The following is a 57,671-nucleotide window of genomic DNA, read 5'->3' as shown; positions in this document are numbered from 1 at the left end:
TGATCAGTTCGCAGTATGGTCCGCAGGCGCGTATGGACGTGGTCACCGACCTGGTTCGCGGTAGCTACCCGGAAGCCGTGCACAAGGCCGGCGTCAATCCGGCCGGTGCACCCTCGTTCGAAGTTACGGCCGAATCGCCCGACAACGAACTCGAATACACCGCCAGTTTCGAGGTCTATCCCGAAATCACCTTGGGTGCCTTGGACAGCCTTACGATCGAGCGTCCGCTGGTCGAGATCAGCGAAGCCGATATCGACAAGCTGGTCGACAATCTGCGCGGCAGCCGTCGCACGCTGAACGAGGTGGAACGCGCCTCCGTCGTCGGAGATGCCTGCGTCATCGATTTCATCGGCCGGATCGACGGCGAGGAATTCGAAGGTGGCAAGGGCAGTGACGTCGAACTGGAACTCGGCAGCGGCCGCTTCCTGCCGGACCTCGAGAACGGCATCGTGGGGCACTCGGTGGGCGAGACCTTCACGGTCGACGTCGCCTTTCCCGAGGATTACCGGGCCGAACAGCTGGCCGGCAAGGCGGCGCAGTTCGAGGTGACGCTGAAGAAGGTGCAGGAGCCGGTGCTGCCCGAGATCGACGCGGCGTTTCTCAAGGAGCACGGCATCGAGGCCGAGGCTGGTGTCGAGGGTCTGCGCGAAAAATGCCGCAAGGCCCTGGCCAAGGAGCGCGACAAGGCGGTCAAGAACCGCGTGAAGGTTCAGGCGCTCGACGGTCTGCTGGAAATGAATGACATTCCGGTGCCGCAGGCGCTGATCGACCAGGAAATTCCGCGCCTGCGCCAGGAAGCGGCTTCCCGTTTCAGCTCGGCCGGCCTCAAGCCGGAACAGCTCGATCAGATGCTGCCCAATGAAATCTTTCAGGAGCAGGCCAGGAAGCGTGTAGCGCTCGGCCTGTTGATCAGCGAAGTGATCCGCAAACTGGAGATCAAGCCGGACCCGCAAGGCGTCGAACGCGCCATCGAGGAACTCGCGGCTGACTACGAGCACCCGGAACAGGTTCGGCAGTTCTATCAGGGCCGACCGGATCTGCTGCAAGGCGTTCGTGCCCTGGCGCTGGAAGATCAGGTGGTCGCCGCGCTGGTCGACGGTGCCCAGGTCAGCGACAAGCCGATGGCGCTGGACGAACTGCTCGCCGCTCAGAACCAGAATCAGCTGGCATAAGGCCTTGGTCGGCCGCTGGCGCCTTCGGCCTGAGGATTTCCGAAGCCCGCCCCTTGATTTTCGCGATGCAACGCCGATAAATGCATATTAACCCGCAAGTCGCGCACCCGACTCCAGGAGATTCATGACAGACATTCAGACCCGAGCGCAGCATCTTGTACCGATGGTCGTCGAACAGACGCCTCGCGGAGAACGTGCGTTCGACATCTACTCGCGTCTGCTCAAGGAGCGCCTGATCTTCATCGTCGGTCCGATCGACGATCATGTGGCGAACCTGGTGGTGGCGCAGCTGCTGTTTCTTGAATCGGAGAATCCGGACAAGGACATCTATCTGTACATCAACTCGCCGGGCGGTGTGGTCACCTCCGGCCTGTCGATCTACGACACCATGCGTTTCATCAAGCCGGACGTGGCAACGATGTGCATCGGGCAGGCCGCCAGCATGGGCGCCTTCCTGCTGGCCGCCGGCGCCAAGGGCAAGCGTTTTGCGCTGCCGAATTCGCGTGTGATGATTCACCAGCCGTCCGGCGGCGCCCAGGGTTCGGCGGCCGACGTGGAAATCCAGGCGCGCGAGATTCTGTTTTTGAGGCAGCGTCTCAACGAAGCCATGTCCGAGGCCACCGGCCAGCCGATCGAGCGCATCGAAGACGACATGGAACGTGATTTCTTCATGTCCGCAGAGGGCGCCAGGGAGTACGGCGTGATCGACGAAATTCTGGATCGGCGGGCAGACACAGCCGTTTGACGGCCCGCTGGCGGGCATTGTTTTGCAAGTTCGTGACGGCGTGCTATACATGATCCGAGCCCGCGTGCGGGTCGGAAGAGGACTGCGATGAGTAACGATTCCAGAGGTAGTCACAACGGCCGCGTCCTGTACTGTTCGTTCTGTGGCAAGAGCGAGCATGAGGTCCGCAAACTGATCGCTGGCCCCTCGGTCTACATCTGTGACGAATGTGTCGATCTGTGCAACGACATCATTCGCGAGGAAGTACATGCCAAGCCGGCCCAGCAGGGCCTGCCCAAGCCGCATGAGATCCGTGCGGAGCTGGACGAGTACGTCATTGGTCAGTATCAGGCCAAGAAGGTGCTGTCGGTTGCGGTGTACAACCACTACAAGCGCCTGGGCGCGCGCGACCACAAGGATGGTGTCGAGCTTTCGAAGTCGAACATCCTGCTGATCGGGCCGACCGGCTCCGGCAAGACACTGCTCGCCGAGACTCTGGCACGCCTGCTCGATGTGCCGTTCGCGATCGCCGATGCGACGACGCTGACCGAAGCCGGCTACGTCGGCGAGGACGTCGAGAACATCATCCAGCGTCTGTTGCAGAAGTGTGACTACGACGTCGAGAAGGCGCAGCGCGGGATTGTCTACATCGACGAAATCGACAAGATTTCACGTAAGTCGGAGAACCCCTCGATCACGCGCGATGTCTCCGGTGAAGGCGTGCAGCAGGCACTGCTCAAGCTGATCGAAGGCACCATCGCCAGCGTGCCGCCGCAGGGCGGGCGCAAGCATCCGCAGCAGGAGTTCCTGCAGGTCAATACCGCAGGCATCCTGTTCATCTGCGGCGGGGCTTTTGCCGGGCTGGACAAGGTCATCCAGAATCGCAGCGTCAAGACCGGAATCGGCTTCAATGCCGCGGTCAAGAGCGACAAGGATGGGCGCGAGATCGGTCAGGTGCTGTCTGGCGTCGAGCCCGAGGATCTCATCCGCTACGGTCTGATTCCCGAATTTGTCGGGCGTCTGCCGGTAGCAGCGGTCCTGGAAGAACTCGACGAGGAAGCGCTGATGTCGATTCTGCGCGAACCCAAAAACGCGCTGGTCAAGCAGTACGCCAAGCTGTTTCAGATGGAGGGCGTCAGTCTCGAATTCCGCGAGGAGGCGCTGCGCGCGATTTCGGTCAAGGCCAAGGAGCGCAAGACGGGTGCGCGTGGTCTGCGCACGATCATGGAAAACATCCTGCTGGACGTGATGTACGAACTGCCTTCGATGGAACACGTATCCAAGGTGGTCGTGGACGAAGCCGTGGTCAAGGGCGAGTCCAAGCCCTATATCGTCTACGAAAACGCCGAGTCGACGAGGCGCGACGTCAAGACCAGCGCCTGAGGCGGAGCTGCGCAGATGCACGCAGATAGGCCGCACTTGATGCGGCCTATTTCGTTCCTGGCGGAGCCGCCATTCCACAATCGTATCGGTATCAACAAACGCACGGATCGCCGCGGTGCAGGGTTCGACTTGAATCGGACATCCGGGGCCCCCAAGAACAGGGTTCCGGCATACTCCTTGCCATCTGGTACCGCAGTGGCGGTCCCCCCATTTCGCATCGGCGGCCAAATGTCGTCCGGAGGAAGACAACGTGGAAAATAACGACCAGCTGGCTCCCGTTCTCCCGCTACGTGATGTTGTCGTCTATCCGCACATGGCGATTCCCTTGTTCGTGGGGCGCGAAAAATCAATCAAGGCGCTGACAGCCGCGATGCAGGACGACAAGCGCATCCTGTTGGTCGCGCAGCGCACGGCCGATACCGATGATCCCGGTGAAAAGGACATCTACGATATCGGCACGCTGGCGACGATCCTTCAACTGTTGAAGCTGCCGGATGGCACCGTCAAGGTGCTGGTCGAGGGCGTGCGCCGAGCGCGTATTCAGGCCATGCAGTCCGGAGGCGAATTCATGACCGCGCAACTCGATCTGGTCGAGGACGACGAGGCCAGTTCCGAGACCCGTGAGGTCGACGCGCTGATGCGTTCGACGATGGCGCAGTTCGAACAGTACGTGAAGCTCAACAAGAAGGTGCCTGCCGAGCTGCTGCCATCGCTGGCGAGCATGGACCAGCCGGGCCGGCTCGCGGACACCATCGCCGCGCATCTGAACCTCAAGCTTGAAGACAAGCAGAAGGTGCTTGAGATCGACGCCCCCAGTGCGCGGCTCGAACACGTCATGGGGCAGCTCGAAGGCGAAATCGACATTCTTCAGATCGAGAAGAAGATCCGCGGCCGGGTCAAGCAGCAGATGGAGAAGTCGCAGCGCGAGTACTACCTGAACGAGCAGATGAAGGCGATTCAGAAGGAACTCGGCGACCTCGAAGATGCGCCGAACGAAATCGAGGAGCTTGGCAAGAAGATCGAAAAGGCCGGCATGCCCAAGCTCGTCAAGAGCAAGGCGACCGCGGAGTTCAACAAGCTCAAGATGATGTCGCCGATGTCCGCCGAGGCCACGGTGGTGCGCAACTACCTGGACTGGCTGACCCAGGTGCCATGGAAGTCACGCACCAAGGCTCGCATCGACCTCGGCCACGCCCAGGAGATCCTCGACCGGGACCACTACGGTCTGGAGAAGGTCAAGGAGCGCATCGTCGAATATCTCGCGGTGACCAGCCGCGTTCGTAAGCTCAAGGGACCGATCCTGTGCCTGGTCGGCCCGCCTGGCGTCGGCAAGACTTCGCTGGGGCGTTCGATTGCCGAAGCGGTCAACCGCAAGTTCGTGCGCATGAGTCTCGGCGGCGTCCGCGACGAGGCTGAAATTCGCGGACATCGTCGGACCTACATCGGATCGCTGCCCGGCAAGATCGTACAGTCGATGTCGAAGGTGGGTGTGCGCAACCCGCTGTTCCTGCTTGATGAAATCGACAAGATGGCCATGGACTTCCGCGGCGACCCTTCGTCGGCCTTGTTGGAAGTGCTGGACCCCGAGCAGAACAACACTTTCAACGATCACTATCTGGAGGTCGACTACGATCTTTCGGATGTCATGTTCATCGCCACGGCCAATACGCTCAATATCCCCGGTCCCTTGCTTGATCGCATGGAAGTCATTCGAATCCCCGGCTATACCGAGGACGAGAAGATCAACATCGCGACGAAGTATCTGGTGCCCAAGCAGATCAAGAACAATGGGCTGAAGGGCGGCGAACTCGAAATCACCGAAGACGCCATACGTTCGATGGTGCAGCACTACACGCGCGAGGCTGGTGTCCGCAATCTGGAACGCGAGATCAGCAAGGTCGCACGCAAGGTCGTCAAGGAAATCCTGATGGATCCGACGATCGAACAGTTGACGGTGAACGAGCAGAATCTCGATCGATATCTCGGTGTTCAGAAATTTCGCTTCGGTCGTGCCGACGAGAAGAATCAGATCGGCCAGGTCACCGGGCTGGCCTGGACGGAGGTCGGTGGCGAATTGCTCACGATCGAAGCCGCGCTGGCCTCAGGCAAGGGCAAGCTCACACAGACCGGCAGTCTTGGCAACGTGATGCAGGAGTCGATTCAGGCGGCGCTGACCGTGGTTCGTTCGCGGGCGGCGGAACTCGGAATTGACGCGGAATTTCACCAGAAGAAGGACATCCACGTTCATGTGCCGGAAGGAGCGACACCCAAGGACGGTCCGTCCGCAGGCATTGGTATGTGCACGGCGATCGTCTCGGCCCTGACCGGTATTCCGGTCAAGGCCGAGGTGGCGATGACTGGTGAAATCACGCTGCGAGGTGAAGTGCTGCCGATCGGCGGGCTCAAGGAAAAGCTGCTGGCAGCGCATCGTGGCGGCATTCGTACGGTGGTGATTCCGCACGAAAACGTGAAGGATCTCGCGGAGATTCCGGACAACATCAAGAACAAGCTCAATATTGAGGCGGTTCGCTGGATCGATGAAGTCTGGCCATACGCACTCGAACGGCAGCCGGAACCGGCCGCGCCGGTCGAGCCGCCTCCCGCGGCCAGCAAGCCTGTTGATGAATCGGCCCGCGCACACTGAGTATTTTTCACAGTCCCGCATCGGCGAAAAGGCGGCGGCTTCGGTCGCCGTCTTGTTTTTGTGGGCGCCATGAGCGAAATAGGCGGAAAAAGGAAGATGATTCCCGCGCAAGGGGCTCGACAAACCGCAAGCCAGGTGGTAGAGCTAAAAAAACTCATGCAAACCTAGCATTGACGCGGGTTTGAGCGCGTGCGCTATACTCGCCGGGCCGTTCCGTACACGTCGATTCAAATGGTGCGAGATCACTCAATACGGGCGTGTTCGGACCCAACTTCCTGAAGTATTCACAAGTAGCCGTAAGGGGAACTTTACCTATGAACAAAGCAGAACTGATTGAGGCTGTTGCGACCAAGGCGGACCTGTCCAAGGCCGATGCCGGCCGTGCCCTGGACGCACTGTTCGAGTCCATCAGCAAGGCCCTGAAGAAGAACGACAAGGTGTCGCTGGTCGGCTTCGGAACGTTCTCCGTGCGCAAGCGTGCCGCGCGCCAGGGCCGCAATCCGAAGACCGGCGCAGAGATCAAGATTCCTGCAAGCAAGAATCCGACGTTCAAGGCTGGCAAAGGCCTCAAAGACGCTGTAAAGTAGCGCGCCTTCCAGGGGGTGCTGATTCGGGTGCTTAGCTCAGCTGGTAGAGCGTCGCCCTTACAAGGCGAATGTCGGCGGTTCGATCCCGTCAGCACCCACCAGAGATTTGTGCCGAAAACGACAAGAATAGTTTTCGACGGTACGAGCAGTTAGCTGTATTCGCGGAGCGGTAGTTCAGTTGGTTAGAATACCGGCCTGTCACGCCGGGGGTCGCGGGTTCGAGTCCCGTCCGCTCCGCCAGTTTTTCCAGGGCGCCGTCTACGGCGCCCTTTTCGTTTGAGTGGTCTTCATTTAGGTCGAGAGCCAATGCTGCAGTCGATGAAGGAACGGATGACCGGCCCCACGATCTGGGTCATCATGCTCATCCTGATCGTCCCGTTCGCGTTTTTCGGGGTTGAACAATTTGCCGGTGGTGGTGCCGACCCGACCGTGGTCGAGGTCGATGGCGAGAACATTACGCAATCCCAGTTCCAGCGTGCCTACCAGCAGCAGTATCAGCAGCTCGCGCAGATGCTCGGCGACAACTTCCGCGCCGACATGATCAACAACGAGGCATTCCGGCAACAGGTCCTGGATCAGATGATCCAGGAGCGTGTGCTGCGGCGTTATGCCGACGAGCGCGGCTACAGCACCTCCGACACCGACCTGATGGAGTACCTGCGCCAGATTCCCGCATTTCAGGATAATGGCAGCTTTTCGCCGCAGACCTACCGGGCGATGATCAGTCGCCTCGGCCAGTCCACCGACCAGTACGAAGCGTCTCTGAGTAATCGACTGGCGATCGAACAGATGCGCAGCGGCGTCTTGGGCAGCGCCTTCATCAGCGACGCCGAATTCGGCATCGACTATCGGCTGCGCAACCAGAAGCGGGCCTTGCGCTATGCGCGTTTCCCGCAGTCCGCCTACTTGGCACAAGCCGAGGTCGGGGACGATGAGATTCACGCCTACTACGACGACAACGCTTCGCGCTATCAGGCGCCGGAACGCGTGAAGCTGGCTTATGTGGAACTCGACCGGGACGCGTTGCCGCCCGCTGAGAAGCCCGCTGCAGACGTGCTCAAACTGATCTACGACGCCGAGAAAAGCACTCGTTTCTCAGAGCCCGAACAGCGCCTGACCCGGCACATCCTGATCAATTTCGGCGCCGACCGGGATGCCGCGCTGAGCAAGGCAACAGCACTGCGCTCCCGTGTGGCCGGCGGCGAAGACTTCGCCGAAGTCGCCGAGTCCGATTCCGATGACCCCAGTTCCAGTGACGAAGGCGGTAGCCTGGGCTGGGTGCGGCGCGGTCAATACGACGAAAGCCTGGAGGCCGCGATATTCGAGCTGCCGGAAGGCACGCTCAGTGAGCCGGTGGAGAGCGCATTCGGCTACCACCTGGTGCGGGTTGATGAGATTCGACCGGCGCAGACAAAACCGTTCGAAGACGAGCAGGTGCAGGCGCAGCTCGTGGACCTGTACCGCGCACGCGAGGGCGAAAAGCGCTTTACCGACCTTGCCGAGCTGATCGAAGACCAGAGTTTCCAGCACAGCGACAGCCTGCAGGCGGCGGCGGACGCGGCCGGCCTTGAGGTCAAGTCCACCGATTGGCTGTCCCGCGACGCACGGACCGGGGTGATGGCCTACGAGGCTGTGCGTGATGCGGCCTTCTCCGCAGAGGTGCTGCAGGACGGCGAAAACAGTCGCTTGCTGTCGGTTTCGCCCACCCGTGTGATCGTGGTCCGAAAGCTGGAGTACGAGCCGGCCCGCACGCGACCGTTCGAAGAGGTCGCGGACCGGATTCGCAGCGAGCTGAAGATGCAGGCGGCCAGAAAGCAGGCGATGGCAGCCGCCCGGGCCGCGATGAGCGCCGCGCGTGCCGACCAGACCCTGGATGCCGTGGCGGGCGAGGCCCAGGCGAGCATCGAAAGCCCCGGGCAGGTCACGCGCACGCAGAGCGGCGTCCCTCCCCAGGTGCTGGACGTGCTCTTCCGGATGCCGCGCCCTGCCGCCGAACGGCCCAGCTTCGAGACGGTGCAGCTCGAAAATGGCGATGCCATCCTGATCGCGCTCGATGGTGTCGCGGAGCCCGATCCCGCAGCGGTGAAGCAGGAGGTCCGGTCAGCCAGCCGCAGAGAGCTGAGCGAGGCGGCCGCAGGTGCAGAATTCATGGCTGTGATGGAAGCGGTTCGCCAGTCTGCCGATGTGAAGGTCGCCAGCGCACCGGCACCACTCGAGGCCCAGGAGTAAGTTCTTAGAGTGTTCGCCGACTTGGATCGGCAGCGGTTGTTCGAGCACAGAACGATCCGGCGCTCCGCTCGATTGGGGCTTGGATGCCGGATGTCCAGATCGCTCGCCCGGGCACCTTACATTTTCTGACGCTTGAGCCATCGCCTTCGGGCACCGGCTCGTTCTCGCTATGCACGATGGCGCCGTGAGGACGTAGCGGTTCTGTCGTGACGCAAAAGGGGCGGCCGTCAGGCCGCCCCTTTTGTCGAGGACAATCCAACGCGGATCAGGCCTCGTCGATGCTCATGCCGACGATGTTGAAGCCGGCGTCGACATACAGGATCTCGCCGGTGATGCCGCTGGCGAGGTCCGAGCTGAGAAAGGCGGCGGTGTTGCCGACTTCCTCGACGGTCACGTTGCGCCGCAACGGCGCCGTGCGCTCGCTACGCTGGAGCATGGTACGGAATCCGCTGATTCCCGCAGCTGCCAGGGTCTTGATCGGCCCTGCCGAAATGCCGTTGACGCGTATGCCTTCCGGTCCGAGTTCGTCGGCCATGTAGCGCACGCAGGCCTCCAGGCTGGCCTTGGCCGGACCCATCACGTTGTAGCGCGGCATCGCGCGTTCGGCGCCGAGATAGGTCATCGTCATCATCGAAGCCTGCCGGCCCTGCATCAGCGGGCGCGCCGCCTTGCCCAGTGCAGCGAAGCTATAGGCCGATATTTCGTGGGCCATGTTGTAGCCCTCACGGGTTACGCTTTCGATGAATCCGCCGGCCAGCAATTCCCGTGGAGCGAAGCCGATGGAGTGGACGACGATGTCGATGCAGCCCCATTTCTCCTGAATGGCCTTGAACGCCGAATCGATCTCGCCGTCGCTGGTGACGTCCAGCGGCAGTACCAGGTCCGAGCCGGTGGCATGCGCGTGGTCTTCAACACGACTTTTGATCTTGTCGCCCTGGTAGGTATAGGCGAGCTCAGCACCCTCACGCGCGAATGCATGAGCAATGCCGCTGGCGATCGAACGTTCGCTGGCGACGCCGGTTATCAAGGCTTTCTTGCCGCTAAGGAATCCCATGCGCTCTCCCGATGCTGTGGCCCTGTGAAGGGCCGGTCAATTTCCCGTCCCGATCACCCCGCCGGAGGGCGGGGTAATCACAAATACTATAGCGGTTGGAACGTGATCGGATAGTCGATGGTGATCTCGTCGACGTTCTTCGCGCCGAAATCGAACAGCATGATGCGGGCCACGATCTTGCGCTCGAGTTCCGGGTCATTGAGTTCGCTCGAAACCACCGTGCAGTTGCTGACACGCCCGTTCGGAGCGATCGTCAGCTTGACGTTGACGACACCGCGCAGACCCGCGTTGCCACGCAACGCGCGGTTGTAGAGCGTATACAGCGAACCCTTGTTGCGGTCGAACACCAGTTGGATTTCCTCGAGCGTGCGCCCGGGGGTGCGGGCATCCCCGCTCTGGCCGATACGCGTCGGATCTGGGCCCAAGCCGGCGGGACGCTCCACGGTGGTGGTGCGGCGCTCGCCGATGCCGGTTCCGCCCTGCTGCCGCCGAACCTGGCCGCTGCCGATGCCGCCGGACCCGGAGCTGGCGGACTGGGCGATGGTGTTGCCTGAGCCGCCACCGCCAATGCCGCCGGTGACGACCTCGGTCTGCAGACTGCGGTTGGCGTCCATTCCCGGCAAGGTGCTGTCTCGCAGATCCTTGAGTTGATCGGAGAAGGCGAGTACACCGCTTCTCTGCGCGGTCTCGCGTGCCTGTTGCTGCTGCTCCGCGGCCGTGGGTTGTTGCACCTCCGGCGGCGCTTCCTGTTCCACCGGCGTTTCTGGCGTCGGCGCGGGCTCTTCAGGCGCAGGTTCCTCGGCTTGCTCTTCCTCGGTCGGTGCGGGCTCCTCGACCTGTTCGGCGATCGGTGCCGGTTCTTCCTGGATCAGCTCGGCATAGCGGGCTTCTCCCGCCTGTCCACCGCCACGTTCGAGGCCAGCCAGTTTGAGAAACGGTACGACCAGGCCGATGACCAGAAACGGGATAGCCAGGATCATCACCCAGCGGCGGAACGAGCGATCCGATTGCTCGGAATAGCCCCAGAACAGGTCGTTCAACGCGTAGACGCTCACGGTGCGGTCTTCCCTTTGTCGGAGGGCCGATGGATCACCGCCAGGGAGATGCTGGCGAACTGCGCGTCGGTACAGGTCGACATCACTTTCTTGAGCAGGGCATAGGGCGCGTCCTTGTCGGCCATGACGTTGATTTCTCCGCGCGTCATGCGCCGTTGCGGATCGCCCTCAATGGGAACCAGTCGAATTTCCTCGAAAATCGCGGACTTCAGCGGCGCCAGAATGGACGTGGTGGCCTTGGTGGCCGCTTCGGTACTCATGACATCGCGTACGTTGTTACCGAACTGGATGACGATGCGGTCACGCGCGATCATCAGCACGGGCACTTCTTCGGCACGCTCCTCGGCGATCGATTCCGGCAGGGTCATCGCCTTGGGGTTGGGGAGAGTCTCTACCGCCGCGGAGTTGACCAGCAGGAAGAACACCAGAATCGTGAAGATGTCCATCAGTGACACGATGTTCAGCGTCGCCTGCGCCCGCGATTTCTTGGTACGCCGTGTCAGCCGCCGGCTTTTGGCACTGCTGCCGAAGCCTGCGCTCATGAAGCACCTCCCTCGGGCACGGCTTCGGCCGGGGCGTCACCGATCGAAATCAAGGGAAACATCTCGCCACTCTCATCGGGTTTGACGCGAACGGCGTCCATGACCTGGATCAAGGCGTCGTAGGCTACATCGGGTTCCAGCAACAGCGTGATCTTCTGCTCGCTGGGCAGGCGCTGCTTGATGCTCAGCAGCAATTCCGCGAGCGCGTCCAGATCGTAGTCACCACCGGTCTTCGGGAATGCCTTGATCGGGCCGCTGGCGTCGAGCACGGTCAGGTTGCCGCCGCGGATGACCACGGTCAGCGAGCGCGGCGGGGGCTCTTCATCCGATGCTGCGGAACTCGGATCGGGCAGGTTCAGTTCCAGAACCGCGAGCTGCGAGAAAACGGCCGTGATCAACAGAAACGGCACCAGCGCCACCATGAGGTTCATGAAGGCGGTGATCTGCAGCTCGGCGGGCTCGGTCCGCCGCGAGCGGTGCAGGCGCTTGATCATCCCGTTGTCGTCAGGCTGTTGATGAACTTGACGGTGGCCATCTCCAGACTGTCAAGCAACTCGTTGGTCCTGGTGGTGAGCCAGGTATGCAGGAACAGCAGCGGAATGGCGACCATCAGGCCGAACGCCGTGGTGTTCATGGCCACCGAGATCGACGCTGACAGCGCGTCCGCCTTTTCGGCAGGGTTGACGTTGGAGACCGCAGTAAACCCCTGGATCAAGCCGATGATCGTGCCGAGCAGACCCAGCAACGTCGCGATGTTGGCGAACGTGGCGAGGTAGTGCGTGCGCTTTTCGAGCAGTGGCGTGACTTCCATCAGCGATTCTTCCATCGCACTTTCGACGTCCTGCCGCGAGCCACGGTTCTGCGCACGGGAGAGGCCGAACGACAGCACATGGCCGATCGCCGTATCCGATTCGGCGGTGACTTTTTCGGCTGCGGCGAAGTCGCGCTGGCTCATCAGCGGCTGCAGCTTCGCCCACAATCGGCGATTCTCGGCATGTGAACGCTGCAGGAATAGCCAGCGTTCAATCGCAATCGCCAAGCCGAGCACCATGATTATGGCGATGGGGTACATGAAAGCGCCGCCCGTCTTGAAGAAGGTCAGCACCGTTCCAAAAAAATCCATACCGCGCTCCTCGTGAGAGTTTGTGTTGCCTGGGGGTTTCTGGGGTACGTCAGTCGTGTCTACGGCGTTGCGGCCTTGTCGGCCTTGACCTTGCGGTGTTCGGCTAGCGCGGCGCTGTATTCGATATAGCGAGAGAACACGTCCTTATCGACGGGCAGCATGGCTTCGTCGAGCAGTTTCGCCGGCCGGTCGATCTCGGCCTCGGGCGTGGAGTCGCGCCAGGGCGTGATAAAAAGTCCGATCGGTGTCTCGCGTTCACCGAGAATGGTTGTTCCATAACCTTCCTGGCCTGCCGAAGCAGGCTTCGTGCTGGACTGTCCTGATGTCTGAACCGCTGGCTGTTCATCCTGAGCCCGGGCGATGCCACCCGAGGCCGCGATCAGGAGACCAGCAATCAGGAATGATACGGTCTTGCTCACTGTTCTGTCTCCAGGCTCGGCATTGCCGGTACTGCTTGCGCGTTGCCGCCAGTGGTCGTCGCAGCTTCGATCTCGGCGACCCAGACATCAACCTGCAGGGCGTCGCCGCCCATGGCCGACTGGTAGGCGCGGTATTGCGTGATGGCGGCCTGCGGCCGTCCCAGATTGCGTTCGTACAACATGCCCAGGTTGAGGTGGGCGGCGGCATATCCGGGGTCAACGGTCAAAGCCTGCAGCCAGCTCTGTTCGGCACGTTCGAAGTTGCCGGACTCGACGTACTGAATCGCCAGCAGATTCAATGCCACCTTGTTCTCGGGGTTCAGCTGTATCGCCTGTGACAGCGCACCGATCGCGGCCTCGCGCTGCTCGCGCCCGGCGTAAAGAATGCCAAGGTTGGTATACGGCCCGGAAAAGCCGGGGAAGTCCTGCGTCAGGCTGCGGAACGCTTCGATGGCCTCGTCGGTCTTGCCGATGCGCATGAGTTTGACCGCGGCTTCGGATCGCCCTTCCGGATCTTCCTTTTCGGGTTCCGGCTCCGGCTCGGCTTCTTCGGGGGCTGGTTCTTCGGCCGCCGGCTGCGATGATGGCGTCGGACGCACCGTTCCGGTGCCTCCGCAGGCCGCCAGCAGCGCCGCCAGCGCGGCGACCAGCAGCAGTTTGGGTTCAGCGCAGCGCATCGTAATACTCCTCGGCCTTCATGCGCTTGGCGTATTGTCCGGGCGCGATGTCCACCAGGGCGTCGTAGCTTTTCTTGACGGACGTGTCATAGACACCATTTCGAATCCGTTTGAGGTTGGTTTCATACCACTCGATCGATTTTTCCTCGAAGGGGTAGGCCTGTTCTTCGAGCAGCAGGTCGTACTGTTCCAGGGCCAGATCGTCGAGATTGCGCGGCCGTTCGGATTCCATCAGCGCGCGCGCAAAGGCGCGATACAGGTCGCCCAGTTCCAGCGTCGCCGCCGTGGTGACTTCGGCGAAGCCGTAGTCCGCAGCGGCCGACAGGATGTCGATCGAGGACTGCATGGCTTCGCGTTTCGGTGGCAGGCTCTGTTCGATCGGCAGGTTCAGGCGCAGCGCACGGGCGCGCCGTGCTTCCATGCGGCCCAGTTCCAGGCTGGCGCGCGCGGCGGCGAGTCGGGTGGCATCGCTGCGCGCGGCACCGGCCTGCGCATCGGCGGCGACGACCTGCCCCAGCCAGTAGCGATACTGACCGGTGTTGCCCTGCGCCTTGTAGATCTCAGTGAGACGTTGTCTTGCCGCGAAAGCGGAGTCGATGGGTTGCGGATACGCCCGGACGTAGCTTTCGTAGGCGCCGGCTGCGTCGCCTGGACGATTGGCCTCGTCATAGAGCTGCGCCGACTTCCACGCCGCCTCGCGACGTATGTCCTGCGATTCGGTGTCGCGGTTCGCGATGCGCTGATAGGCGATGGCGGCCTGCACCGGCTGCGTATCGCGCTCGTAGCTCACGGCCAGTTTCTTGTCGACGTCGGCCGCGAATTCATGCTGGGGGAAACGCGAGCGGAAGCTTTCGAGCACCGTGGCGGCGCCGGCCCAGTCTTCCAGTTCGATCAGTGACGCGGCTGCGTCGTAGTCCGCATTGGCGCGGATGCTGGCGTTTGGCGTGATCTTGCCGACGCGCAGGAACTGTTCGGTCGCTGCGCGCTGGTCGCCGGCGGCGCGAGCGGCTTCGGCCTGTTTGTAGATCGAGGCGGCGAGCTGTTCGGTGACACGCTCATGTTCCTCGGCTTCCTGGACCGGCACCATCCGCAACAGCGCCGCGTAGGCGGCCTCGGAAGCTGGATAGTCCTCCTGGGTGAATTCCGCGTCGGCGCTGACCGCGAGCGCGGTGCGGCGCAGCGGGACGGGTGCGGCAGGCTGCGCGGTGAGCACTTGCTGTGCCACCGTCACGGACTCATCGAAAGCCTTGATTTCGAACAGGTCTTCGGTCGCACGAGTCAGTACCGGCAGGGCTTGCGGATGCTGCGGATGTGCGGCGGCGAAACGCTTGCCGGAATCGATCGCCAAGCGCAGCGCTTGCGGGCGCTCCTCGGCCGGCACCTTGGCCGCGTATTGCTGGTAGGCCAGTACGGCGGCGTAGGCCGCTTCCGCCGACCGCGGATGCGGTGGGTAGTCGTAGGCGGTCCGCGTGTACTGCTGCGCCGCTTCAAGTGTCTTGCCGCCCGCGTACAGCGTCTCACCGAGCAGGAAGTTGCTTTCCGGCGCCGCCGGATCGTTCGGGAACACGTCGAGCAGGCGTCGGTACCAGGACGCGGCGGTCAGGAAATCGCCGCTGCGCGTCTCAGGATCGGCCGATGCCTGGGAATGGTAATACTTCGCCAGATCGTCGAAGTGCTGCCGCAATGCGGTCATGACCTCGTCCGGAACAGGCCGCCCCTTCCAGTACGGGGCGCGCGGATCGTAGGTGTTGGCGTAACGTTCCTTCTCGCGGATGATCAGCTCGGCGAATCCGCCCTGGCGATAGGCATCGATCACGCTGGCCTGGAATTCGGGCGCCAGCAGATCATTGCTGTGCCGCTGCACAAATGCCGCATACGCTTCGCCGGCGTCGTTGTAGCGTTCCTGTTCGAGCAGCTGGTCACCCAGGCTGCGGTACAGCAGCGGGTAGTAGGCCGGTTCTTCGTGGCTATCCAGATAACCATTCATGGCCGGTCCGCCGCCCATGGCCGCGAACGACAGGCTGGTGACACGCAGCACGTCCTTCACCAGCGCGCGCTTGCCGCCCGCGGTGGCATCCACAGCGGCCTGTGGATCGCTGCTTGGATCCGGCGGCAGGTCACGGTCGAGAATCGTGAACAGTACGGCGACGGCGGCCTCGTAGTCGGACTGCTTGTACAGCGACCAGGCCAGTTTGTACTCGGCGGCTTCGTAGAACGGCGTTGCATCACCCAAGGCCATGACGGCGCGATACTCGGTCGCTGCTTCGCTGAGGCGATTGCTGGCAAACAGCAGTTCACCCCGACGGAAATGGCTGTCCGACGCGTATGACGAGTCTGGATACTCGGCCTGCAGGCGCGCCAGCGTATCGATCGACAGCTCGGTTTCGCCAAGACTCTGGTAGGCGCGCGCCAGTTGATAGAGCACGCGGTCGTTGGCCTTGCCGTCGCGATTGCTCTTCAACAGATCCTGATAGATTCCGATCGAGTTCTTCAGTGCTGCGTCATCGGTGCCCGGTTCCACGTCCTCGACCTCGATCTGCAGGTCGGCCACGCGCCGCAGGGCCTCCGCCCGCGTTTCATTGTCGGGCTGCAACTTCATGATCTCGCGATAGTTTTCCAGCGCGAGCTGCGGGTTTGCCTCAATTTTCGTCGATTGTTCGACGGTCAGTTCTTCCGGAGCTGGCTGCTTGCGATCCAGAGCTTCGCGAATACTCGGGCTGGAGTTCTCGATGGTGGAGGCGCAACCGGCCGACAGCACCGCGACCGTCGCGATCCAATGCCTCGGTTTCATTCCTCGCCCTCCGCCGCGGAATCTTCCGCCTGAATCTTGTGATCGTAGATGCGCGCCATCGAGAAGCGTGCTTCGAGCAGGTATTTCTCCAGCTGTTGCTTCTGAGCTTCCAGTTCCTTGACACCGAGGTCGCGCAACCATGCGGCCTGGGCGGTGCCGATATCGGACAGCAGCGGGCGCAGGCGGTCGATGTCCGGCACCGTGACGGCGAGCTTCTCACTGGGGCCATCGAAGGCAGGCGGGGCGTCGGCGAGCGACAGCTCAACCGGCGCTTTGGCCGGAGCCGAATCAGCGCCTTCAACTTCGCTGACGGTTCCAAGGTGATCGCTGCTGCGCAGTCGGATTCCGGGCAAGTCCTGCGGCAGCCAGTCACGGCTGCGCCGTGCCGCGATCAGCAGGTCTGCGGGAACCGGCGGTACGGCCCGTGCGCCACTTTCGATGCGTTGCAGGCGATCCTCCCAGGTATCGAGGCGGCGCGCGAGAAAGCGCAGATCGCGGTAGTTCTTAAGCGCTTCCTGGAATCGATGCTCGGATAGCAGCGAGGTCAACCAATAGGTCTCTGGAAGGTCGGGCAGGTCACGCAGGCGCCAATCCCAGCCGGATTCGGCGTCCACGTCGCGTCGCACGATGGTTTCGATCATTGCCAGTTTGTTGAGCGACTCTATGCCTTCATCGATACGCGAGCGGCCTTCTTCGAGCGTTTTTATCGCGATCAGGTAGCGGTCCAGCGCCTGTTCGTGTGCACCGAGGCGCTCCAGCGCATAGGGAATCGCCAGCATGCCTTCCTGCACGGCCGGGTCCATGCGGTCACGCTTGACCAGTTCAACCCACGGCACCAAGGCGCGCAGCAGCGCTTCTTCGGCTTCCTTGGCGACTTTTCCGCGCGCGAACGGGCGCAGCGCGGAGCGCTTGAAGAGATCGTCTTCCAAGTATCCGGGACGTATCAACACGCCCAGCGATGAAAAGGCATTTAAGCTGCGCTCGACATCGTCCTCGTCACCGATCGCGGCGCGATTCTGCAGATCTCCACGCGGCGCGAGTTGCGACCAGCCGAGGCCGAGCAGAGCGCGATTCGAGAACGGGCCCTCGACCTGGACACGGTTGAATGCCGGAATCGCGCTGCCGCCGAGCTCGTTGCGCAGGAAGCTGTAACCGAGCGCCAGATTGGCGCGATCGCGTAACGCCAGGTCCTTTACGGTTTTCGGACGCATGCGGCCGACGCGGTCGAGCAGGTTGCGGCCCTGGGCGACCCGGCCGTCGTTGACCATGGCGACGCCCAGGTTGTACTCCATGAACGGCGTGTGTTCGTCGATATTGTCGAGTTCGGTCAGCACTTCGACCGCTTCGTTGTAGCGGCCCTGTTCCATCAGCACCCGTGACAACAGATCCTGCCACTCGATGAGCAGAGCCTGCGGCAGAGTTTCGCGCAGGCGCATCAGGTCGCGTGTGGCTTCCGGCAGGTAACCGCGCTCGTACTCGAATTCGGCGATGCGCAGCCGTGCCCTTCCCAGGGTTTCCGGCGCGGACTGGGTCATCTGTGCGAGGCGATCGTAGACCGCTTCGGCCTGCGGCTTAAGGCCGAACGACAGATAACACTCGGCCAGCAGCCAGAAGTAGTCTTGGGAAAAGCTGTCGTCGGAGCCCGCTTCGTCGGCGATGTTGAGCAGTTCGGTGAGCGCGGTGAAGTAGCGGCCCTCGGTTTCATAGAACTGCGCCGCCTTGAGGCGGGGGTCTCCCACGGAGCCGAGTCGGTAGTCGACACGTGCGTTGTCGAGCTTCCATTGTTGTGAGGCGTCGTCTGAATCGATCAGCGTGGAGGGTGCTTGCAGACGCTGCACCGAATCCATCTGCAGGCTTTGTCCGAGCCCGGCCAATGGCAGCACGATGTCGAGCGAGGCCAGCTGTTTGTTGAAGCTGGTCTCGAGCGAACCGTGGATCGGCGGGTCGCCGGGTTTGGCGGTGATGTAGTGACCGGTGAACTCCGCATGCAGGCGGTGCGGGCCCTGGGTGACGTTGGTGCGCGCCAGGCGGTGCCAGCCACCGTCAGTAAAGGCGGTGGACTGGCGTTCAGTGTAGGCAAACGTGAACGGCGTGCCGCCATCGATGCTGACCAACATGTCCGTCAGCAGAAAGCCCCGAACATCGATGTTGACGTAGATGTCCGTGCGGCTGAACGCCGGATAGAGCAGAGCCTGCTCCTGGGCGTTGAGCGCGCGATTGAGCTGCAATACCTCGTTCTTGAGCGTGCCGACCTGCTGGTCGAGCTTGAGCGCTTCCGGGTCGATCGGAGTCGGCGCGCCGGCATTGGCGGCGAACGGTAGTGCGACCAGGGCCGCCACCCACAGCGAAGTCTTCAGGCGTTTGTATGGATTCATGGAGTTATCAGTCCGAGCGCGCCGACTGTAGCAAAACAAGCTGACAGATTACTTGCGCGTTCGCTGCGCTCCAGCCCGGGTTCATGCATCCGGGGAACGCTCGCTGTTGCTGTCGCCGTCTTGCGGCAGCCAGATCACCAGCTTTCGGCCGATACGCAGGACTCCGCTGCGCGACAGGTCGTTCCATGACTCCAATTCCTTTTGGCTGACCCCGAATCGTTGCGCAAGGACAGACAGGCTGTCACCTGCCTGCACCACGTACTCCGCCTTTTGCCGACGGGAGGTGGTGGTGGATGCGACCAGCGGCGGTTTCAAGGTGCTTGCCGGCCTGCCGCCTTTCGGGATCATCAGGGTATGGCCGGCCTTGATCAGCGTGCCGCTGAGGCGATTGGTGCGTTGTATCGCCCCGACGCTCGAGCCGTAGCGTTGCGCGATGGATGAAAGATTGTCGCCGCTGGCGACGGTGTGGCGAGCGTAGCGGACGAACTCGGACTGGTCGGCGCTTGCGAGACGCAGCTTGAATTTCTCGATGTTTCTGATCGGCATCAGCAGCCGGTGCGGCCCGTCCGGATCAGTCACCGAATAACGCAGGCCAGGATTGATCGCGAACAGGGTCGACAAGGGCACACCGCTCCAGTCCGATGCGACCTGCAGGTCGATCTGGCCGGGTAGTTGGACGATGTCTGTGACCGGTGTGTCCTTGATCTCCGGCAGGCGCATGTCGTCGCCACACACGGCCAGCGCCAGTCCCAGCAGGCGCGGCACGTGGCCCCGAGTTTCTTCCGGAAGCGGCATTTTCCAGAAATTGCGGGGAAGCCCGGCGGCCCTCTGCTTGCGCTGTTCGGCGATCAGTCGGTTCTCGCCGACGTTATAGGCCGCCAGCGCCAGCAGCCAGTTGTCGAACAGGTCATGCAGGTTTGCCAGGTAGTCGAGCGCCGCATCGGTGGATGCGAGCGCGTCTCGCCGGCCGTCATACCAATCGGTTTCACGCAGGCCGTGATTACGGGCGGTCACGCCGACGAACTGCCACAGCCCCTCGGCGCCACCGGGCGAGCGGGCGCTGGGGTTGTAGTTGCTCTCGATCACGGGCAGCAGGGCGATTTCCATCGGAAATCCGCGCTCGTCGATCGCGCGCACGATATGCCATAGCCAGGGTTCGCTCGGCGCAAGCAGCGATCGAACGCGACGCGGGTGCGAGCTGTAGTAGCCGCGCCACTTCTGGACCTGTGGCTGGGCCTCGCCGTGCAGCGACATGCCTTCGCACACACGCGGCCAGATCTGTTCGGCGGCCTGGCCGGGCAGCGCCGTCAGCAACAGCAGCAACGCCACGGCAAGACGCCGCGCCGCGAGTGTCAATCCGATCATCTGGAGGTCTGCGCTTTGTAGTTATCCTTCCAGTTGCGCAGGGTAGCAAACACCGTTGCCGGCGCGTCCGATTCGGCGCCTTGGGCTCTTGCCGCGGCGATCACGGCAGGCTCGCCGACGCGCAGGAACGGATTGATTCGATGCTCGCGCCCAATGGTCGAGGGCAGGCTCGGCAGGCCGCGCTGACGCGCCGCATGAACGTTGTCTTCGGCTTCGCGTAGCACCGCACTGTCCGGTTCCACGGCTTTGGCGAATGCCAGATTGGCGGCAGTGTATTCATGCGCGCAGTACAGCTGCGTCTCGTCCGGCAGCTCGGACAGGCGGCTCAGCGAGTGGTGCATCTGCTCCGGCGTGCCTTCGAACAGCCGCCCGCAGCCGGCCGAGAACAGCGTGTCACCGCACAGCAGGTAACCCTCGCTGTAATAGGCAATATGCCCCAGCGTATGCCCGGGAACTTCGATCACGCGCCAGCTCCGGCCGAGCAGCTCCACAAGATCGCCATCGGCGACCGGGCGGGTCAGCAATTCGATGCGCTGAGCCTCACTGGCGGGCCCGACCACCGGAATCGCCGCGTCGCGCTGCAATTCGGCGATGCCCCCGATATGATCTGGATGCCAATGCGTCACCAGAATACCGGCGAGCCCCAGATTGCGGTCGCTCAGGAATTTGCAAACCGGTGCGGCCTCGCCGGGATCGACGATCCAGGCATAACGCTCACCGACCAGTGCCCAGATGTAGTTGTCACTGAAGGCCGGTATCGGTTCGATCGAGTTCATGGAAGAGGGCCATGCAAGAAGAAGCGCTCATGTGACTACAGCGTGGCGTCGGAACGCAAGCCACCGCATCCAGGCTGCCCCCTCAGCGATTGAGCCGGCGAACGTAGTTGGCCGAACCCGAACTGAAACTTAATGGCGGTTCGTGCGGCGGTTCGTGCGCGGCGGCTGGGCGAGCCCCGGCCGGGCGCGTATGATTTTGCGACGCCCCGATTTTCCGAACCCAGCCATGGCGCCCCTGCGTCACCCACGCAAAGCCGCACCTCCCGATCGCTACACCCACATGCTGTGGACGCGCTCGCCGCGCGGCCGGCGCACCCTGGCGCTTGAGGAAGCTGAACTGCGCCGGGTTCTGCCGGAGTTCTTCGGCCGCTACTGCGTGCAGGTCGGCAGTTGGGGGCAGGGCGGTGAGTTGATGGCGGGCGCGGCGACCCTGCATCGACTGGTGCTCGGTACCGTGCGCGATTCCGGTAACCACGCGCAGATCGAAACCGACCGCGTGCCGCTGCTGAGCAAGAGCGTCGACACCATGATTCTTGCGCACGCCCTGGAATTCGCGCATTCACCACACCATCTGCTGCGCGAGGTCGACCGTGTGCTGACCGACCGCGGTGCCCTGATGATTCTCGGATTCAATCCCTGGAGTCTGTGGGGGCTGCGCAATCGCCTGGGGCCGCGCTACCGCGCCTTTCCGGACAGCGCGCGATTCATCGCCGCGGGCCGCCTGTGCGACTGGCTGGAGCTGCTGGATTTCGAGGTCACCGAACTGCGCCGGTTCGGGCCGGGTTCCTCATGGTGGCGGCCGCGCGCGGTCAATTGGTTGTCGACGCTGGCTGACAACTATGTAGTGGTGGCACGCAAGCGCGTGCTGCCGATGACGATGATCGGCAAGCCGGTGCGCGCCAAGGTCGCCCCGATCCTGGGTGGCATCGCCGTTCCGGATGCCCGTTCGAGCGCGCACGACGCATGAAGGAGGTCATCATCTATACCGACGGCGCCTGCCGTGGCAATCCCGGGCCCGGTGGCTGGGGCGTGTGGTTGCGGCATAACGGGCATGAGAAGCGCCTGTGTGGCGGCGAGACCCTGACCACCAACAATCGCATGGAGCTGATGGCCGCGATCAGCGCGCTGGAAGCCTTGCGTCAGCCCTGTTCCGTATCGCTGCACACCGATTCGAACTATGTCATGCAGGGCTTGCAGGAATGGTTGCCGAATTGGAAGCGCCGCAACTGGAAAACCGCGAGCAACAAGCCGGTGAAGAACCAGGATCTGTGGCAGCGTCTGGACGCGGCGGCTGCTCGGCATCGCGTGCAATGGCACTGGGTCAGGGGCCACAGCGGCGATGTCGGCAATGAGGAGGCCGATCGTCTCGCCAATCAGGGAATCGACGAACTGATCTCAGGTGTCGCCGTCCCGTGAATGCCCCGAGACAGATCGTGCTCGACACCGAGACCACCGGTCTCGATGTCGCGCAGGACCACCGCATTATCGAAATCGGCTGCGTCGAGGTCCGCAATCGTCGCGTCATTGGCGAGAAGCACTGGTACCTGAACCCGGACCGCGACAGCGATCCCGGCGCATTCCAGGTGCATGGCCTGACACGCGAATTCCTGTCGACAAAGCAGCGCTTTCCCGAGATCGTCGGCGAACTTACGGAATATCTGCGGGGAGCGGAGTTTCTGATTCACAACGCTTCGTTCGACGCGACGTTTCTCGACCACGAATTCCGGCGCGCCGGATTGTCGACCACGCTGGCGTCTCTGGGCGCGATCACCGACACCCTGATGATGGCGCGGCAGAAGCATCCCGGACAGAAGAACGGCCTGGATGCCCTGTGCAAGCGTTACGAGGTCGACAACTCGCACCGCGAACTGCATGGCGCGCTACTGGACGCACGCCTGCTCGCCGACGTCTATCTGGGGATGACCGGCGGCCAGGAGACCTTGCTGCTGGCTAGTGACGAATCAAAAGACCATGGCCTGACGCCGGAGCTGCGCGCCTTGTTCGCCAGGGCCGAGGGTTTGCCGTTGACGCTGCGTCCGGCCGACGAGATCGAGATCGAAGCCCACCTCGCACGGCTCGCCGCGATCGAGAAGAAGTCCGGCAAGCGCCTCTGGCCGGAATCCGCTTAACGTGAATCACGCGCCGCGTGATGCCGAGCTACCCTCCTCGCCCGCTTGCGGGAGAGCAGGGGGGCGCCGATCTTGGCGCTGGCCGATTCGAGTCCGGAGGCTTCGTCATTTTTCGAGCGGTGGGGTGAGCGCGAACGATCATTCTGCCGCCGTGTGGCCCTTCGGGCGTAGAGGCTCGCGGCCGCCTCGGCGTGCATGCGTGCGGCGGTAGTCACCGGGCCGCACGCCGGTCCATTGGCGGAACGCGCGATGAAACGCACTGGGTTCGGCAAATCCGACGGCGGTCGCCACCTGGGCCAGGGTGTCCTGGCTGTCGATCAGCCGCGATACCGCCACTTCGCGCCGCAGACTGTCCTTGATCTCGCGGTAGCTGGTGCCCTCGCGCTCCAGACGACGACGCAGCGTGGAGGCAGTGAGATGCATGTCCGTGGCCAGATGTTCGAATACCGGCCAGCGCTCTATCGGTGTGTGCCGCAGGTGCCGGCGTATGCGCACCGCACAACCGGTGCTGTCCTTGTATTTGAGAATGATGTTGCCGGGGGCCTGCGCCAGAAAGGCAAGAATGCTGTCTTCGTTCTGCACGATCGGCACGTCGAGTTGTCCGGCGTCGAAGCTCAGTGCCGTCTGCGGGGCCGAGAACGCCAGCTCGCCGCAGTACATCAACTGGTATTCGTCCCACCACGACGGACGTGGGTAAGCGAAGCTGGCCTGTTCGATCGGGATGCGCCGCCCGATCGCCCAGCACAGCAGTCCCTGCAGCATGATCAACAGGGTTTCCTGGGCGAATATCGGGTCCGGCAGTCCGGCATCCGCTCGCGTTTGCACGCACAGACTGGCAGTGCCGCCGACGATGTTCAGTCGTGCCTGGGCGTCATCGAGCAGCAGATTGACGAACGTGGTCGCGCGTCTAGCGGCTTCGCGCAGGTTGCCGGCCTGGATCGTGTAACGGCTCATGGTGGCGAAACTGCCACGTTTCATGCGCCGTGAGTCGAGCGCGAAGAATTCATCGTCGAGCAGCGCGGAAATCAGCAGCCAGAGCCGGCTGAACTGCGCGGCCGGTACGCGATGCCGGTCATCGTCCAGGCGTGAAACGTCGATGCCGGATCGAGTCAGCACCGAGTTTGCGGGCCGCCCACGGCGCTCCAGCGCGGCCACCGCCTTGCGTACGAAATTGATCGAGACGCTGCCACGTTCCATACCGCTGGGCCCGCCCTCAGAAAAATGGATTCAGTACCGATTATTGCAAATTAACTCACACCTTGCGGCGGAATCGGGCATGGCCGGGAGCGGCTCGTTGTCTCTAAAATCGGGCTGTCAAGCTGCGTCCAGAGAATTGCCCCGATGAACGATCTGTCGAAACCGCCCGAAATCATCCGCTACCAGGCCCAGCAGAAAATACGTCTGGTCACCGCCACCGCGCTGTTCGACGGGCACGATGCCTCGATCAACATCATGCGGCGCATCTTCCAGGCCAGCGGAGCGGAGGTCATCCATCTCGGGCATAACCGCTCGGTCGGCGAGATCGTCGCCGCGGCCCTGCAGGAAGACGCGCAGGGTATCGCCATCACCTCCTACCAGGGCGGTCATGTCGAGTTCTTCAAGTACATGGTGGACCTGCTGCGCGCCAACGGCGGCGAGCACATCAAGGTGATCGGCGGCGGTGGCGGCGTGATCGTTCCGGCCGAAATCAAGGAGCTGCACGACTACGGCGTGACCCGCATCTATTCCCCGCACGACGGCGCCTCGCTGGGGCTGCAGGGCATGATCAACGACGTGCTGGCCAACTGCGACTTCGACGCGGCCGCATTCGCGCCCGACGAAGGCGAGGCCATCGAGGCCCTGCGCTCCGGAGACCGCCGCGCGCTGGCACGCACCCTCAGCGCCATCGAGAACGGCCGCTACAGCGCCGCGACGCGCGAGGCGATTCAGGCCGCGGCCAAGCAGATCGACACGCCGACCCTGGGCATCACCGGTACCGGTGGCGCCGGCAAGTCCTCGCTGACCGACGAACTGGTGCTGCGCATGCGTCTGGACCAGGACGACAAACTCAAGATCGCGATCGTGTCGATCGACCCGTCGCGCAAGCGCACTGGCGGTGCGCTGCTGGGCGACCGCATCCGCATGAACGCGATCGACACCGAAAACGTCTACATGCGCTCGCTGGCGACGCGCGACACCGGCTCGGAGCTGTCCGAGGCGCTGCCGCACGTGATCGCCGCCTGCAAGTTGTCGGGCTTCGATCTGATCGTGGTCGAGACCTCCGGCATCGGCCAGGGCGACGCCGCGATCGTGCCGTACGTGGACCTGTCGCTGTACGTGATGACGCCGGAATTCGGCGCCGCCTCGCAGTTGGAGAAGATCGACATGCTCGACTTCGCCGACTTCGTGGCGATCAACAAGTTCGATCGCAAGGGCGCCGCCGACGCGCTGCGCGACGTGCGCAAGCAATACCAGCGCAACCGCGAGCTGTTCATGCAGGCGCCGGACACGATGCCGGTGTTCGGCACCATGGCCTCGCGCTTCAACGACGACGGCCTGACCGCGCTGTATCAGGCGATCATGGCACGGCTGCGTGAGCGCGGCCTGGAAACCTCGCCGGGCAAACTGCCGCTGATCGAGGGCAAGGCCTCGTCCGACAATCGCGCGATCATTCCGGCGGACCGCACGCGCTATCTCGCGGAAGTCGCCAACACCGTGCGTGACTATCACAAGCTGGTCGGCCAGCAGGCGCGCGTGGCGCGCGAGCGCCAGTCGCTGCGCACCGCCAAGGCCTTGCTGGAGGCCGCCGGCCAGCCGGTGAGCGGCCTGGACGAACTGATCTCCGACAAGGACGGCGAGCTGCTGCCGGCCGCGACCAAGCTGCTCGGGCAATGGCCGCAGACCGTGGAGCACTACGCCAGGGACGAGTTCGTGGTGAAGGTGCGTGACAAGGAGATCCGCACCCAACTCGCGAGCCAGTCCCTGTCCGGCTCGCGCATTCCCAAGGTCTCGTTGCCGCGCTTCGAGGACGACGGAGAGACCCTGCGCTTCCTGATGAAGGAAAACCTGCCGGGCGAGTTTCCGTATACCGGCGGCGTGTTCGCGTTCAAGCGCGAGGGCGAGGACCCGACGCGCATGTTCGCCGGCGAAGGCGACGCGATCCGCACCAACAAGCGCTTCAAGCATCTCTCCGAAGGCATGCCGGCGCACCGGCTGTCGACCGCCTTCGACTCGGTCACACTGTACGGCTGGGACCCGGGCGAACGGCCGGACATCTACGGCAAGGTCGGCAATTCCGGCGTCTCGATCTGCACCCTGGAGGACATGAAGATCCTCTACTCGGGCTTCGACCTGTGCGCGCCGACGACCTCGGTGTCGATGACCATCAACGGCCCGGCACCGATGATCCTGGCGCTGTTCATGAACACTGCGATCGACCAGCAGGTCGACCAGTTCAAGGCCCGCGAGAACCGCGAGCCCAGCGCCGAGGAGTATCAGTCGCTGCGCACGCTGGCCTTGTCCACGGTGCGTGGCACGGTGCAGGCTGACATTCTGAAAGAGGATCAGGGCCAGAACACCTGCATCTTCAGCACCGAATTCGCGTTGAAGATGATGGGTGACATCCAGGAGTTCTTCGTCAGCAACAAGGTCCGCAATTTCTATTCGGTGTCGATTTCCGGCTACCACATCGCCGAGGCCGGGGCCAACCCGATCAGCCAGCTCGCGTTCACGCTCGCCAACGGCTTCACCTACGTGGAGTCCTATCTGGCGCGCGGCATGAACATCGACGATTTCGCGCCCAATCTGTCGTTCTTCTTCAGCAACGGCATGGACCCGGAATACTCGGTGATCGGTCGCGTGGCGCGCCGCATCTGGGCGGTGGCGATGCGCGACAAGTACGGCGCCAACGAGCGTTCGCAAAAGCTCAAGTACCACGTGCAGACCTCGGGCCGTTCGCTGCATGCCCAGGAAATGTCGTTCAACGACATCCGCACCACCTTGCAGGCGCTATGCGCGATTTATGACAACTGCAACAGCCTGCATACCAACGCCTACGACGAGGCCATCACCACGCCCACCGAGGAATCGGTGCGCCGCGCGATGGCGATCCAGCTGATCATCAACCGCGAATGGGGCCTGGCCAGGAACGAAAATCCGATCCAGGGCAGTTTCATCATCGACGAACTGACCGACCTCGTCGAGGAGGCCGTGCTCCAGGAATTCGAGGCCATCGCCAATCGCGGCGGTGTGCTCGGCGCCATGGAAACCGGTTATCAGCGCGGCAAGATTCAGGAGGAATCGCTGTTCTACGAGCACAAGAAGCACGACGGTTCGCTGCCGATCATCGGCGTCAACACCTTCCGTAACCCGAATGACGACGGTGTCATGGAAGAAATCGAGCTGGCGCGTTCCAGCGATGCCGAGAAGCAGAGTCAGCTCCAGCGTTTGAACGACTTCCAGGCGCGCAATGCCGATCGCAGCGGGCCCTTGCTGGACCGGTTGCGTCAGTGCGTGATCGAGGACGGCAACACCTTCGAGGTGCTGATGGACGCGGTGCGTGTGTGTTCGCTCGGCCAGATCACCCAGGCCCTGTTCGAAGTCGGCGGGCGTTATCGTCGTAATATGTAGTCGGTATATGTAGGTCGGTGCGCCCGCCGCTCGCGATTCGGCTCGCAGCGCAGGTCGGCCCGTCCCGTTCAATTCAACAACCAGGTTCGAGTCATGTCCCAAAGAGAAGTCTTCATCGTCGGTGCCGCCCGCACCGCCGTCGGTTCCTTCGGCGGTAGCCTCAAGGACGTGCCGCTGAGCACGCTCGCGACCACCGCCGTCAGCGCCGCGATCGAACGCGCCGGACTCGCCGCCGATTCGGTCGAACATCTGGTCATGGGCAATGTCATCCCGACCGAGCCACGTGACGCCTATCTCAGCCGTGTTGCGGCGATCAAAGCGGGCATGCCCAAGGAGGCGCCGGCCTTCAATGTCAACCGTCTTTGCGGTTCGGGCCTGCAGGCCATCGTCTCGGCGGCGCAGAACATTCTGCTTGGCGATTGCGACATCGCCATCGGTGCCGGCGCCGAGGCCATGAGCCGCGGCGCCTACCTGATGCCGGGCGCCCGCTGGGGCGCGCGCATGGGCGATTCGGTGGTGCAGGACTACATGCTCGGCATCCTCCACGATCCGTTCCAGGGCATGCACATGGGCGTGACCGCCGAGAACGTGGCCGAGCGCTACGGCATCACCCGCGAGATGATGGATGCACTCGCCGTGGAGAGCCAGACGCGCGCCGCGCGTGCCATCGAGGAAGGCCGCTTCAAGAGCCAGATCGTTCCGGTCGAAATCAAGACCCGCAAGGGCACCGTGGTGTTCGAGGTCGACGAGAACGTCCGTGCTGGCGTCACCGCCGAGCAGCTCGCCAAGATGAAGCCGGTATTCAAGAAGGACGGGCAGGTCACCGCCGGCAATGCCTCCGGCATCAACGATGGCGCCGCTGCCGTGGTCCTGGTCGAAGGCAAGCGCGCCGAAAAGCTCGGCCTCAAGCCGCTGGCGCGGCTGGTGGCCTACGCCCACGCCGGTGTAGACCCGGCCTACATGGGCATCGGCCCGGTGCCGGCCACGCGCCGCGTGATGGAGCGCGCCGGCCTCAGCGTCGAGCAGATGGACGTGATCGAATCCAACGAGGCCTTCGCCGCCCAGGCCTGCGCCGTGGCCAAGGAACTGAACTTCGACCCGGCCAAGGTCAACCCCAACGGTTCCGGCGTGTCACTGGGCCATCCGGTCGGCGCCACCGGCGCGATCATCTCCACCAAGGCGATCCACGAGCTGCACCGCAGCGGCGGCCGCTACGCGCTGGCGACGATGTGCATCGGCGGCGGCCAGGGTATCGCCGCGATCTTCGAGCGCGTCTGAGGAGCCGCCCATGTCGCTGGAAAAAATTGCCGTGATCGGTGCCGGCCTGATGGGCAACGGCATCGCCCAGGTCGCCGCCATGTCCGGACTCGAAGTGGCGATGGTGGACATCAACGACGCCGCCGTGGACAAGGGCGTCGCCACCATCAGCTCCAGCCTCGTCCGGCTGATCAAGAAGGAAAAGATCAGCGAAGCCGAGCAGGCCGCGATTCTCGGGCGCATTCAGGGCACGACCGACTATGCCGCCGTGGCCGAGGCGCAACTGGTGATCGAGGCCGCCACCGAGAATCTCGACATCAAACTGCGCATCCTCAAGCAACTCGACGGCATCGTCTCCGCCAACACGGTGCTGGCGACCAACACGTCGTCGATCTCCATCACCCAGCTCGCCGCCACGATCTCGCATCCCGAGCGCTACATTGGCATGCACTTCTTCAATCCGGTGCCGGTGATGGCGCTGCTGGAAATCATCCGCGGCCTGCAGACCAGCGACGCCACGCACGCCACCGCCATGGCGTTTGCGGAGAAGCTCGGCAAGACGCCGATCACCGTGCGCAACAGCGCCGGATTCGCCGTCAACCGGATTCTCTGCCCGATGATCAACGAGGCGATCTTCACACTGGCCGAAGGCGTCGCCACCGCGCAGGATATCGACGAGGGCATGAAGCTCGGCTGCAATCACCCGATCGGGCCGCTGGCGCTGGCCGATCTGGTCGGCCTGGATACCCTGCTGTCGGTGATGGAAGTGTTCCAGGAAGACTTCGGCGATCCGAAGTACCGGCCGGCGCCGCTGCTGCGGGAGATGGTCGCCGCCGGCTACCATGGGCGCAAGAGCGGTCGCGGCTTCTACGACTATGGCGTCTGAGCGATGAGCGAATATCAAGCCCCCCTGCAGGACATGCGCTTCGCGCTGCAATCCCTGATCGACCTCGAACAGCTCGCGGCCCTGCCGGGTTTCGAGGACGCCACACCGGACCTGATCGACGCGGTGCTCGACGAAGCCGCCAAGTTTGCGGCCAACGAGCTGTCGCCGATCAACCGCAGCGGCGACCTGCAGGGCCTGAGCTGGACCGAAGGCGAGGTCGCCACCGCCGATGGCTGGAAGGGCGCCTACAGCCAGTTCGTCGAAGGCGGCTGGAATTCGCTGTCCTGCGCCGCCGAGCACGGCGGGCAGAATCTGCCGCGCCTGGTGTCTGCGCTGACCGAGGAAATGTGGAACGGCGCCAACATCTCCTTCGCGCTGTGCCCGATGCTGACGCGCGGCGCGATCGAGGCGATCGAACTGCGCGGTAGCGACGCCCTCAAGGCGACCTACCTGCCCAAGCTGGTCAGCGGCGAGTGGACCGGCACCATGAACCTCACCGAGCCGCAGGCCGGCTCGGACCTGTCGGCGGTGCGCACGCGCGCCGAGCCGCAGGCCGACGGCAGCTACCAGCTGGACGGCCAGAAGATCTTCATCACCTACGGCGAACATGATCTCGCCGACAACATCATTCACCTGGTCCTGGCGCGCACGCCGGATGCGCCCGAGGGCGTCAAGGGCATCTCGCTGTTCGTGGTGCCCAAGTTCATGGTCAAGGAGGACGGCTCGCCCGGCGAGCGCAACGACGTGCGCTGCGTCTCCATCGAGCACAAGCTCGGCATTCATGCCAGCCCCACCTGCGTGATCGCCTTCGGCGGCAACGGCGGCGCCACCGGCTATCTGGTCGGCGAGGAAAACCGCGGCCTCGAATACATGTTCATCATGATGAACGCCGCGCGCTACAGCGTCGGCATCGAGGGCATCGGCCTGTCCGAGCGCGCCTACCAGCGTGCCGTGAGCTATGCGCGCGAACGCGTGCAGGGCGTCGAGGCCGGCGTGCGTGGCGGCGGCAAGGTGCCGATCATCCGTCATCCGGACGTGCGCCGCATGCTGATGCTGATGCGCTCGCAGACCGAGGCGATGCGCGCGCTGGCCTGCGTCGTCGCCAGCGCCATGGACATTGCGCGCCTGCATCCGGAAGCAGACAGGCGCGCGCAGCAACAGGCTTTCGTCGACCTGATGATTCCGGTGGTCAAGGGCTGGTGCACCGAGAACTCCATCGACATCACCTCGCTCGGCGTGCAGGTTCACGGCGGCATGGGTTACATCGAGGAAACTGGCGCCGCCCAGCATTTTCGCGATTCACGCATCACCACTATTTACGAAGGCACCACCGGCATTCAGGCCAACGACCTGATCGGCCGCAAGATCGCGCGCGACGGCGGCGCTACCGCCGCCACGGTGCTGGTGCAGATGAGCGAAGTCGCGAGCAGCGCCAGCGGTGCCTCGGATGAATCGCTCAAGCTCATCGGCCAGTCATTGGCGGAGGCTGTCAGTGCGCTGAGCGCGTCCGTCGACTACGTGGTGGCGAACTTCAAGCAAGACATGCGCAGCACCTCGGTGGGCGCGGTGCCACTGCTCAAGCTGTTCGGTGTCGTCGCCGGCGGCTGGCTGATGGCTCGCGAGGCCCTGGCGGCGCAGGCCGGTCTCAGCGCCGCGTCCGGCACCGAAGCGACGTTCCTGCAGAACAAGCTGGTGACCGCCCGCTTCTACGCCGAGCATGTGCTGACCCAGGCCGACGGCCTGGCCCGCACCATCCGCTGCGGCGCCGCCAGCGCGCTGGCCTTGGCGGACGACGCGTTCTGATCGGAGACGAAGGCGCTCTCCCGGAGGGAGCTCCCCGCTTCACGCGGCGTTTGCCACCTGTTCGGCTACGCTGTTGGGTAGTTGCGCATCCACGAACAAGGTCACCGGGTAAAGGTAATCCTCACCGGATTCGTCGACGACGCGGACCTGGCCCTGCTTGGCGGCGGCCGGGTCCGGCAGCACCTCATACAGTTTTCGCGGCTCCAGCGAGACTTCGTAGCCGGAGTTCCGGATGCTCCGGCCCGGCGGCACAGGCCGAGCCGATGATCGAGCTGCCGAGCAGCGGGCATACAGGCTGGTGTTGAAGCGAGGACGCGAGCCCATGAGAGTCCTCAGATCCGAGCGAATGATGCCCCTGGCCGGACCCAGAATGCGGCAAGGGTTTTAAGCTCGCATGATGGGCACTAGCCGTTGGCCGCTTTGATGGAGGCAGTGGCGCGCGCCGGCGCCGGCTTCAGATGCTTCTTGCGGATGTAGATCTGCTTTTCGACCACGGCCACGCGTTCGCGGTGACTGTCGCAGATGTCGATGTGGTGCACCGGCAGATACTTGGTTCCATCACGAGCGCTCTGACGGGCCAGATCGATGTCCTCGCCGCTGAGGCGGAACTGCGCGTGCACGATGCCGGTGCCGGGCCGCTTGAATTCGATCTTGGCGCCGTAGTCCCAGATGTTGTAGCGCGGGCCCAGGTTGGCGATGTACATCAGCGCATAAAATGGATCGGTCATTGCGTAGAGACTGCCGCCGAAGTGCGTCCCCATGGCATTGCGGTTGAGCTTTCCGAGACGCAACTCGACATCGATCTCGCGGAAATTGTCGCTGACGCGAGTGACGCGGATGCCGGCTCCCACATAGGGCGGATACAGCGACATGACACGCCGGAACAGGGTCGGGTTGCTCAGGATGACATCACCAATTTGCACTGCGCACAGCCTATTTGATAAGCGGGGCACAAGGCTAAGCGCTTTGCTGTAGAGCGGCAATCGGATCGTGCAGCGGCTGACCGTTCCCTGGACTGCCGGCTAGGGCCGGTGCGCGGCGCGTTGTTGCTCCTGCAGCCCATGTGCCTGGGTCAGGGCTCGGTCCTCGGGTGTATCGTCCGCATGGTTCACGGGCTCGGCAGGCAGGAATCCTCCGACCACATACTCCGTGACCTTCTGGCTGAGGCTGCGGTCGTCGCCCAAGCCGTTTTCCGTGGCCAGCGCGGGCAGAGATTCCTGCATCTCTCTAAGTTTGCGGTCCGACTCGGTAAAGGCGTCCTTGCGGCGGTAGACAGTCAAGGGTTCGAGTTCGACCGGAGCTTCATCGCCACTGTTGGCCTGTGTTGCGGTGTCGTCGGGCGCTGCGTAGGCCCGGAGCGCACAGCACAGCAGCATCAAAGACGTCGCGTGGCGTGGAGACACGATCAGGGCGCTTCGGCTGGCGGTCGACCAGGGGATGATTGCCGCCGTTGAGCCCTTTGGCAAGTGGCAGAGCCCGAACTGGCAATGCGATAGTTCTGTAGGACTTTTCAGGCAAGGCGTGTCGGCAATTGTCGCGACGCGTTCGACGCGGCGTGCGACGGTGCCAAAAATGCCTATAACGCCAATAACGAATCTATCTGGTTCTAGCCATGCGCAGCTGATGGCTCGGCAACCACTCTCTCTAATTCTCATCTCGACCCATTTTCGGGGATATCGAATGCACTTCAGGACTTTGCTGCTGTCCGCCGGCTTGTGTGCTGCCGCGTCGCACGCGGCCATCGCCAGCGCGGCACTGCCGAACTATGACGCTTCCTTGATCGGCGCGTCCGCGCCTGCCGCAAGCGCACAGCGCCTTCAGCGCGCGCTGCTCGGCGTGCGCAATCGTGGCGGTTATCGCAGTGAAATCGATGCCCAGCTGGGCACGCCGTCGTTCCTGTGGGCGCCGCTGGGTGCCGCACCGGTCGCGGTCGGCCCGCTCAGGGCAACCGCTTTGCCGGAATCCCGTGCTCGTGCGCTGCTGTATCGACAGGCTTCCCTGCTGGGACTCAGCCGCGACAACATCGACGCGGCGGAGCTGATTGACACCAGCGATCGCGGCACTGGCCCGGTGATCGTGCGCTTCCGCCAGCGCATCGCCGGCACCGAGGTGTTCAACCGCCGTATCAGCGTGATGATGGATCGAGAGGGGCGGCCGGTGGCCACCTCCGGATACTTCGCACCGGATGTCGATATCGATGCCGTGGCGACGAAGCGCGGCTCTCTGGACGCTGCGCACGCCATCGCCAGCGCGGTGCGCGATCTCGGCAGCAGCCTGTCACTGGGCTCGCTGGTACAGACGGCCAGCCGCGGTGATTACAGCCTGTTCTCGATTCCGGCGCTGGCGGACGGCCTGCGGCTCACGCGCGCACCACGCAGCAAACCGGTGTGGTTCGCGAAAGCCGGCGAACTGGTCCCGGCGTTCTATCTGGAAGTGATTGGCGAAAACGCGCAGGGGCGCGGCCAATTCGGCTATGGTTATGTGGTGTCAGCCGACACCGGCGCTGTTCTGTTTCGCAACAATCTCATCGCCAACGACTTCAGCTATACCGCCTTCGCCGACAGCGGCGGCGACTTCCGTCCGTACGATGGGCCGTTGGGCAACGAGTATCTGCCGACCCCGGCGAAGCCGGGCGACGTCCTGCCGCGTGTCAGTGCACCGCAGCAGAACGTGGTTCTGAGCAGCACGCTGCCCGAGGGTGTCGATCCCTGGCTGCCCGAAGGTGCCACCACCACCGAGGGCAACAATACGCTGGCTTATCTGGACCTGGCCGCGCCGGACGGCTACAACGCGGGCAGTGATGTGCTCGGCATGACCACCTCGGATGGCATGTTCGACTATCCGATCGGTGCCGACGAGGACCCGTCCGGTGACGACGTTCAGCAGGCGGCGATCGTCAACCTGTTCTACGTCAACAACTGGCTGCACGATCTGTTTTACCAGTATGGTTTCGATGAGGCCTCGGGCAACGCGCAGACCGACAACTACGGTCGTGGAGGCGCCGATGGCGATCCGGTCGAGGCCGAGGGCCAGGACAATTCCGGCCGCAACAACGCCAACATGCTGACGCCGGCCGACGGCAGCTCGCCGCGCATGCAGATGTACCTGTTCGACGGCCCGATCGCCGGCACCGTGGCGGTGACCGCGCCGGACTCGCTGGCGGCTCAACTGCCGGACATCAAGTTCACCGGCGCGTCGTTCGGGCCGAACACCTTTGATGTCGGCGGTGAAGTCGAACTCGCCAACGACCTGGCGGCCGATGCCACCGACGGCTGCCTCGGCGTGGACGTGCCGATTACCGGCACCACGGTGCCAGCGCCGCCGCAGTTGTCGCTGCTGGGCAAGATCGCGCTGATCGACCGCGGAAACTGCAGCTTCACCACCAAGGAACAGTTCGCCACGCTGTCCGGCGCGACCGCCATGGTCGTGGTCAATAGCGGCGACGGCGCGCCGATCACCATGGGCAACGCTGATCTGCCGATCAACATCGGTGGTATCTCCACCGATCCGCTCTACATCCTGCCGGCGATCATGATCTCCAAGGCCGATGGCCAGAAGATCAAGGACGCGCTGGCGGCCGGCGAGACCGTGAGCATGAGCCTGGTGCGCGACCCCGCCATCGACGAGGACGGCACGCTCGACAATCTGGTGATCTCTCACGAGTTCTTCCACTACGTCAGCAACCGCTTGGTCAACGACGGCTCCGGCCTCAGCAACAATCAGGGCGGCGGCATGGGCGAGGGCTGGAGCGACGTTTCCTCCCTGCTGCTGGCGGTGCGTGAGGAAGACGCGATGCCGTCGTTGCTGGCCGGGGCGTTCCCCACCGGCTTCTACGTGATTCCGGACTACTACTTCGGTATCCGTCGCGCGCCGTATTCGACCGACTTCACCAAGAACTGCCTGAGCTTCAAGCACATCGAAAACGGTGTGGCGCTGCCCACCGATCAGTGCCAGGTCTCGTTCGGTGAAGACGGTGCCAGCAACTCCGAGGTCCACAACACCGGTGAAGTTTGGGCCAACATGCTGTGGGAAGTCTACGTCGCGCTACTCGACAAGCACGGTTACGCCGAAGGCCGCTCGCGCATGATTTCCTACGTACTCAACGGCCTGAAGATGACGCCGACCTCGCCGACTTTCACCGAGGCTCGCAATGGTATTCTGGCCGTGGCGCTGGCGACCGATGCCGGGGACTACGCCCTGGTGGCAAGAGCCTTCGCCAAGCGCGGCATCGGCGTGGACGCGGTGTCGCCGGACCGCAACGACAGCGACAACGCCGGTGTGGTGGAAAGCTACGTCGCACTGGCGGCCAGTGCGCCGCAGCTCGTGGTGTCGGCGAACGACTGCGACGGCGACGGCGTGCTCGACGCCGGCGAAGCCGCAACTCTGGCGGTCTCGCTGGTCAACAACGGTGCCTACGAAGCCGGCAGCACGGTGGAGGTCGAGCTTTCCACCACCGCCGCCGGACTGACGCTGGACGCGGCGAACGTGGAACTCACCGTCGGCGCCGTGGGCGAGACGGCGACGGCCGAAATCGGCGCCAGCCTCGATGATTCGGTCAGCGGCCAAGTGGCGCTGCCAATCACTCTGAACCTGCTGGCACCGGATTCGACCGACGAGTCGATCCGCTATCCGGAACCGGTTCAAACCAGCATTCCGGCCAACTACGACGTGGCGCGCACCGCCGCCAGCGATGACTTCGAGAACCCGCTGTTGTCGGCGCCGGACTGGACGCAGGACAGCATCGGCACCAGCGAGCAGTGGGCGCTGGTGAACGAAAGCGAACTGCTGGATTCCGGCTACGTCTGGTTCGCGCCGGACAAGGACTCCACCACGCAGCTGTCCTTGATCACGCCAAGCTTCCAGGTGCCGGAGGACGGTGAGTTCTCGATCGCCTGGCGGCACTACTACTCGTTCGAAACCGTGCTGCCGCTGCTGAGCAGCGGTTACGACGGCGGTGTCGTCGATGTCAGCATCGATGGCGGCGAGTGGCAGGACGCGCTGGATGCCGGCGGCAGCTTCACCGAGGCCGGCTATACCGGCGGCGTGCAGGCGCTCGACGGGCGTCAGGGCTTCACCGGCAGCAATGCCAGCCTGCTGGGTTCCGCCCGCCTGTCCGATGAAGGGCTGGACTTCGGCACTCGCCTCGCCGGGCACAGCGTGCGGCTGCGCTTCACCGTCGCCAGCGACGAACTCGTTGGCGACTACGGCTGGGCCATCGATGAGGTTTCGGTCAGCGGTGCGGCGGAGCCGCCGTTCCTGTCCGTCAGCGACGAAGACGGGGTCTGCAACGATACCGGCGGCGACACTGGTGGAGACACGGGTGGAGATACCGGCGGCGACACTGGTGGAGACACGGGTGGAGATACCGGCGGCGACACTGGTGGAGACACGGGTGGAGATACCGGCGGCGACACTGGTGGAGACACGGGTGGAGATACCGGCGGCGACACCGGTGGAGACACGGGTGGAGATACCGGCGGCGACACCGGTGGAGACACGGGTGGAGATACCGGCGGCGACACCGGTGGGGACACGGGTGGAGATACCGGCGGCGACACTGGTGGGGACACGGGTGGAGATACCGGCGGCGACACCGGTGGAGACACGGGTGGAGATACCAGCGGCGACACTGGCGGCGATACCGGCGGCGACGATCTGAGCGGCGATTCCGGTGGGGATGACGGCGCGGTCACCGCCGATGGTGATTCCGACGGCGGCGCCATGTCCTGGTTGTGGCTGGGCTTCGCCGCGCTGGCGGCCGGCCTGCGCCGTCGCCGGCCGGGAGCGCGCATCAAGCTGTCGCGCTAGTCGTCTTCCCATGAGAAGAAAACGGGTATGAAGTGTGAGCCGGACCGATGACTGTTCCCTTCTCCCTCCGGGAGAAGGAGAAAGCCGTTCTCGGCGATACCCCTCGCTTCAAGTCGGTGGCTCGCGAGGTTTCAAGTTCCGGGTGGGGAAACGCGGTGGCGCGAAAAGACGCTACCGCGTTTTCTCGTTTGCGCGGCCGGTGACCGCGCCGCTTGGCGTCGAAGGTGGGATGGCCGAAACTATGCGCACTTCCGCGGCCCGCCTCTGTGGTGCGGCCCGGCCAGTCCTCCATCCAGTGCCCGAATGAAACTCAGCGAACCGTTTCGCCAGTCCGCCCTCGAATATCACGAGTTTCCCACCCCAGGGAAACTGTCGGTCACGCCGACCAAGCAACTCGTCAACCAGCGCGATCTGGCGCTGGCGTACTCGCCCGGCGTCGCCGCCGCCTGCGAAGAGATTGTGGAAAATCCGGTCAATGCCTACCGCTACACCGCGCGCGGCAATCTGGTCGCCGTCATCACCAACGGCACCGCCGTGCTCGGACTCGGCAACATCGGCCCGCTCGCGTCCAAGCCGGTGATGGAAGGCAAGGCGGTCCTGTTCAAGAAGTTCGCCGGCATCGATGTCTTCGACATCGAGATCGACCAGCAGGACCCGGACAAGCTGATCGAGATCGTGGCGGCGCTGGAGCCGACCTTCGGCGGCATCAACCTCGAAGACATCAAGGCGCCGGAGTGCTTCTACATCGAGAAGACGCTGCGCGAGCGCATGAAGATTCCGGTGTTTCATGACGACCAGCACGGCACCGCGATCATCGTCGGCGCCGCCGTCACCAACGGTCTCGCCGTGGTCGGCAAGGCCTTTACGGACGTGAAGCTGGTGGTGTCTGGTGCTGGCGCCGCGGCGCTGGCCTGCGTCGAGATGCTGGTCGATCTGGGCATTCGCAAGGAAAACGTGTGGCTCACCGATCTCGCCGGCGTGGTCTATCAGGGCCGCACCGAGTTGATGGACGACAACAAGGCGCAGTACGCGCAGGCCACCGCTGCGCGCAGTCTGGCCGAGGTCATCGACGGCGCCGACATCTTCCTGGGATTGTCCGCTGGCGGCGTGCTCAAGCCGGAGATGCTCAAGGCCATGGCCGCGCAGCCGCTGATCCTGGCGCTGGCCAACCCCACACCGGAAATCCAGCCGGAGCTGGCCAAGGAAGCACGGCCGGATGCCGTGATCGCCACCGGCCGTACCGACTATCCGAATCAGGTCAACAACGTCCTGTGCTTTCCGTTCATTTTTCGTGGCGCGCTGGACGCTGGTGCCACCACCATCACCCGCGAAATGGAAATCGCCTGCGTGCACGCCATTGCCGAACTGGCGCGCCAGGAAGCCAATGACGTAGTCGCCTCGGCCTATGGCATCGAGGACCTGCATTTCGGCCCCGAGTACCTGATCCCCAAGCCCTTCGATCCGCGCCTGATCGTCAAGATCGCGCCGGCGGTGGCGCGCGCGGCAATGGAGTCCGGTGTGGCCGCACGCCCGATCGCGGATTTCGACGCCTACATCGAACGCCTGCAGCAGTTCGTGCACCACAGCGGCACGATGATGAAGCCGGTGATTGCGGCCGCCCGCAAGGTCAAGCCCGAGTCCAAGCGCGTGATCCTGGCCGAAGGCGAGGAAGAGCGCATGCTGCGCGCCTGCCAGGTACTGGCGGACGACCAGATCGCCGTGCCGGTGCTGGTCGGCCGCCCCGCCGTGATCGAGCAGCGCATCCAGCGTTTCGGCCTGCGTTTGCGTGCAGGCGAGCACTACAGCGTGGTCAATCCGGAATTCGATCCGCGCTACCGCGAGTACTGGCAGTCCTACTACGAGCTGATGAAGCGTAGTGGCGTCACCCCGCAATACGCCAAGCTGGAGATGCGGCGGCGTACCACGCTGATCGCAGCGATGCTGCTGGCCAAGGGCGAGGGCGACGCCATGCTCTGCGGCACCATCAGCAACACCGCGCGCCATCTGCAGTACATAGACCGCGTGATCGGAAAGCGCGAGGGGTGCAAGGTCTACGGCGCAATGAACGCGCTGATTCTGCCGAACCGGCAGGTGTTCATTGTCGATACCCACGTCAACGACGATCCCACGGCCGAAGAACTGGCCGAAATCACCGTCATGGCGGCCGAAATGGTGCGCCGCTTCGGCACCGAACCGCGTGTGGCCCTGGTTTCGCATTCCAACTTCGGCACCTCCAACGCGCCGTCCGCGGTCAAGATGCGCGACACCCTGGCGCTGCTGCGCGAGCGTGCACCGGAGATCGAAGTCGACGGTGAAATGCACGGCGACTGTGCCTTGGACGGCAGCATCCGCAAGGCCGTGCTCGGCGATTCCACGCTCAGCGGTGATGCCAATCTGCTGGTGATGCCGAATCTGGACGCGGCCAATATCGCCTACAACCTGCTCAAGACTTCCGCCGGCAACAATGTGGCGATCGGACCGATCCTGCTGGGCTGCGCGGCGCCGGTGCACATCCTCACGCCTTCGGCGACGGTGCGGCGCATCGTCAACATGGCGGCGGTCGCCGTGGTCGAGGCCAATGTCGGCCGCGTGGCCGCCTGAAGCTGTCCGGAAGTCGCGTGAGCCAAGGCAGTGTCGAACCGGTCCGTCTCGACAAATGGCTGTGGGCCGCTCGCTTCTTTCGCACGCGCAGCCTCGCCAAGCAAGCCGTCGAGAACGGCAAGGTGCTCTATAACGGCGAGCGTCCCAAGGTCAGCCGCGTGGTGCAGATCGGTGCCAGCTTGCGGGTCGCCCAGGGTGACGATCGTGTCGAGATCCGCGTGCTGGGCCTTTCCGATCGTCGCGGCGGTGCACCGGAGGCGAGGCTGCTGTACGAGGAGACGGCGCAAAGCGTGGAGCAGCGCGCCGTTGCAGCGGCACAGCGGCGCGCCAATGTGCCGGTGTCCACGGAGCGTCCAAGCAAGAAGGAGCGGCGGCTGATCAGCCGCTTCAAGCGGGGCAGCTGAGCGTCGGTGCACGCGGCCAGCTGCGGCCGAATGCGCGCGATCCAAACCGCCGTTTGTCGTTGGCGCGCCCGGTCAATGCTTTCCCTGGAAGGGATCCCGATATTGGCGGAGACGCTCCTGTGCAATCCTTGGCCCGGATGGTTCATAAACCGCCCCACGCGCCCCGCTCGGCACCCTCCGCCAGCTGACCGGCGCTCGACCGAGCCGATTTCTGCGCCAGCCCGATCCAACGAGCCACGCGTGCGACCAGGAGCCGGCCTGGTAGTCGACATCCGCGTACAGACGCGTCGCGGCTGGCTCGGCCTGAGCGAGGCGGCGCGCATCGGCGCAGCGTTGCGCGTGCAGGGCACGGGTCTGCTCCAGTAGCGGTGTGGCCTTGGGTGTCAGCGCCCGGTTGCCCGTGAGTGGGATCCTCCGAGTGATCCATGTCCAGCACGATCACGGCCGGCGGCTTGGCGTCGCTGGCGACGAAGGCATCGATGAAGGCCTGCGCAAGACGGTCAATATCCTAGCGGGTCATCGCGTTCTCCAGACGCGAGAAGCTGGGGCCGGAGGCCAGAGCGTTGTCGGCATCCAGCGGCGCACGCTCGGACACGAGCTTGAAGACCAGGTCGTGGCGCAGGCTGTTGGCATCGTTGCCGTCGACGTAGCCGCAGGCGGTCTGGAAAACGCGCCGGCGCAAGAGATCGTTGAGGCTGTGGTCGACGCAGGAGGCATGCCGTCGATCCTGGATCGCCGACGCCAGCCGGTCGATCAACCCGGTCTGCCGATCCGTGCCATGCAGCAACAGCGGGCCGAAGTCGGTGGACATCGCGCCGCCATCGAAATCGGCGCGCACCGTAAAGCCGGCGATGGAGGGAAAACGCAGCTGGGTCCGGGACTGATTCACTGGCAGTCTCGTCCATGCTTCGTCCGAAGCGTTGTTTGTATAATTAAAGTTATATCAAATGGATAAACGAGACTCACCCACCTTTATGAAAAATTCTGGCTACATCGATCGCGAGATGGATGGCCAATGGCGCGTCGTTGCCACCGACGATGACTGGTGGACGCGCTTCACCTACGTCCGTAACGGCGTCGGTGACGAGGCCGTGGTCGAATGGCAGGTCCCGCGCGGCACCGAACCGGGTACCTACCGGATCCGCTACCAGGGCGTCAGTGGCGATGGGCCTTACAGCGGGACCAGCGACGCTTTCGTGCTCAAGGATTGCCCATGAACCGGATTCGGGCACCCGTTGAGGCGAATCCGGCCCTCTGAACACCGCTGATCGGAGCCGGTGGCCGTTTTATCGGCAGGTGACTGTGCATCGGCGGACATTGGGTCTAGCCTTGCGACACGCTCCATCGGAAGGTTTGCCATGTTTGGTCTCAGCTCGAAAAGGGACACGGATGTCGAAGGCGCTGCGCCGCCGCCCGCGCTGATCACGTTCTGCGCCAGTGCGCTGGGCCGCGAACCGGGGTCTATGGAGGCATTGCACGCCGCAGTCGGGGAAGATCAGCGCTGCGATGTGCTGTTCGATGATCAACTGGCTCAGGTGCCGCTGCGCTCCAACTATGTGCTGAGCCTGTTCATCGAGCCGTCGCGGCTCGATGCACTGGCGGACCGCGTCATCGCGGCGCGTCAGGGTGGCGCAGCGACCGTGCTGATCATCGCCATCCGGGGCGACCAGCTTTCGGCGCTCGGGGCCTGGCTGCATCGCCGCGCCAGTGAAGACCGGCTGGAGGGTGTGCGCTTGATTCTCGCCGCCAATCCGGATGCCGTGGCGCAACAGCTGCCGGCGCGCATGCAGCCGGTGCCGGAATCCAATGTCATTCGCATGCCGGTCACCTCCGAGGTCGAAACCCCGGAATTCAAGAATTTCTTCGTGTTCAGCCAGGAACTGCAGGCGCTGGTGGCCCGCATCCGTGGCTACGCGCAGAACGGGATCAGCCGCACCTATCTGCTCGGCGGTCCCGGCAGCGGCAAGACCACATTGGCCTACTACTACTTCCTGGTGCGCAAGCGCGGCAAGTTCGTGTCCGTGAACCTGGCCGCCGAAAACACCGGAGACAAGGCCGCCGTGAAATCGCTGCTGTGCGGCCATGTTTCGGGTGCATTTCCGGGCGCTGGTGCGCGGACGGGCGCCTTCACCCATGCGCGCGATGGCGTCTGTTTCATCGACGAAAGCCACGGTATGTCCGGCGCCGTCATGGAAACCCTGATGGAGGCGCTGGACAACGGACAATATCTGCCGTTCGGAGCCTCATCCAAGCAGCCTCTGGAATGTGCGTTGCTGTTCGCCACCAACCGGAGCTGGACGCATCTGCAGAACAGCGTGAACCTCGACGAATTCACCCGTCTCGGCGCGGCGACGCTGTCGGTGCCGGAGCTGAACCGGCGCGAGGAGGATATGATCGCCGTCACCGCGACCACGCTGGCCAAGCTCGGTAGCAAGTGCACTTCGTGGAAGGCGCCAGTCGGTCTCAGCGATGAGGCCTGGACGCTGATCCGAGAGTGCCGCTGGCACGGCAATATTCGTGGCCTGGTGCGCACGCTGGAGGCGGCTTTCGTCGAAACCGCGTCCACTGGGGCGGGCGCCCTCATTCCGGACACGGCCATCGCCCAGGGCATCGCCCTGTGGGAGCCGAAGACGCATCACAGCCACCAGATCTACGCAGCCGCCTGAACTGTTCCTCCGGACGCGCCATATCGGCGCACGGTACAGCCTGTACCGAGCCTCCACGAAAGCCTGCGTTCGCATTCGTCGACCGCAGGCTTTCGTGCATCCGTGCAATACGGCCTCTCTCCTAAAAAATCATCAATTATTTCAAATATATGAGAAATATATAGGGAAATCCCCAGGGGCGTGTCATCGAAACGCCACGTGCTGGCATCGGCGTTGCTTAAACACCTGAGACGGAGGCCCCCAGAAGCAAAACCCATAGGGCCCGGAGGAGACAGCCGCTGTACCTGCTTGTCTGACTACGGGAGTGACACAATCGTGGGTTCAACAGATAAAAAAACGGAACCAGGCACCGATCGGCACTGGATGATCATGTTGGTGCTGGGTTTGCTGTCGACGATGTCCGCTGGGGCGCTGGCGCAGGACGAGGACGACAATGCCTCGCTTGGCACCACGACGGTGGTGGGTCAGGGCGTGACACGCTCCACCAGTTCCCTGCTGTTCGACGATATCGAACAGGAAGTTCCGGGGCGGTCGCCGCAATCCTATCTCAACGCTCTGCCGGGCGTGAACGTACAGATGTCGGACCCTTTCGGTACCTACGAGTTCGGTACGTCGATCCGCATCCGTGGCTTTTCGTCCGAGCAGATCGGGGTCACGCTCGACGGTGTTCCATTGGAGACCTCGGATGTGCGCGAAGGCAGTCCGCCGAACCGCTACGTCGAATCCGAAAACCTCGGTGAAATCTCGCTGGCCCAGGGTTCCGGCGACGTATCGATGCCCTCGTATCATGCACTGGGTGGCTCCATCCGCTATTTCTCGGATGACCCGGCGGGCATCTGGGCGGTGCAGACCTCGAGTACCGCAGGCAGCAACGAGCTGATCCGCAACTTCATTCGCCTGGATACGCCGCAGCTGTGGTCCGGCGGTCCAACCGCCTACATTGCCGCCTCGCGTCGCCGCTCGGTGCAACCCGATCTGCACAAGGCCAATATGGAGCGCGATCATGTCGAGGCCAAGTTCAAGCAGGTGCTGGGCATCGGGCACACGCTGACACTGGCCTATCGTTACAACAAGCGTGACGACCACGACATGCCGCAGTATCTGTTGGACGGCACCAATATTTTCCCCTTGCACGAAACCGCCACCGGCGATCCAGAGGAAGACGCGCTCAATATCGAAGGCTGGACCAATGGCCGCACCGACCAGCTGGTGAGCCTCAACGCCGAGTTCCTGCTCACGCCGATGCTGCGCCTGACGCTGGTTCCGTACTACGAGGACAAGGAAGGCTACGGGGTCGGCAGCGTACCGCCGTCGGCGGCGCTGGGCTTGTACAACGACGCCACCAATCCCGATCTCGGTGGCGACCCGGGCCGCGACGACGTATCGCTGCCGGACGAGGACATCGTCGCCAAGCGGCTGGAAAGCATGGGCGGGCACCGCGCCGGTCTGACGGCGGCCCTGCGATGGAGTACCGCGATCAACGACGTCGAAGTCGGCGGTTGGTACGAAGATTACGACTTCTACCAAAGGCGGCCGCTTTACCACATCGTTCCCGGCACCGGCAATTTCGACTACAGCCAGCCGCAGATCATCAACTACTACGACCGTACGTTTAACACCAAGGTCACGCAGTACTACCTGAAGGACACGCTGCGTCTGTTCGATGGCAAGCTCACGCTCGCGGCTGGCACCAAGGGCCTCAAAGTGGAGCGGAAGTTCGCAGGCATTGCCAATACCGATGCCTTCAATCGTGGCCAGTACAGCGAATTCGACGTCAGTGACAAGGACTGGTTCCAGCCGCAGCTCGGCGCGACGCTGGCGCTGACGCCTCAGGAGGAGCTGTTCGTCAACTACGCTGAAAACTTCAGCGCCACGCCGCGCAACGCCCTGGTGGCGGTCACCACCAACGAGAACCTCGAACCTGAAACCTCGCGCAATGTAGACCTGGGTTTGCGCAGCTCGCGCGGCAAGTTCAGCGGCACGGCGTCCTTGTACTACATCGACTACGACGACCGCATCCTGCAACTCACGGTCAATGATCCGTTTCGTGTGGGCGAAGACATCTATCAGAACGTCGGCAGCATCAAAACCTACGGTGCCGAATTCGGACTGATCTGGACCGCCAGCAGCCGCTTGCGCCTAGGTTCCACCCTGACCTTGAACAGCTCCAAGTTCCAGGACAACTACTTCGCCTTTGAAGACGCAGACGGCGATCCGTCGACGCCGGAGACCCAGACCCGCGAGGTCGATGTCGAGGACGAACAGATCCCGGACACGCCCGAAGTCATGTTGTCGCTCGACGCCTCATACGATCTGCCGCATGGCTTTTTCGTCAACGCGGACGCCAAGTACACCGGCGAGCGTTCGGCCTCGACCACGGGGGCTGAGACCGTGGACGGATATACCGTGCTCAATGCCGCGTTCGGTTATCAGGCTGCCGCCTCGGGTCTGCTCGAAGGGCTCAAGCTGACCGTCAATGTCTACAACCTGCTCGACGAGGAATACTGGGGCGTGATCTCCCCGGACGAGAACGTGGGCTATTTCAATTATGGAAACGAGCGCACCGTGTATCTCACGGCGGAGGCCCAATTTTGAGTTCCCGGCCGGAATGTCGTGGTTGTTGCCGCGCAGATGGCATGTTCTGTGTCTGCAGAAAGACGCCATCGGCTTCGTGACGTATGACTGAGCACTTCGGGGGCAAGCACATGTTGGGGCTACGTTTCACACAGCAAGGCCGGCGAGCCGCGGCGATTGCCGCATTCGGCCTGCTCGGTGCCATCGGGGAGGCACAGGCCGCCGACCTCGACCAGAAAATGCAGGTCTGCGGAGCCTGCCACGCGACCGGAGCCGGAGGCGCTCCCAAGTACGGTCGCGAGGCCGAGTGGGCGCCCCGCCTTGAAAAGGGGATGCCGGCGCTGCTGGAAAGCGTCCGCAACGGAGTGCCGGGCACCTTGATGCCCGGCGGGCTTTGCGGCGACTGCAGCGACGCAGAAATCGAAGCGCTGGTTCAGCGCATGAGTCAGACCCAGAACTGAGGAGCCGCCAAATGGCCGAATCAATCGGAGCGGCGTGGACGCGCCGCGATTTCCTGAGCCGTCTCGGCGCCGTCGCGGGCAGCTCAAAATTGTATGGTGCAATGACGGCCTTGGGACTGGTGGCCGTTCCGCCGGCCTATGCCGGTCCGCCTCGTTTGCCAGCGGGTTCGGGCAAGGGCAAGAAGGTCATCATCGTCGGTTCCGGCATCGGCGGCCTGGTCAGCGCCTACGAACTGGGCAAGGCCGGTTATGACTGCATGATCCTCGAAGCGACGGCGCATGTCGGCGGACGCAACAAGACCGCGCGCCACGGCGACAAACTGGTGGAGTACGACAGCGAGCAACTCTGCGAGTTTGATGACGACCCCCATCTCTACATGAACTGTGGGCCGGCGCGTTTGCCGTATCACCACCAGGGCATTTTGACTTACTGCCGCGAATTGGGCGTGGCCCTGGAGCCGTTCGTCAACGACAACCGGGCTGCCTGGGTTCACAGCAAGAAGGCCTTCGGGGGCAAACCGGTGCGTGCGCAGCGCATGATCACCGACGCCCGAGGCGGCATCGCCGAGCTATTGGCCAAGGCGATCAGCACTGACGCGCTGGATCAGCCGTTTTCGGGCGAGGACAAGGAGCGGATGCTGGCCTTCATGCACCAGTTCGGTGACCTCGATGATCAGCTCAAGTACACGGGCTCGCCCCGGGCCGGATTCACCAATGGCGAGGCCATGCTCGAGCCCGGAATTCCACACGAACCGTATTCGCTGCATCAGCTGCTGGAGTCCGACTACTGGCAGTTCAAGATGGAGTTCGCCGAAATGTGGGACATGGCGGCCACGATGATGCAGCCCGTGGGCGGCATGGACATGATCGTGCGTGGCTTCGTCGCCAAGCTCGATGGCGTGATTCGTACCGGAGTGCCGGTGACCGGCATCTTCAACGAGGACGACAAGGTCCGGGTGCGCTTCAAGGATCCGGATGGCGGGGAACGCGAACTCAGCGCGGATTTCTGTATCGACGGCGCGCCGGCCTACGTCGCTGCCGGCATCGACAACAATTTTTCGGACCGCTATCGCGCGGCACTCAAGGCGGTCGAACCGGGACACCTGTGCAAGATCGGCTTCCAGACCAGTCGCCGATTCTGGGAGGAGGACGACCACATCTACGGCGGCATTTCCTGGACCGAGCAGGACATCCTCCAGATCTGGTATCCGCCGCACGGTTTCCACCAGAAGAAGGGCGTGATCCTCGGTGCCTACACCTTCGGCCCCGAGGTCGGCAAGAAATTCGCCGCGCTCAATCCCGGCGCGCGTCTGGCGCTCGCCATGGAGCAGGGCGAAAAACTGCATCCCGGCTACAGCAAGATGATCGACAACGGCATCAGCGTGTGCTGGTCGAAAGTGCCATACCTGTTCGGTTGTGCACCGGAATGGTCGGACGAGGCCCGCAAGACGCATTATCCGGTGCTGCGTCAGGCCGAAGGGCGGCACTATCTGGTGGGCGATCAGATGAGCTACCACTCGGGCTGGCAGGAAGGGGCCGTGTACTCTGCACACAGCGTGATCGACATGATCCATCGTCGCGTCCACGCCTGAGCGGCGGACGCATTTCGTAAAGGAACCTCGCAATGAACAAGATTCAGTCACTGACCGTGTTCGCCACTGCCGCCTTGCTGTTGGCGGCCTGTTCACCCGGCCCGGCAGACGCCGAGAAATCCGTGGATTCAGGCATGGCGCCCGCGCCGAAGACCGAAGTCAAGCGCTACCCGATTCCGGGTTCGGACTTTCCGATCGCCAACGCCGTTGAAGTGCCGGCCGACACGACGCTGGTGTACCTCAGCGGCAAGACCCCGGCGCCGGCCAAGCCGGATGCCGAGAAGTTCAGCGCCGAGTTCTGGGGCGATACCGAGACCCAAACCGTTTCGGCGCTGACGCGTATTCAGGAAACCCTGGCCGGCATGGGTCTGGACATGGGCGATGTGGTGAAGATGCAGGCCTTTCTGGTCGGCGTTCCGGAGGCCGACGGCATGCTCGACTTCGAGGGTTTCATGGCGGGCTACACCCAGTTCTTCGGTGGCGAGGCGCAGCCGAATCTGCCGGCGCGCACTACCGTGCAGGTTGCGGGTCTGGTGGCACCGGGCATGCTGGTCGAGATCGATGTAATCGCCGCCAAGCCCTGATTGCGAAAGGCATTGGATTTCTCGCGCAAAGACGTGGAGGCGCAAAGGCAAAAGCCAGGAATTAACAGCTTTTATTGGGACTTTCTTTGCATCTTTGCGCGAGACGAAGCCTTGGACCGCCAAACCCTAGTAGTCCTTCCATGAGTAGACTACGGATATGAGGTGCGAGTCGAATTGATGATTGCCACCTTCTCCCGGAGAGAGGGAGAAAATCGTTCTTGGAAATAGCCGCAACAACTGTCAAGTGGGTGGACTACTAGTGCGTATGTCCACTCGCGCCATGCAGGTGCGGGCGGCCGAACAGGGCATGCAGGATCACGCCAGCGACAAAGGCTTCGAACCAGACCCAGTGGCGGGTACCGAGCATCGCTTCCAGCGACAAGCCGATCAGGTAGCCGATCACCGTGCCCACACCCATGGCGATCAGCACGATACTTGCCACGCGATGGCCGAAATCCGGTGCCAGCAGCCACCACACGCCGGCGCCGATCGGCAGGGTATGCAGAACCACGGCGGCCGGCAGGCCCCAACCGTGTGCGGCATCGGCCACCACGGCGCCGTCCGCCAGGGTATGCAGCGTGAGACCGAATACCGCCAGGGCGATTGCGGCCACATGTGCCTGCCGCTGATGGCGTGAGAAAGCGCTTTCCAGCGCATTGGGCCCGAACAGGCCGAGCAGCGCGAACGCCAGACTGGGCAGGCCGCCCTCGCTCCAGGCATGCGGCACGAACTCCAGCAGCACCAGAATCACCACCAGCGCCAGCACCACGCGGTCGGCGATTTCGGCCAGACCGGGGCGCCGTCTCGCCCAGGCGTACAGCACCGGTCCCAGGGCCAAGGCGAACAGGGTGGCAATCAGAAACGGCATCGAAGCGGAGTCCGGTTTTCTTTTTTGAGGCCTTGAACGGGGTTCGGCCTGCGTGCCGAGAATCGGCGGATCGCGAAGGCCGTCACTGGACGGCCGCGAGGGGCTGTTAGGATACGCGTAAGCCCGAGCCGCGCCCATACCTTGGACAAGACCCTGCGTTGGTCGCTTCCCCTGCTGCTGTTGGTGGTCCTTGCTCTGGTCTGGTGGTGGCAGCGACCAGACCGTTACGACTACGCAGCGGCGTTCGAGGATCTCGCACGCCGGCAGCCGCAGGTCGTGTCCGTCCCGGCACTGGTGGGCGCCGATGCCGGGCGCGTGGCGGTGCTGCTGGGCCCGCCGACGCAGTGCGAGCGCAGCGCCTATGGCGAGAACTGTCGCTATCGTACGGCCAATGCCGACATTGCCTTCATCGACGGCAAGGCCGACTGGATCACGCTGTCCGGCTTTGATGACGTCAAGCCCGGCGCCGAGGCGCTGGCCTTGTTGGGGCTGGTGCCGGCGCCGGCGGATTCGCAATCCGATACCGAAATGCGTTGGCAGGACACCCAGGGACTGCGCGAAATCCTGTTGGTCCACAACGCCTCCGAGATTCGGTATGTCCGAATCAAGACGAGCACGCCCTGACGATGACACAGTCTTCAAGCCGCTTCGCTCCGTGGCTGCTGTTGTGCGGTCTGGGTGCCGTGCAGGCGGCGCATGGGCTTGAACTGCGTCGCATTACGCCGGCCGGAAACGATGTCGACGCCGGCCAGCAGATCACCCTGAGTTTCGACCGCGACGTGGTGCCGTTGGGACGCATGGAACGCACGGCAGATGAGGTTCCGGTCACGATCCGCCCGGCCGTACCCTGCGAATGGCGATGGCTGGACCCGAAGGTACTGGCCTGCCAGCTGCCGCGCGACGCGCATCTGCTTTCAGCCACGCGCTACACCGTGGAACTCGGCGCGGACCTCGCAGCCGAGGACGGTACGCGGCTCGCCAGGAGCGTGAGCCATGAATTCGTCACCGCCCGGCCCACGGTGCGCTACGCTTCGTCCGGCGGCTGGGCCTCACCGACGCAGCCGGTGATGCAGGTCCGGTTCTCGCAACCGGTCACGGCCGCTTCGGTGGCGACAAGCCTGCGCTTCGACGATGTGGCGGTGACGGTTGAGCCCAGCCTGTTCGACGCGCGCACGCCGTTCTACACGCCGGATGGTGAGGCGCGTGAGCAATGGTCGGTCTATCCCGAAGCGCCCTTGCAGGCGGACCGCAATTACGCCTTGCGCGTGGTGCCGGGTCTGCGATCGGCGTTCGGTGTCGAAAAAGGTGTCGAAAGCCGTCGCATCACGACGCTGCATACCTTCCCGAACTTCGAATGGCGCGGTTTCAGCTGCACGGTCGACGGCAAGCGCAAGACTTTCGGCCCCGGTGCCCCGGCCCCCGCCTGTGAGCCCTTGTCTCCGATCCGGCTGGAATTCTCGTCGCCGGTGGCGCCGGCCGCGGTCGGCGCGGCGATCACGCTGTCACCCGATCCGCTGGCCGGGCGCGGTGATTTCGATGCCTGGGCGGCGGCCGACGAACGGGTTGAGCTGCGTCGTTATAACCGCGCCGGCGAAACCTATTCGGTGACGCTGCCATACCCGTGGAAGGCGGCGACCCAATACCGGGTGAGCCTGGATGCGAGGCTCAAGGACGGTTTCGATCGCCCGCTGGCGGCGCCGGTCGAATTGAGGCTGCAGACCGGGCACCGCGATCCGGCGCTGCGCCTACAGCATCCACAATCGGTCGTGGAACAGGGCATCGATTCCGAGCTGCCGCTGGTGGTGACCAATCTCGACCGCATCGACATCCACTATGACCGGCTGACGGCCCAGGGGCTAGACACTGCGCAGGCCACGCAACGCGTGATCGAAGGTCCGCGCGACATCGCCTACGCGGTTGAAGCCGGTGTGCGCGATCTGCTCGATGGCCGTTCCGGCGCCTTGCGCGGCAGCTTGCGGACCCGCCCGCAGACCACGCCGCCGGACCGCGACGCGCCGGAATTTTTTGCCGAGGTCACGCCCTGGCAGGTGCACATCAAGCTCGGCCACGACAACGCTCTGGCCTGGGTCAGCGATCTGCAGACCGGCGCTCCGGTGGTGGATGCCAAGGTCGAAATCTATCCGGCGATGTTGGCGAGGTTGGCGCCGGCGGCGAATTCTGCGCCGGCGAGTGCGCAGACCGACGGGCAGGGTCTGGCCTGGCTGCCGGGTACGCGCGAGCTTGATCCCGAGCTTGAGCATCTGGGCTGGAGTGCCGACGAGCCGCTGATGGCGCGGGTCACGCAGGGCGAGGACATCGCCGTGCTGCCGCTGGACTACGATTTCCGGGTTGATGTCTATCGCGCATCGAACTACCAGGTCAGCAGTTGGCAGCGGCGCCGCAATGGCCATCTGCGCGCCTGGGGCACCACAGCGCAGGGCGTCTATCGTGCCGGTGACCGCATTCAGTACAAACTGTACATGCGCGACGCTGCCGGCAGCGGCCTGTCGGCGGCGCCCGAGACGCGCTACGCGCTGCGCGTGTTCGACCCAACCAACAGCGTGGTGCATGAACGCGACACCGTGAGGCTGGATGCCTACGGCGCCGTGCACGGCGAGTTCAAGCTGCCACCGCAGGCCGCGGTGGGCTGGTATCGCTTCGAACTGGAGGCGGGCGAGGGCGAAGCCACGGAGACCTTGCAGCCCCTGCGCGTGCTGGTCTCTGATTTCACGCCGGCCAGCTATCACGTATCGACCGAACTGGCGGCGTCGAGCGCGAAACCGCAGCAGACCCTGGAAGCCCGCCTCAGCGCCAGCCTGCACGGTGGCGGTCCGTATGGCGAAGCGCCAGCGCGCATCACCGCACGCATCACGCCGCAGGCCTTCGAACCCAGAACGCCGCAGACCTTCGGCTTTGAGTTCGACAGTGACGACGGCGCGGCGCGTGACGTGATCGTGCTGCCGACGCGGGAAGGGCGTACCGATGTCAATGGTACCTTCGCCACGCCCTTGGACGTACCGGATGGCGGCATCGCCTACGGACGCCTCGTCACCGAAGCGTCGGTGCGCGATGATCGCGGCCGCAGCATCGCGTCCACCGCCAGCATTCCATACACGGCACGCGACCGCCTGATCGGCCTGCGCTATCGCGGCTGGTTGCTCGACGCCGGCAAGCCAGCCTCGGTGGACTGGCTGGTGGTGGATACAGTCGGCCAACCGGCGGCCGGCTCGCCGAGCTACATCAAGGTGGAGCGCGAGCAGACCAGCGTCGCGCGCGTGCTTGGCCCGGGCAACGCCTATCTACCGCAGTACACCCGCGAGTGGATCGAAGTCGCAGTGTGCAAGGGCCGCTCCGCCGCGACCGCCACCCGCTGCGGTTTCACCCCGGATGAAGCCGGCAGCTACCGCATCACCGCGATGGTGCGTGATACCGAGGACCGTCTGCAGCAGACTCGCTTGTATCTGTACGCGCGCGGTTCGCAATACGTGGTCTGGGAAGAACGGCCGGACCTGTCGCTGGAACTGTCGCCGGAGCAGGCTACGAACGCGGTCGGCGACACCGCGCGCTATCTGGTCAAGAACCCGTATCCCGGCGCGCAGGCGCTGATCAGCGTGGAGCGCTATGGCGTGCTCGACGCCTGGGTGCAGACGCTCGAAGGCAATACGCCGGTGATCGAAATTCCGGTCAAGCCCGACTACCTGCCGGGCGCCTACGTCTCGGTGGTGGTGATGTCGCCGCGGGCGGCGCCGCCGCCCAAGGACGGCCCGGACCTCGGCAAGCCCACGTTCCGCATGGGTTACGCGCAAATGCCGGTGGCCGACCCCTACAAGCGGATCGATGTGCAGGTCACGCCGCAGGCCGAGCGCTATCGACCCGGAGATCGCGTGAACGTCAGTCTGGCCGCGCGGCCGCATCAGGCCGGCGCCGCGCTGGCGCCGGTGCAGTACGCTGTCGCGGTACTCGACGATGCCGTATTCGACCTGATCCAGGGCGGCGAGGACTACTTCGATCCCTATGACGGTCTGCTGCAGCTCGACCCGCTGGATCTCAACAACTACGGATTGCTGACGCGACTGATCGGTCGCCAGAAGATCGAGAAGAAAGGCGCCAGCCCCGGTGGCGATGGAGGTGCCGCGCTGTCGCTGCGATCCGTCGAAAAGTTCGTGGCCTATTGGAACCCGGCGTTGGACGCCGACGCGCTGGGTCAGGCCCATTTCGAATTCGAAGCACCGGACAATCTGACGAACTGGCGTGTGCTGGCCCTGGCGGTCACGGCGCAGGACCGGCTCGGTCTCGGCAGCGGCAAGCTCGCCGTGTCCAAGGACATCGAGCTGCGCCCGGCGATGCCCAACCAGGTGCTGGGCGGCGACCGTTTTCGCGCTGGCTTCACCGTGCTCAATCGTACGCAGGCCACGCGCGAAGTGCCGGTGTCGATCCGTGCCAGTGGCGCCGCGCAGGCGCAGACGCAGGAGATCGTATCGCTGGCGCCGTTCGAGCGGCGCACGGTCTATGTCGATGTCGCGGTCGATACCGACGACAACCGCGCCGGCACGATCGAATTCGAGGCTCAGGCCGGCAGTGGCGATGATGGCGATGCGCTGCGCCACAGCGTGGCGGTGAAGCCGCGCCGTCCCACGTCGACGGCGGCCGACTACGGCCAGCTCGAAGCCGGGAACACCCAGGTGCCGCTGCAGACGCCGGCGCCGATCCTCGGCGGGGAATTCAGCCTGCAACTGTCGCCCAGCGTGCTCGGCAATGTCGATGGCGCCTTCGAATACGTGCGCGACTATCCCTATCTGTGTTGGGAGCAACGCCTTACCAAGGCGGTGATGGCGGCGCATTACCTGCGACTCAAACCGTATCTGGATTTCGAATGGCCGCAGGCCGAACAGCTGATCCGCGACACCCTGGACAACGCGGCCTCGTTCCAGACCGGGGACGGCGGCATGGCGTTCTGGGTGCCGGAAACCCGACACGAAAGCCCTTATCTCAGTGCCTACACCTTGCTGGCTTTCGGCTGGCTCAAGCAGGCCGGCTTCGAAGCGCCGGCCACTGTGCGCGACAAGCTGATCGACTACAACCAAGGCCTGCTCAAGAAGGACTTCGGTTACGGCTCACTGGATGCACGTTCCACCGTGCGCGCCGTCTCGCTGGCCGGACTCAAGGGCTACGGCAAGCTCAGCGCCGCCGATGTGATGCGCTTCGAACCGCAACTGCCGCGCATGAACCTGTTCGGTCAGGCGATGATGTTGCAGGCGGCCACCGGCCTCAATGCGCCGACGGTGCAGCGCGCGCGCGAACTGCTGCTGTCGCGCGCAGACGAAAGCGCCGGCCGTCTGTGGCTGCGAGACGAATCGCCGAACTGGGCAGCGTCGCTGCTGGGCAGCGACAACCGCAGCAACTGCGCCGCGCTGACGGCGCTGGTCGCCAGCGAGGCGACGGACAGCGAACTGCCGTTCAAGCTGGCGCGTGCGGTGACCCAGGCGCGCAAGCGCAGCACGCACTGGTACAACACGCAGGAGAACGTCTGGTGCAGCACCGCGCTGGCTGACTATGCCGAGCGCCACGAGTCCGGCCCGCTGGCGCTGGACATCGCCGCGCAGCTTGGTGACACCGATCTCGGCACGGCGAGGCTGGACGATCGCAAGGCGCCTCCGACTTTGCTGCGCGCGCCGCTGGAAGCGTCCGACGAGCCGCATCGCCGTGATTTGAACATCGATGCCAGCGGTGTAGGGCGAGCCTATTTCGCGGCCCGAATGCGCTATGTCGAACTCGATGAGGCGGTGAAGCGCAGCAATGCCGGCTTCGAGATCCGTCGCCAGTACGCGCGGCGCGACGGCGACAACTGGAAGGTGATGCAGCCGCCGTATCAGCTGAATCGCGGCGATCTGGTGCGCGTCACGGTCAATGTGTCGGTGCCGGCCGCACGGTTCTTCGTGGTGGTGGACGATCCGGTACCGGGCGGCATCGAGCCGGTCAACACCCAGCTGGCGACCGCCTCGGCCGGGGATGCCGCCAGCGATGAGCGCAATGGCTACCCGTACCCGTTCTATCACCGTGAACTGCGCTTCGACGCGGTGCGCCATTACGCGGATACGCTGGCCGCCGGCAGCTACCGACTGCAATGGACCGGCCAGGCGGTCGCCGAGGGCGACTTTGCCGTGGCGCCGCCGCGCGTGGAAGCGATGTACGACCCCGAGGTCTTCGGCACCGATGTCGGCGCAAGGATGATGGTGGGCGCCGGCCCGAAGCAAGGCTTGTGACCCGCAGAAATCCTGTGGTCTATCCGGGCGACGCATTGACCGGTTGAGGAAAGCGTTCCGCAACGTCGGACGGAGGCCGGTTGAAGAGAGTCCCATTTTGGGACTAAGATCGCCGCATGCGTGTGATCGCGCTCAAGACGCTCAAGGACTTCTGGAGCGATTCCCCGGAACATGCGGGCGCCGAGGAACCCACGCTCGCCTGGTATCGGGATGTGCTCAAGGCGGATTGAGAAACTCCGAATCAAATCAAGCGGTACTATGGCAACGTCGGCATCCTCAAGGATGGGTGGGTGGTGTTCAACATCTGAATATCAAGCCCATCAAGACCGAACAGGACTATCGTTCCACCCTCGTGGAAATTGACGGATTGATGCATGCCGAGGCCGGCACGGTCGAAGGCGACCGACTGGACGTTCTGGTGGCGCTGGTCGAGGCCTGTGAGCGCAAACACTATCCGATGGAACTGCCGGACGCGGTCCCCGCCATTGAGTACGGCATGGAACGCGGCGGGCTTAGCGTGCAGGATCTTGCGACGGTGATCGGTCGGCCCAACCGGGTCTACGAAGTGCTTCGCGGTACACGGCCATTGACCCTGCGCATGATTGCCGGTCTGCATGAAGTGTTTGGCATCCCGGCGGAAAGCCTGCTGAAGCAAAAGCGATGAAAGGCTGCGTAATGTGCAGACTGCACTGTTTGTGAGTCTCGCAACGCGCAGGCAACCGATGTGACCAAGTGTGATGAGCGTGCCGCCCCTCCAACCGGAAACCCCGCGATGATCGAACCCAGACCCTTTCAGTGGGATGATCCACTGTCCCTCGAAGACCAGCTCAGCGCCGAGGAGCGTCTGATCCGCGACAGCGCGCGCGCCTATTGCGAGGGTAGCCTGATGCCGCGCGTGCTGGAGTCCTTCCGTCACGAACGCACCGAGGCGGCGATCTTCCGCGAGATGGGCGAACTCGGCCTGCTCGGCATGACGATTCCCCCCGAATACGGCGGCGGCGGTCTCGGCTATGTCAGCTACGGTCTGGTCGCGCGTGAGGTCGAGCGTATCGACTCCGGCTTCCGCTCCATGCTCAGCGTGCAATCCTCGCTGGTGATGGTGCCGATCAACGAGTTCGGCACCGAGGCGCAGAAACGCAAATATCTTCCGAAGCTCGCCACCGGCGAGCTGATCGGCTGCTTCGGCCTCACCGAGCCCGACCACGGTTCCGACCCGGACGGTATGGCCTCACGTGCCCGCAGCGTTGATGGTGGCTACCGGCTCAGTGGCAGAAAGATGTGGATCACCAATTCCCCGATAGCCGACGTCTTCGTGGTCTGGGCCAAGGACGATACCGGCAGGATTCGCGGATTCATCCTCGAAAAGGGCATGGATGGTCTCAGCGCGCCGCCGATCCACGGCAAGGTCGGCCTGCGCACCTCGATCACCGGCGAGATCGTGATGGACGAGGTGTTCGTGCCGGAAGACAACATCTTCCCGGACGTGCGCGGCCTGCGCGGGCCGTTCACCTGCCTCAACTCCGCGCGTTACGGCATCGCCTGGGGCGCGCTCGGCGCCGCCGAATTCTGCTGGCACGCCGCCCGCCAGTACACCCTGGACCGCAAGCAGTTCGGCCGGCCGCTGGCCGCCAACCAGCTCATCCAGAAAAAGCTGGCGGACATGCAGACCGAAATCGCGCTCGGTCTTCAGGCCTGTCTGCGCCTGGGCCGCCTCAAGGACGAAGGCGGCGCCGCGCCCGAGATCACCTCCCTGCTCAAGCGCAATTCCTGCGGCAAGGCGCTGGACATCGCCCGCACCGCGCGCGACATGCACGGCGGCAACGGCATCTCCGACGAATACGGCGTGATCCGTCACCTGGTCAACCTGGAAGTGGTCAACACCTACGAAGGCACCCACGACATTCACGCCCTGATCCTGGGCCGCGCGCAGACCGGCATTGCGGCGTTCTGACAGTCCGGTATTTCCGGGCTGGGTCAAAAAATCGACAAATATCACCTGGGCAGGTGATGCGGCTGCCTCCATTCAGGCGTTAGTCTTAGGAAAACGTCATCGCCGTCCGGGGGTATGCGATGAGTGGTTCCCAACAACGAGGCAATCCACCGAAGTGGTCAAGGTGCAGGTTGTATGCAGCCGCTTCGCAGGATGGGCCGTACAGCGCCGCGCCAGCTTTTGGGCATTGCAGACCTCGCGGACCATGAGCGCATGAATCCAGGGCGCCATGACTTTCAACCGTGTTTGATCGTTCGGCAC

General features: G+C 63.8%; 44 protein-coding genes, 2 tRNA genes and 1 pseudogene (1 of these 47 running past the window's edge). 30 read left to right on the top strand and 17 right to left on the bottom strand.

Annotation, left to right across the window (positions count from 1 at the left end; all coding sequences use genetic code 11):
* The 8 genes from tig to RM530_RS12965 form a co-directional block, all read left to right on the top strand.
* Positions 1–1,172 carry the 3' portion of a trigger factor gene (tig, locus tag RM530_RS13000; RefSeq protein ID WP_311365667.1) on the top strand. Its footprint begins 157 nt before the window's first position, so 1,172 of the gene's 1,329 nt are visible here — the last part of the coding sequence; the start codon falls outside the window, past its left edge; it ends in the stop codon at positions 1,170–1,172.
* A gap of 124 nt (positions 1,173–1,296) precedes the next feature.
* Positions 1,297–1,917 (top strand): ATP-dependent Clp endopeptidase proteolytic subunit ClpP, encoded by a 621-nt coding sequence (gene clpP / locus RM530_RS12995; RefSeq protein ID WP_311365665.1) that lies wholly within the window; start codon positions 1,297–1,299, stop codon positions 1,915–1,917.
* Between the two features lie 87 nt (positions 1,918–2,004).
* Complete coding sequence (gene clpX, locus RM530_RS12990; protein ID WP_311365664.1) at positions 2,005–3,279, top strand: ATP-dependent Clp protease ATP-binding subunit ClpX; 1,275 nt, start codon at positions 2,005–2,007, stop codon at positions 3,277–3,279.
* A 313-nt stretch (positions 3,280–3,592) separates the two neighbouring features.
* A complete protein-coding gene (gene lon / locus RM530_RS12985; protein ID WP_432276099.1) occupies positions 3,593–5,923 on the top strand; it encodes an endopeptidase La in 2,331 nt (776 codons plus the stop codon).
* 275 nt (positions 5,924–6,198) lie between these two features.
* Positions 6,199–6,510, top strand: coding sequence for an HU family DNA-binding protein (locus RM530_RS12980; protein WP_311365710.1), 312 nt, complete (start codon positions 6,199–6,201; stop codon positions 6,508–6,510).
* Between the two features lie 25 nt (positions 6,511–6,535).
* Positions 6,536–6,611 (top strand) — tRNA-Val (locus RM530_RS12975).
* A 62-nt stretch (positions 6,612–6,673) separates the two neighbouring features.
* Positions 6,674–6,750: transfer RNA gene (locus RM530_RS12970), tRNA-Asp, on the top strand.
* 66 nt (positions 6,751–6,816) lie between these two features.
* Complete coding sequence (locus RM530_RS12965; RefSeq protein WP_311365662.1) at positions 6,817–8,739, top strand: SurA N-terminal domain-containing protein; 1,923 nt, start codon at positions 6,817–6,819, stop codon at positions 8,737–8,739.
* Between the two features lie 265 nt (positions 8,740–9,004).
* Here RM530_RS12965 and RM530_RS12960 read toward each other — a convergent pair whose 3' ends face one another.
* The 11 genes from RM530_RS12960 to gloB form a co-directional block, all read right to left on the bottom strand.
* Positions 9,005–9,793, bottom strand: a complete 789-nt coding sequence (locus RM530_RS12960) for an enoyl-ACP reductase FabI (protein WP_311365661.1) — start codon at positions 9,791–9,793, stop codon at positions 9,005–9,007.
* Positions 9,794–9,879: 86 nt separating this feature from the next.
* Positions 9,880–10,848, bottom strand: coding sequence for an AgmX/PglI C-terminal domain-containing protein (locus RM530_RS12955; RefSeq protein ID WP_311365659.1), 969 nt, complete (start codon positions 10,846–10,848; stop codon positions 9,880–9,882).
* A complete protein-coding gene (locus tag RM530_RS12950; RefSeq protein WP_311365658.1) occupies positions 10,845–11,390 on the bottom strand; it encodes an ExbD/TolR family protein in 546 nt (181 codons plus the stop codon). Before RM530_RS12950 ends, RM530_RS12955 begins: the two co-directional genes overlap by 4 nt.
* Complete coding sequence (locus RM530_RS12945; protein WP_311365657.1) at positions 11,387–11,884, bottom strand: ExbD/TolR family protein; 498 nt, start codon at positions 11,882–11,884, stop codon at positions 11,387–11,389. The genes RM530_RS12950 and RM530_RS12945 overlap by 4 nt, the downstream gene beginning before the upstream one ends.
* A complete protein-coding gene (locus RM530_RS12940; protein ID WP_311365655.1) occupies positions 11,881–12,513 on the bottom strand; it encodes a MotA/TolQ/ExbB proton channel family protein in 633 nt (210 codons plus the stop codon). Before RM530_RS12940 ends, RM530_RS12945 begins: the two co-directional genes overlap by 4 nt.
* 59 nt (positions 12,514–12,572) lie before the next feature.
* Positions 12,573–12,932: a hypothetical protein gene (locus RM530_RS12935; RefSeq protein ID WP_311365652.1), complete on the bottom strand. Its 360-nt coding sequence runs from the start codon at positions 12,930–12,932 to the stop codon at positions 12,573–12,575.
* Positions 12,929–13,609 (bottom strand): tetratricopeptide repeat protein, encoded by a 681-nt coding sequence (locus RM530_RS12930; protein ID WP_311365650.1) that lies wholly within the window; start codon positions 13,607–13,609, stop codon positions 12,929–12,931. The genes RM530_RS12935 and RM530_RS12930 overlap by 4 nt, the downstream gene beginning before the upstream one ends.
* Positions 13,596–16,400 carry a tetratricopeptide repeat protein gene (locus RM530_RS12925; protein ID WP_311365648.1) on the bottom strand — a complete coding sequence of 935 codons (2,805 nt, stop codon included), beginning with the start codon at positions 16,398–16,400 and terminating at the stop codon, positions 13,596–13,598. Before RM530_RS12925 ends, RM530_RS12930 begins: the two co-directional genes overlap by 14 nt.
* Positions 16,397–18,775 (bottom strand): tetratricopeptide repeat protein, encoded by a 2,379-nt coding sequence (locus tag RM530_RS12920; protein ID WP_311365646.1) that lies wholly within the window; start codon positions 18,773–18,775, stop codon positions 16,397–16,399. Before RM530_RS12920 ends, RM530_RS12925 begins: the two co-directional genes overlap by 4 nt.
* 81 nt (positions 18,776–18,856) lie before the next feature.
* Positions 18,857–20,140: a LysM peptidoglycan-binding domain-containing protein gene (locus tag RM530_RS12915; protein WP_311365645.1), complete on the bottom strand. Its 1,284-nt coding sequence runs from the start codon at positions 20,138–20,140 to the stop codon at positions 18,857–18,859.
* A complete protein-coding gene (gene gloB / locus RM530_RS12910) occupies positions 20,137–20,916 on the bottom strand; it encodes a hydroxyacylglutathione hydrolase (RefSeq protein WP_311365644.1) in 780 nt (259 codons plus the stop codon). The genes RM530_RS12915 and gloB overlap by 4 nt, the downstream gene beginning before the upstream one ends.
* 226 nt (positions 20,917–21,142) lie before the next feature.
* Here gloB and RM530_RS12905 point away from each other — a divergent pair, with 226 nt between their 5' ends.
* The 3 genes from RM530_RS12905 to dnaQ are packed head-to-tail and all read left to right on the top strand — an operon-like array spanning position 21,143 to position 23,045.
* The gene (locus tag RM530_RS12905; protein ID WP_311365643.1) at positions 21,143–21,883 is read left to right on the top strand and encodes a methyltransferase domain-containing protein; all 741 of its coding nucleotides are present in this window, start codon (positions 21,143–21,145) and stop codon (positions 21,881–21,883) included.
* Positions 21,880–22,332 carry a ribonuclease HI gene (gene rnhA, locus RM530_RS12900; protein ID WP_311365641.1) on the top strand — a complete coding sequence of 151 codons (453 nt, stop codon included), beginning with the start codon at positions 21,880–21,882 and terminating at the stop codon, positions 22,330–22,332. Before RM530_RS12905 ends, rnhA begins: the two co-directional genes overlap by 4 nt.
* A complete protein-coding gene (gene dnaQ / locus RM530_RS12895) occupies positions 22,329–23,045 on the top strand; it encodes a DNA polymerase III subunit epsilon (RefSeq protein WP_311365638.1) in 717 nt (238 codons plus the stop codon). Before rnhA ends, dnaQ begins: the two co-directional genes overlap by 4 nt.
* 138 nt (positions 23,046–23,183) lie before the next feature.
* Here the strand turns inward: dnaQ and RM530_RS12890 are convergent, their stop codons facing one another.
* The gene (locus tag RM530_RS12890; protein ID WP_311365636.1) at positions 23,184–24,242 is read right to left on the bottom strand and encodes an AraC family transcriptional regulator; all 1,059 of its coding nucleotides are present in this window, start codon (positions 24,240–24,242) and stop codon (positions 23,184–23,186) included.
* Positions 24,243–24,386: 144 nt separating this feature from the next.
* Between RM530_RS12890 and icmF the strand changes: the two genes are divergently transcribed.
* The 4 genes from icmF to RM530_RS12870 all read left to right on the top strand — a co-directional run bounded on the left by icmF (position 24,387) and on the right by RM530_RS12870 (position 31,599).
* The gene (icmF, locus tag RM530_RS12885; protein WP_311365634.1) at positions 24,387–27,653 is read left to right on the top strand and encodes a fused isobutyryl-CoA mutase/GTPase IcmF; all 3,267 of its coding nucleotides are present in this window, start codon (positions 24,387–24,389) and stop codon (positions 27,651–27,653) included.
* 93 nt (positions 27,654–27,746) lie between these two features.
* Positions 27,747–28,931, top strand: a complete 1,185-nt coding sequence (locus RM530_RS12880) for an acetyl-CoA C-acyltransferase family protein (RefSeq protein ID WP_311365632.1) — start codon at positions 27,747–27,749, stop codon at positions 28,929–28,931.
* A 10-nt stretch (positions 28,932–28,941) separates the two neighbouring features.
* Complete coding sequence (locus RM530_RS12875; protein ID WP_311365631.1) at positions 28,942–29,796, top strand: 3-hydroxybutyryl-CoA dehydrogenase; 855 nt, start codon at positions 28,942–28,944, stop codon at positions 29,794–29,796.
* Positions 29,797–29,799: 3 nt separating this feature from the next.
* The gene (locus tag RM530_RS12870) at positions 29,800–31,599 is read left to right on the top strand and encodes an acyl-CoA dehydrogenase (RefSeq protein ID WP_311365630.1); all 1,800 of its coding nucleotides are present in this window, start codon (positions 29,800–29,802) and stop codon (positions 31,597–31,599) included.
* 39 nt (positions 31,600–31,638) lie between these two features.
* Here RM530_RS12870 and RM530_RS12865 read toward each other — a convergent pair whose 3' ends face one another.
* From RM530_RS12865 to RM530_RS12855, 3 genes are all read right to left on the bottom strand, one after another.
* A complete protein-coding gene (locus RM530_RS12865; RefSeq protein ID WP_311365628.1) occupies positions 31,639–31,923 on the bottom strand; it encodes a hypothetical protein in 285 nt (94 codons plus the stop codon).
* Between the two features lie 80 nt (positions 31,924–32,003).
* Entirely contained in the window at positions 32,004–32,522 is a 519-nt protein-coding gene (locus tag RM530_RS12860) for a DUF4442 domain-containing protein (RefSeq protein ID WP_311365626.1), read from the bottom strand.
* 99 nt (positions 32,523–32,621) lie between these two features.
* Complete coding sequence (locus RM530_RS12855) at positions 32,622–33,002, bottom strand: hypothetical protein (protein ID WP_311365624.1); 381 nt, start codon at positions 33,000–33,002, stop codon at positions 32,622–32,624.
* Positions 33,003–33,279: 277 nt separating this feature from the next.
* Between RM530_RS12855 and RM530_RS12850 the strand changes: the two genes are divergently transcribed.
* The 4 genes from RM530_RS12850 (at position 33,280) to RM530_RS19020 (ending at position 40,778) form a co-directional block, all read left to right on the top strand.
* Positions 33,280–37,407, top strand: coding sequence for a M36 family metallopeptidase (locus RM530_RS12850; RefSeq protein ID WP_311365623.1), 4,128 nt, complete (start codon positions 33,280–33,282; stop codon positions 37,405–37,407).
* Positions 37,408–37,710: 303 nt separating this feature from the next.
* Positions 37,711–40,008: an NADP-dependent malic enzyme gene (locus RM530_RS12845; protein WP_311365622.1), complete on the top strand. Its 2,298-nt coding sequence runs from the start codon at positions 37,711–37,713 to the stop codon at positions 40,006–40,008.
* Positions 40,009–40,025: 17 nt separating this feature from the next.
* Positions 40,026–40,412, top strand: coding sequence for an RNA-binding S4 domain-containing protein (locus RM530_RS12840; protein WP_311365620.1), 387 nt, complete (start codon positions 40,026–40,028; stop codon positions 40,410–40,412).
* Between the two features lie 240 nt (positions 40,413–40,652).
* Entirely contained in the window at positions 40,653–40,778 is a 126-nt protein-coding gene (locus RM530_RS19020; RefSeq protein WP_432276102.1) for a hypothetical protein, read from the top strand.
* Between the two features lie 28 nt (positions 40,779–40,806).
* Here the strand turns inward: RM530_RS19020 and RM530_RS12835 are convergent.
* Positions 40,807–41,301, bottom strand: a pseudogene (locus RM530_RS12835) (transposase); the annotation flags it as partial.
* An 85-nt stretch (positions 41,302–41,386) separates the two neighbouring features.
* Here RM530_RS12835 and RM530_RS12830 point away from each other — a divergent pair.
* The 6 genes from RM530_RS12830 (at position 41,387) to RM530_RS12805 (ending at position 48,289) form a co-directional block, all read left to right on the top strand.
* Positions 41,387–41,629: a neutral/alkaline non-lysosomal ceramidase C-terminal domain-containing protein gene (locus RM530_RS12830; protein WP_311365618.1), complete on the top strand. Its 243-nt coding sequence runs from the start codon at positions 41,387–41,389 to the stop codon at positions 41,627–41,629.
* 141 nt (positions 41,630–41,770) lie between these two features.
* A complete protein-coding gene (locus tag RM530_RS12825; RefSeq protein ID WP_311365617.1) occupies positions 41,771–43,078 on the top strand; it encodes a sigma 54-interacting transcriptional regulator in 1,308 nt (435 codons plus the stop codon).
* Positions 43,079–43,441: 363 nt separating this feature from the next.
* Positions 43,442–45,673, top strand: a complete 2,232-nt coding sequence (locus tag RM530_RS12820) for a TonB-dependent receptor (RefSeq protein ID WP_311365616.1) — start codon at positions 43,442–43,444, stop codon at positions 45,671–45,673.
* Positions 45,674–45,756: 83 nt separating this feature from the next.
* Positions 45,757–46,113 (top strand): c-type cytochrome, encoded by a 357-nt coding sequence (locus tag RM530_RS12815; protein ID WP_311365615.1) that lies wholly within the window; start codon positions 45,757–45,759, stop codon positions 46,111–46,113.
* A gap of 11 nt (positions 46,114–46,124) precedes the next feature.
* Positions 46,125–47,705 carry a flavin monoamine oxidase family protein gene (locus tag RM530_RS12810; protein ID WP_311365614.1) on the top strand — a complete coding sequence of 527 codons (1,581 nt, stop codon included), beginning with the start codon at positions 46,125–46,127 and terminating at the stop codon, positions 47,703–47,705.
* 32 nt (positions 47,706–47,737) lie between these two features.
* On the top strand, positions 47,738–48,289 hold the full coding sequence (locus RM530_RS12805; RefSeq protein ID WP_311365613.1) for a RidA family protein: 552 nt from the start codon (positions 47,738–47,740) through the stop codon (positions 48,287–48,289).
* 256 nt (positions 48,290–48,545) lie between these two features.
* Here RM530_RS12805 and RM530_RS12800 read toward each other — a convergent pair whose 3' ends face one another.
* Complete coding sequence (locus RM530_RS12800; RefSeq protein ID WP_311365612.1) at positions 48,546–49,157, bottom strand: hypothetical protein; 612 nt, start codon at positions 49,155–49,157, stop codon at positions 48,546–48,548.
* A gap of 141 nt (positions 49,158–49,298) precedes the next feature.
* Here RM530_RS12800 and RM530_RS12795 point away from each other — a divergent pair, with 141 nt between their 5' ends.
* The 5 genes from RM530_RS12795 to RM530_RS12780 all read left to right on the top strand — a co-directional run bounded on the left by RM530_RS12795 (position 49,299) and on the right by RM530_RS12780 (position 57,371).
* Positions 49,299–49,781, top strand: coding sequence for a hypothetical protein (locus RM530_RS12795; RefSeq protein WP_311365611.1), 483 nt, complete (start codon positions 49,299–49,301; stop codon positions 49,779–49,781).
* A 2-nt stretch (positions 49,782–49,783) separates the two neighbouring features.
* A complete protein-coding gene (locus RM530_RS12790) occupies positions 49,784–55,420 on the top strand; it encodes an alpha-2-macroglobulin family protein (RefSeq protein WP_311365610.1) in 5,637 nt (1,878 codons plus the stop codon).
* A gap of 116 nt (positions 55,421–55,536) precedes the next feature.
* Positions 55,537–55,650 (top strand): type II toxin-antitoxin system HigB family toxin, encoded by a 114-nt coding sequence (locus RM530_RS19140; RefSeq protein WP_489752851.1) that lies wholly within the window; start codon positions 55,537–55,539, stop codon positions 55,648–55,650.
* A 74-nt stretch (positions 55,651–55,724) separates the two neighbouring features.
* On the top strand, positions 55,725–56,084 hold the full coding sequence (locus tag RM530_RS12785) for a helix-turn-helix domain-containing protein (protein ID WP_349256238.1): 360 nt from the start codon (positions 55,725–55,727) through the stop codon (positions 56,082–56,084).
* 108 nt (positions 56,085–56,192) lie between these two features.
* Positions 56,193–57,371 carry an acyl-CoA dehydrogenase gene (locus RM530_RS12780; protein WP_311365608.1) on the top strand — a complete coding sequence of 393 codons (1,179 nt, stop codon included), beginning with the start codon at positions 56,193–56,195 and terminating at the stop codon, positions 57,369–57,371.
* Positions 57,372–57,671 lie beyond the last annotated feature (300 nt).

The sequence above is a fragment of the Banduia mediterranea genome (genome assembly GCF_031846245.1).
Taxonomy (GTDB): domain Bacteria; phylum Pseudomonadota; class Gammaproteobacteria; order Nevskiales; family Nevskiaceae; genus Banduia; species Banduia mediterranea.
The sequence above is the reverse complement of the archived record's forward strand: the minus strand, read 5'-3'. Positions and strand labels throughout refer to the sequence as shown.

Coding starts and splice junctions, on each gene's coding strand:
- RM530_RS12965 (WP_311365662.1), top strand. CDS start 6,817: ATGCTGCAGTCGATGAAGGAACGGATGACCGGCCCCACGATCTGGGTC.
- RM530_RS12920 (WP_311365646.1), bottom strand. CDS start 18,775: ATGAATCCATACAAACGCCTGAAGACTTCGCTGTGGGTGGCGGCCCTG.
- RM530_RS12890 (WP_311365636.1), bottom strand. CDS start 24,242: ATGGAACGTGGCAGCGTCTCGATCAATTTCGTACGCAAGGCGGTGGCC.
- RM530_RS12915 (WP_311365645.1), bottom strand. CDS start 20,140: ATGATCGGATTGACACTCGCGGCGCGGCGTCTTGCCGTGGCGTTGCTG.
- RM530_RS12780 (WP_311365608.1), top strand. CDS start 56,193: ATGATCGAACCCAGACCCTTTCAGTGGGATGATCCACTGTCCCTCGAA.
- RM530_RS12830 (WP_311365618.1), top strand. CDS start 41,387: ATGAAAAATTCTGGCTACATCGATCGCGAGATGGATGGCCAATGGCGC.
- RM530_RS12790 (WP_311365610.1), top strand. CDS start 49,784: ATGACACAGTCTTCAAGCCGCTTCGCTCCGTGGCTGCTGTTGTGCGGT.
- RM530_RS12815 (WP_311365615.1), top strand. CDS start 45,757: ATGACTGAGCACTTCGGGGGCAAGCACATGTTGGGGCTACGTTTCACA.
- RM530_RS12950 (WP_311365658.1), bottom strand. CDS start 11,390: ATGAGCGCAGGCTTCGGCAGCAGTGCCAAAAGCCGGCGGCTGACACGG.
- RM530_RS12960 (WP_311365661.1), bottom strand. CDS start 9,793: ATGGGATTCCTTAGCGGCAAGAAAGCCTTGATAACCGGCGTCGCCAGC.
- RM530_RS12865 (WP_311365628.1), bottom strand. CDS start 31,923: ATGGGCTCGCGTCCTCGCTTCAACACCAGCCTGTATGCCCGCTGCTCG.
- RM530_RS12945 (WP_311365657.1), bottom strand. CDS start 11,884: ATGATCAAGCGCCTGCACCGCTCGCGGCGGACCGAGCCCGCCGAGCTG.
- RM530_RS12805 (WP_311365613.1), top strand. CDS start 47,738: ATGAACAAGATTCAGTCACTGACCGTGTTCGCCACTGCCGCCTTGCTG.
- RM530_RS12820 (WP_311365616.1), top strand. CDS start 43,442: ATGATCATGTTGGTGCTGGGTTTGCTGTCGACGATGTCCGCTGGGGCG.
- RM530_RS12810 (WP_311365614.1), top strand. CDS start 46,125: ATGGCCGAATCAATCGGAGCGGCGTGGACGCGCCGCGATTTCCTGAGC.
- RM530_RS12940 (WP_311365655.1), bottom strand. CDS start 12,513: ATGGATTTTTTTGGAACGGTGCTGACCTTCTTCAAGACGGGCGGCGCT.
- RM530_RS12925 (WP_311365648.1), bottom strand. CDS start 16,400: ATGAAACCGAGGCATTGGATCGCGACGGTCGCGGTGCTGTCGGCCGGT.
- RM530_RS12930 (WP_311365650.1), bottom strand. CDS start 13,609: ATGCGCTGCGCTGAACCCAAACTGCTGCTGGTCGCCGCGCTGGCGGCG.
- RM530_RS12845 (WP_311365622.1), top strand. CDS start 37,711: ATGAAACTCAGCGAACCGTTTCGCCAGTCCGCCCTCGAATATCACGAG.
- RM530_RS12870 (WP_311365630.1), top strand. CDS start 29,800: ATGAGCGAATATCAAGCCCCCCTGCAGGACATGCGCTTCGCGCTGCAA.
- rnhA (WP_311365641.1), top strand. CDS start 21,880: ATGAAGGAGGTCATCATCTATACCGACGGCGCCTGCCGTGGCAATCCC.
- RM530_RS12875 (WP_311365631.1), top strand. CDS start 28,942: ATGTCGCTGGAAAAAATTGCCGTGATCGGTGCCGGCCTGATGGGCAAC.
- RM530_RS12825 (WP_311365617.1), top strand. CDS start 41,771: ATGTTTGGTCTCAGCTCGAAAAGGGACACGGATGTCGAAGGCGCTGCG.
- RM530_RS12850 (WP_311365623.1), top strand. CDS start 33,280: ATGCACTTCAGGACTTTGCTGCTGTCCGCCGGCTTGTGTGCTGCCGCG.
- lon (WP_432276099.1), top strand. CDS start 3,593: ATGGCGATTCCCTTGTTCGTGGGGCGCGAAAAATCAATCAAGGCGCTG.
- clpP (WP_311365665.1), top strand. CDS start 1,297: ATGACAGACATTCAGACCCGAGCGCAGCATCTTGTACCGATGGTCGTC.
- icmF (WP_311365634.1), top strand. CDS start 24,387: ATGAACGATCTGTCGAAACCGCCCGAAATCATCCGCTACCAGGCCCAG.
- RM530_RS12905 (WP_311365643.1), top strand. CDS start 21,143: ATGGCGCCCCTGCGTCACCCACGCAAAGCCGCACCTCCCGATCGCTAC.
- gloB (WP_311365644.1), bottom strand. CDS start 20,916: ATGAACTCGATCGAACCGATACCGGCCTTCAGTGACAACTACATCTGG.
- clpX (WP_311365664.1), top strand. CDS start 2,005: ATGAGTAACGATTCCAGAGGTAGTCACAACGGCCGCGTCCTGTACTGT.
- RM530_RS12800 (WP_311365612.1), bottom strand. CDS start 49,157: ATGCCGTTTCTGATTGCCACCCTGTTCGCCTTGGCCCTGGGACCGGTG.
- RM530_RS12880 (WP_311365632.1), top strand. CDS start 27,747: ATGTCCCAAAGAGAAGTCTTCATCGTCGGTGCCGCCCGCACCGCCGTC.
- RM530_RS19140 (WP_489752851.1), top strand. CDS start 55,537: ATGCGTGTGATCGCGCTCAAGACGCTCAAGGACTTCTGGAGCGATTCC.